This window comes from Rhodococcus baikonurensis (genome assembly GCF_040489275.1).
Classification (GTDB): Bacteria; Actinomycetota; Actinomycetes; order Mycobacteriales; family Mycobacteriaceae; genus Rhodococcus_F; species Rhodococcus_F baikonurensis.
In genome coordinates this window covers 1-56,450 of record NZ_JBEUOQ010000010.1, presented here as the reverse complement: position 1 = coordinate 56,450, position 56,450 = coordinate 1, and the positions used below count along the sequence as shown (strand labels likewise).

At 63.4% G+C, this 56,450-nt stretch carries 56 protein-coding genes and 1 tRNA gene (1 of these 57 running past the window's edge); 37 read left to right on the top strand and 20 right to left on the bottom strand.

From position 1 onward, the window contains the following. Positions 1–339, top strand: partial view of a GatB/YqeY domain-containing protein gene (locus ABWI03_RS22075; protein ID WP_003943491.1) — the 3' portion only. 138 nt of this gene lie to the left of the window's left edge; 339 of the gene's 477 nt are visible here — the last part of the coding sequence; its start codon lies beyond the left edge, outside the window; the stop codon is at positions 337–339. A 95-nt stretch (positions 340–434) separates the two neighbouring features. On the opposite strand, the gene ABWI03_RS22070 is transcribed toward ABWI03_RS22075, so the two are convergent. Next, positions 435–2,804, bottom strand: coding sequence for a penicillin-binding protein (locus ABWI03_RS22070; RefSeq protein ID WP_003943525.1), 2,370 nt, complete (start codon positions 2,802–2,804; stop codon positions 435–437). Positions 2,805–3,097: 293 nt separating this feature from the next. Between ABWI03_RS22070 and ABWI03_RS22065 the strand changes: the two genes are divergently transcribed. Continuing rightward, on the top strand, positions 3,098–3,421 hold the full coding sequence (locus tag ABWI03_RS22065; RefSeq protein WP_007732375.1) for a WhiB family transcriptional regulator: 324 nt from the start codon (positions 3,098–3,100) through the stop codon (positions 3,419–3,421). Between the two features lie 19 nt (positions 3,422–3,440). Here the strand turns inward: ABWI03_RS22065 and bagB are convergent, their stop codons facing one another. Then, positions 3,441–4,619 carry an ATPase BagB gene (gene bagB / locus ABWI03_RS22060; RefSeq protein WP_007732380.1) on the bottom strand — a complete coding sequence of 393 codons (1,179 nt, stop codon included), beginning with the start codon at positions 4,617–4,619 and terminating at the stop codon, positions 3,441–3,443. After that, the gene (gene bagA, locus ABWI03_RS22055) at positions 4,619–5,632 is read right to left on the bottom strand and encodes an ATPase BagA (RefSeq protein WP_298776261.1); all 1,014 of its coding nucleotides are present in this window, start codon (positions 5,630–5,632) and stop codon (positions 4,619–4,621) included. Before bagA ends, bagB begins: the two co-directional genes overlap by 1 nt. Before the next feature lie 53 nt (positions 5,633–5,685). On the opposite strand from bagA, the gene sp36 reads away from it, so the two are divergent. The 9 genes from sp36 to ABWI03_RS22010 all read left to right on the top strand — a co-directional run bounded on the left by sp36 (position 5,686) and on the right by ABWI03_RS22010 (position 13,038). Next, complete coding sequence (gene sp36 / locus ABWI03_RS22050) at positions 5,686–5,850, top strand: Sp36 family protein (RefSeq protein WP_003943454.1); 165 nt, start codon at positions 5,686–5,688, stop codon at positions 5,848–5,850. 5 nt (positions 5,851–5,855) lie between these two features. Beyond that, positions 5,856–6,326 (top strand): RidA family protein, encoded by a 471-nt coding sequence (locus tag ABWI03_RS22045; protein WP_003943508.1) that lies wholly within the window; start codon positions 5,856–5,858, stop codon positions 6,324–6,326. After that, positions 6,326–7,111, top strand: coding sequence for an MBL fold metallo-hydrolase (locus ABWI03_RS22040; RefSeq protein WP_095969666.1), 786 nt, complete (start codon positions 6,326–6,328; stop codon positions 7,109–7,111). Before ABWI03_RS22045 ends, ABWI03_RS22040 begins: the two co-directional genes overlap by 1 nt. 126 nt (positions 7,112–7,237) lie before the next feature. Beyond that, positions 7,238–8,713 carry a 2-hydroxymuconic semialdehyde dehydrogenase gene (locus tag ABWI03_RS22035; RefSeq protein ID WP_095973774.1) on the top strand — a complete coding sequence of 492 codons (1,476 nt, stop codon included), beginning with the start codon at positions 7,238–7,240 and terminating at the stop codon, positions 8,711–8,713. Between the two features lie 42 nt (positions 8,714–8,755). Beyond that, entirely contained in the window at positions 8,756–9,529 is a 774-nt protein-coding gene (locus tag ABWI03_RS22030; protein WP_095973775.1) for a 2-keto-4-pentenoate hydratase, read from the top strand. Continuing rightward, positions 9,526–9,978 (top strand): RidA family protein, encoded by a 453-nt coding sequence (locus tag ABWI03_RS22025; protein ID WP_019746612.1) that lies wholly within the window; start codon positions 9,526–9,528, stop codon positions 9,976–9,978. Before ABWI03_RS22030 ends, ABWI03_RS22025 begins: the two co-directional genes overlap by 4 nt. Next, positions 9,975–10,496 (top strand): 3-hydroxyanthranilate 3,4-dioxygenase, encoded by a 522-nt coding sequence (locus tag ABWI03_RS22020; RefSeq protein ID WP_003943511.1) that lies wholly within the window; start codon positions 9,975–9,977, stop codon positions 10,494–10,496. The genes ABWI03_RS22025 and ABWI03_RS22020 overlap by 4 nt, the downstream gene beginning before the upstream one ends. Before the next feature lie 3 nt (positions 10,497–10,499). Then, positions 10,500–11,495, top strand: a complete 996-nt coding sequence (locus ABWI03_RS22015; protein WP_124566753.1) for an amidohydrolase family protein — start codon at positions 10,500–10,502, stop codon at positions 11,493–11,495. A 184-nt stretch (positions 11,496–11,679) separates the two neighbouring features. Beyond that, positions 11,680–13,038 carry an MFS transporter gene (locus ABWI03_RS22010; protein ID WP_124566754.1) on the top strand — a complete coding sequence of 453 codons (1,359 nt, stop codon included), beginning with the start codon at positions 11,680–11,682 and terminating at the stop codon, positions 13,036–13,038. A 56-nt stretch (positions 13,039–13,094) separates the two neighbouring features. Here the strand turns inward: ABWI03_RS22010 and ABWI03_RS22005 are convergent, their stop codons facing one another. The 6 genes from ABWI03_RS22005 to ABWI03_RS21980 form a co-directional block, all read right to left on the bottom strand. Then, complete coding sequence (locus ABWI03_RS22005) at positions 13,095–14,021, bottom strand: LysR substrate-binding domain-containing protein (protein WP_095973490.1); 927 nt, start codon at positions 14,019–14,021, stop codon at positions 13,095–13,097. 50 nt (positions 14,022–14,071) lie between these two features. Further along, positions 14,072–15,364: a carboxylesterase family protein gene (locus ABWI03_RS22000; protein WP_298776250.1), complete on the bottom strand. Its 1,293-nt coding sequence runs from the start codon at positions 15,362–15,364 to the stop codon at positions 14,072–14,074. An 85-nt stretch (positions 15,365–15,449) separates the two neighbouring features. Beyond that, positions 15,450–16,010 (bottom strand): TetR/AcrR family transcriptional regulator, encoded by a 561-nt coding sequence (locus ABWI03_RS21995; protein WP_298776248.1) that lies wholly within the window; start codon positions 16,008–16,010, stop codon positions 15,450–15,452. A 31-nt stretch (positions 16,011–16,041) separates the two neighbouring features. Next, complete coding sequence (locus ABWI03_RS21990; RefSeq protein ID WP_298776246.1) at positions 16,042–16,512, bottom strand: nuclear transport factor 2 family protein; 471 nt, start codon at positions 16,510–16,512, stop codon at positions 16,042–16,044. Positions 16,513–16,642: 130 nt separating this feature from the next. Further along, entirely contained in the window at positions 16,643–17,317 is a 675-nt protein-coding gene (locus tag ABWI03_RS21985; RefSeq protein WP_003943506.1) for a Crp/Fnr family transcriptional regulator, read from the bottom strand. A 255-nt stretch (positions 17,318–17,572) separates the two neighbouring features. Beyond that, positions 17,573–17,845 carry a hypothetical protein gene (locus tag ABWI03_RS21980; RefSeq protein ID WP_019746620.1) on the bottom strand — a complete coding sequence of 91 codons (273 nt, stop codon included), beginning with the start codon at positions 17,843–17,845 and terminating at the stop codon, positions 17,573–17,575. Between the two features lie 80 nt (positions 17,846–17,925). Between ABWI03_RS21980 and nth the strand changes: the two genes are divergently transcribed. From nth to ABWI03_RS21960, 4 genes are read left to right on the top strand one after another with little or no spacing between them, the layout of a single operon-like run. Next, a complete protein-coding gene (gene nth / locus ABWI03_RS21975; protein WP_298776239.1) occupies positions 17,926–18,711 on the top strand; it encodes an endonuclease III in 786 nt (261 codons plus the stop codon). 6 nt (positions 18,712–18,717) lie between these two features. Next, positions 18,718–19,371, top strand: a complete 654-nt coding sequence (locus ABWI03_RS21970; protein WP_298776236.1) for a TlpA family protein disulfide reductase — start codon at positions 18,718–18,720, stop codon at positions 19,369–19,371. Next, positions 19,368–20,087, top strand: a complete 720-nt coding sequence (locus ABWI03_RS21965; protein ID WP_095973495.1) for an NUDIX hydrolase — start codon at positions 19,368–19,370, stop codon at positions 20,085–20,087. The genes ABWI03_RS21970 and ABWI03_RS21965 overlap by 4 nt, the downstream gene beginning before the upstream one ends. Then, the gene (locus ABWI03_RS21960) at positions 20,084–21,274 is read left to right on the top strand and encodes a MarP family serine protease (RefSeq protein WP_019746623.1); all 1,191 of its coding nucleotides are present in this window, start codon (positions 20,084–20,086) and stop codon (positions 21,272–21,274) included. Before ABWI03_RS21965 ends, ABWI03_RS21960 begins: the two co-directional genes overlap by 4 nt. Positions 21,275–21,293: 19 nt before the next feature. Here the strand turns inward: ABWI03_RS21960 and ABWI03_RS21955 are convergent, their stop codons facing one another. Genes ABWI03_RS21955 through nhaA form a run of 3 tightly spaced genes read right to left on the bottom strand, consistent with a single transcriptional unit; the run spans position 21,294 to position 24,085 of the window. Further along, the gene (locus tag ABWI03_RS21955; protein ID WP_296555027.1) at positions 21,294–22,229 is read right to left on the bottom strand and encodes an alpha/beta fold hydrolase; all 936 of its coding nucleotides are present in this window, start codon (positions 22,227–22,229) and stop codon (positions 21,294–21,296) included. Positions 22,230–22,244: 15 nt separating this feature from the next. Beyond that, positions 22,245–22,754 carry a phage holin family protein gene (locus tag ABWI03_RS21950; RefSeq protein WP_007732413.1) on the bottom strand — a complete coding sequence of 170 codons (510 nt, stop codon included), beginning with the start codon at positions 22,752–22,754 and terminating at the stop codon, positions 22,245–22,247. Continuing rightward, the gene (gene nhaA, locus ABWI03_RS21945; protein WP_372581513.1) at positions 22,751–24,085 is read right to left on the bottom strand and encodes a Na+/H+ antiporter NhaA; all 1,335 of its coding nucleotides are present in this window, start codon (positions 24,083–24,085) and stop codon (positions 22,751–22,753) included. Before nhaA ends, ABWI03_RS21950 begins: the two co-directional genes overlap by 4 nt. 173 nt (positions 24,086–24,258) lie before the next feature. Here nhaA and ABWI03_RS21940 point away from each other — a divergent pair, with 173 nt between their 5' ends. Then, positions 24,259–25,650: an MFS transporter gene (locus tag ABWI03_RS21940; RefSeq protein WP_003946096.1), complete on the top strand. Its 1,392-nt coding sequence runs from the start codon at positions 24,259–24,261 to the stop codon at positions 25,648–25,650. A gap of 54 nt (positions 25,651–25,704) precedes the next feature. On the opposite strand, the gene ABWI03_RS21935 is transcribed toward ABWI03_RS21940, so the two are convergent. From ABWI03_RS21935 to ABWI03_RS21915, 5 genes are all read right to left on the bottom strand, one after another. Beyond that, on the bottom strand, positions 25,705–27,387 hold the full coding sequence (locus tag ABWI03_RS21935; RefSeq protein WP_298776230.1) for a purine-cytosine permease family protein: 1,683 nt from the start codon (positions 27,385–27,387) through the stop codon (positions 25,705–25,707). Between the two features lie 135 nt (positions 27,388–27,522). Then, positions 27,523–28,578 carry an AAA family ATPase gene (locus tag ABWI03_RS21930; RefSeq protein ID WP_124566759.1) on the bottom strand — a complete coding sequence of 352 codons (1,056 nt, stop codon included), beginning with the start codon at positions 28,576–28,578 and terminating at the stop codon, positions 27,523–27,525. Between the two features lie 10 nt (positions 28,579–28,588). Next, complete coding sequence (locus tag ABWI03_RS21925; protein WP_095973499.1) at positions 28,589–29,626, bottom strand: aliphatic amidase; 1,038 nt, start codon at positions 29,624–29,626, stop codon at positions 28,589–28,591. 26 nt (positions 29,627–29,652) lie between these two features. Beyond that, a complete protein-coding gene (locus ABWI03_RS21920; protein ID WP_166813885.1) occupies positions 29,653–30,273 on the bottom strand; it encodes an AmiS/UreI family transporter in 621 nt (206 codons plus the stop codon). A 109-nt stretch (positions 30,274–30,382) separates the two neighbouring features. Then, on the bottom strand, positions 30,383–31,462 hold the full coding sequence (locus tag ABWI03_RS21915) for a substrate-binding domain-containing protein (RefSeq protein WP_298776221.1): 1,080 nt from the start codon (positions 31,460–31,462) through the stop codon (positions 30,383–30,385). A gap of 107 nt (positions 31,463–31,569) precedes the next feature. On the opposite strand from ABWI03_RS21915, the gene ABWI03_RS21910 reads away from it, so the two are divergent. Next, positions 31,570–31,995 carry a MarR family transcriptional regulator gene (locus tag ABWI03_RS21910; protein WP_037137389.1) on the top strand — a complete coding sequence of 142 codons (426 nt, stop codon included), beginning with the start codon at positions 31,570–31,572 and terminating at the stop codon, positions 31,993–31,995. A 35-nt stretch (positions 31,996–32,030) separates the two neighbouring features. Here the strand turns inward: ABWI03_RS21910 and acs are convergent, their stop codons facing one another. Next, positions 32,031–33,962: an acetate--CoA ligase gene (gene acs / locus ABWI03_RS21905; protein WP_095973502.1), complete on the bottom strand. Its 1,932-nt coding sequence runs from the start codon at positions 33,960–33,962 to the stop codon at positions 32,031–32,033. Positions 33,963–34,326: 364 nt separating this feature from the next. Here acs and ABWI03_RS21900 point away from each other — a divergent pair, with 364 nt between their 5' ends. The 5 genes from ABWI03_RS21900 (at position 34,327) to ABWI03_RS21880 (ending at position 40,480) form a co-directional block, all read left to right on the top strand. Continuing rightward, complete coding sequence (locus ABWI03_RS21900) at positions 34,327–35,943, top strand: peptide ABC transporter substrate-binding protein (protein WP_095973516.1); 1,617 nt, start codon at positions 34,327–34,329, stop codon at positions 35,941–35,943. A gap of 125 nt (positions 35,944–36,068) precedes the next feature. Continuing rightward, positions 36,069–36,995, top strand: a complete 927-nt coding sequence (locus ABWI03_RS21895) for an ABC transporter permease (protein WP_095973503.1) — start codon at positions 36,069–36,071, stop codon at positions 36,993–36,995. Then, entirely contained in the window at positions 36,988–37,944 is a 957-nt protein-coding gene (locus tag ABWI03_RS21890) for an ABC transporter permease (RefSeq protein WP_095973504.1), read from the top strand. Before ABWI03_RS21895 ends, ABWI03_RS21890 begins: the two co-directional genes overlap by 8 nt. A 5-nt stretch (positions 37,945–37,949) precedes the next feature. Continuing rightward, entirely contained in the window at positions 37,950–39,674 is a 1,725-nt protein-coding gene (locus ABWI03_RS21885; RefSeq protein ID WP_095973517.1) for a dipeptide ABC transporter ATP-binding protein, read from the top strand. A gap of 56 nt (positions 39,675–39,730) precedes the next feature. Continuing rightward, positions 39,731–40,480, top strand: a complete 750-nt coding sequence (locus ABWI03_RS21880) for a Fic family protein (RefSeq protein ID WP_020905979.1) — start codon at positions 39,731–39,733, stop codon at positions 40,478–40,480. Between the two features lie 390 nt (positions 40,481–40,870). On the opposite strand, the gene ABWI03_RS21875 is transcribed toward ABWI03_RS21880, so the two are convergent. Beyond that, entirely contained in the window at positions 40,871–41,689 is an 819-nt protein-coding gene (locus tag ABWI03_RS21875) for an HAD-IB family hydrolase (protein WP_019746641.1), read from the bottom strand. A gap of 312 nt (positions 41,690–42,001) precedes the next feature. Here ABWI03_RS21875 and ssd point away from each other — a divergent pair, with 312 nt between their 5' ends. The 7 genes from ssd (at position 42,002) to ABWI03_RS21840 (ending at position 46,615) form a co-directional block, all read left to right on the top strand. Beyond that, positions 42,002–43,096, top strand: coding sequence for a septum site-determining protein Ssd (ssd, locus tag ABWI03_RS21870; protein ID WP_298776218.1), 1,095 nt, complete (start codon positions 42,002–42,004; stop codon positions 43,094–43,096). After that, on the top strand, positions 43,093–44,274 hold the full coding sequence (locus ABWI03_RS21865) for a TadA family conjugal transfer-associated ATPase (RefSeq protein WP_200312936.1): 1,182 nt from the start codon (positions 43,093–43,095) through the stop codon (positions 44,272–44,274). The genes ssd and ABWI03_RS21865 overlap by 4 nt, the downstream gene beginning before the upstream one ends. Beyond that, positions 44,271–45,059 carry a type II secretion system F family protein gene (locus tag ABWI03_RS21860; protein WP_200312937.1) on the top strand — a complete coding sequence of 263 codons (789 nt, stop codon included), beginning with the start codon at positions 44,271–44,273 and terminating at the stop codon, positions 45,057–45,059. The genes ABWI03_RS21865 and ABWI03_RS21860 overlap by 4 nt, the downstream gene beginning before the upstream one ends. Then, complete coding sequence (locus ABWI03_RS21855; protein ID WP_200312938.1) at positions 45,056–45,640, top strand: type II secretion system F family protein; 585 nt, start codon at positions 45,056–45,058, stop codon at positions 45,638–45,640. Before ABWI03_RS21860 ends, ABWI03_RS21855 begins: the two co-directional genes overlap by 4 nt. A 65-nt stretch (positions 45,641–45,705) precedes the next feature. Then, positions 45,706–45,909, top strand: coding sequence for a DUF4244 domain-containing protein (locus tag ABWI03_RS21850; protein ID WP_200312939.1), 204 nt, complete (start codon positions 45,706–45,708; stop codon positions 45,907–45,909). Continuing rightward, positions 45,909–46,268, top strand: coding sequence for a TadE family type IV pilus minor pilin (locus ABWI03_RS21845; RefSeq protein WP_296556407.1), 360 nt, complete (start codon positions 45,909–45,911; stop codon positions 46,266–46,268). The genes ABWI03_RS21850 and ABWI03_RS21845 overlap by 1 nt, the downstream gene beginning before the upstream one ends. Then, the gene (locus ABWI03_RS21840) at positions 46,265–46,615 is read left to right on the top strand and encodes an Rv3654c family TadE-like protein (protein ID WP_200312940.1); all 351 of its coding nucleotides are present in this window, start codon (positions 46,265–46,267) and stop codon (positions 46,613–46,615) included. The genes ABWI03_RS21845 and ABWI03_RS21840 overlap by 4 nt, the downstream gene beginning before the upstream one ends. Positions 46,616–46,622: 7 nt before the next feature. Here the strand turns inward: ABWI03_RS21840 and ABWI03_RS21835 are convergent, their stop codons facing one another. Then, on the bottom strand, positions 46,623–48,911 hold the full coding sequence (locus ABWI03_RS21835; protein ID WP_095973512.1) for a DEAD/DEAH box helicase: 2,289 nt from the start codon (positions 48,909–48,911) through the stop codon (positions 46,623–46,625). Positions 48,912–49,367: 456 nt separating this feature from the next. On the opposite strand from ABWI03_RS21835, the gene cspE reads away from it, so the two are divergent. The 8 genes from cspE (at position 49,368) to ABWI03_RS21795 (ending at position 56,338) form a co-directional block, all read left to right on the top strand. Then, positions 49,368–49,571 (top strand): transcription antiterminator/RNA stability regulator CspE, encoded by a 204-nt coding sequence (gene cspE / locus ABWI03_RS21830; protein ID WP_003946117.1) that lies wholly within the window; start codon positions 49,368–49,370, stop codon positions 49,569–49,571. A gap of 195 nt (positions 49,572–49,766) precedes the next feature. Then, positions 49,767–50,351 (top strand): hypothetical protein, encoded by a 585-nt coding sequence (locus ABWI03_RS21825; RefSeq protein WP_003946106.1) that lies wholly within the window; start codon positions 49,767–49,769, stop codon positions 50,349–50,351. A gap of 192 nt (positions 50,352–50,543) precedes the next feature. Further along, entirely contained in the window at positions 50,544–53,480 is a 2,937-nt protein-coding gene (gene topA / locus ABWI03_RS21820; RefSeq protein WP_298776214.1) for a type I DNA topoisomerase, read from the top strand. Positions 53,481–53,513: 33 nt separating this feature from the next. Beyond that, positions 53,514–54,743 (top strand): DNA polymerase III subunit delta', encoded by a 1,230-nt coding sequence (locus ABWI03_RS21815; protein WP_095973514.1) that lies wholly within the window; start codon positions 53,514–53,516, stop codon positions 54,741–54,743. A 30-nt stretch (positions 54,744–54,773) separates the two neighbouring features. Then, positions 54,774–54,846: transfer RNA gene (locus ABWI03_RS21810), tRNA-Thr, on the top strand. A 119-nt stretch (positions 54,847–54,965) separates the two neighbouring features. Further along, a complete protein-coding gene (locus tag ABWI03_RS21805; RefSeq protein ID WP_298776211.1) occupies positions 54,966–55,535 on the top strand; it encodes an RDD family protein in 570 nt (189 codons plus the stop codon). 30 nt (positions 55,536–55,565) lie between these two features. Beyond that, complete coding sequence (locus tag ABWI03_RS21800) at positions 55,566–55,988, top strand: DUF2752 domain-containing protein (RefSeq protein ID WP_124566771.1); 423 nt, start codon at positions 55,566–55,568, stop codon at positions 55,986–55,988. Positions 55,989–56,140: 152 nt separating this feature from the next. Beyond that, positions 56,141–56,338, top strand: a complete 198-nt coding sequence (locus tag ABWI03_RS21795) for a hypothetical protein (protein WP_003946112.1) — start codon at positions 56,141–56,143, stop codon at positions 56,336–56,338. The last annotated feature ends 112 nt before the right edge of the window (positions 56,339–56,450 follow it).

Sequence of the window (56,450 nt, the reverse complement as noted above, 5' to 3'; positions counted from 1 at the left end):
GAAGCACGAGTCCTCACCGACGAAGAAATCATCAAAGTCCTTGCAAAGGAATCGAAGAAGCGCGGCGAATCGGCCGAGATCTACACCGAGAACGGCCGCGGAGAGCTTGCCGCGAAAGAGCGCGCCGAAGCTCAGATCATCGACGAGTACCTGCCGACTCCGTTGACCGACGCCGAACTCGTCGACGTCGTCGACACCGCCCTCGCTCAGGTTTCCGAGGAGCTCGGCGAGCGTCCGGGGATGCGTCAGATGGGCCAGGTCATCAAGGCCGCCAGCGCGCTGGCCAAGGGCAAGGCCGATGGCGCTCGTATCTCTGCAGCAGTGAAGTCCCGCCTGTAGTAGCGCGCCACCAGACCGAAAACGGCCGCGATCTCCGAGTCACTCGGAGATCGCGGCCGTTCTTGTTTTCAAAGAGCCGTCAGTTTTCAGGGCCGTCAGTTCGGCGGGGTCCCCGCAGGCGGTGCGGGTTCGCCTCCGGGCGGAGTCGCATCCGGGGGAGTCGCGCCCGGTGCCGGGGCCGCCGGGGCTGCGGGGGATGCGGGTGCTGCCGGAGCCCTCACGGAACCGTCACTGATGTAGATCGTGACGGTCGAACCCGGGATCGCGGACCCGGACGGCGAAACTCCGGTAACCGTTCCCGCCCGTGCTCCGGACGCCGTGGTCACGGAATTGACCGTGAAGCCGGACGCCTGCAACCTCGACGTCGCCGCCGACTGGCTCAGGCCGACAACCTCGGGAACCTGGCCGTTCTGTGATCCCCGTGCGTACTTCTCGTCGATCGGAGGCAGCGAGGTGGGCCCGAAGTTGTTGGCGACCGGGTTCATTGCCGCGAACCAGGATCTCGCCGGTTCGGTACCGCCGTACAGATTGCCGCTGTAGCAGGGGCGCAGCGGGCTCGAGCAGATCTCGCCGGGCGTCGGGGAGTCGCCGAAGATGTAGACGGCTGCAGCGAGGTTGTTGGTGAAGCCGAGGAACGCCGAGGACTTGTGGGTCTCGGTGGTACCGGTCTTGCCCGACATCGGCAGGCTCCATCCGGCGCTGCTCGCGGCACCGGCTGACGTACCGGCGCCGACGTCGTCGCGGCTCATGGCGTTGGCGAGTGTGTCTGCCAGGCCGGGCTCGACAACTTGCTCACAGCCCTGCTCGGTGACGGCCACAGGCTTGCCGTAGCGGTCGAAGACCGAATCGATGGGACTCGGCGGGCACCACTTGCCGTGCGAGGCGAGTGTGGCCGCGACGTTGGAGAGTTCGAGCGGGTTGATCCAGGTGGGGCCGAGGGTGAACGAACCGAGGTTCTGTTCCTTCTGGAAGTCGGCCATGCTGCGCTCGTCGAAGCCCGAGGTGTTGGGATCGGCGTACGAGCGCATGCCGAGACGGACAGCCATGTCGACCGTCGGCGTGACGCCGGTCGCCTCGATGAGCTTGACGAAAGCGGTGTTGGGGGACTGTGCCAGTGCGTCGGTCACGGACAGCGTCGGTGGGTAGTTGCCGGCGTTCTCCACGCAGTACGTCGAGACCGGGCAGCCGGCCGCACCACCGCTACCCATGCCCTTGGCTTCGAAGCGCTTGGGCACGTCCAGCGTCGCGTTGATGCCGAGGCCCTTCTCCATCGCCGCAGCCGTCGTGAAGATCTTGAAGACGGAGCCCGCACCGTCACCGGCGAGGGAGTACGGCTGCGCCTGGACGGTTTCGTCGGCGTCGGCATTGAGACCGTACGTGCGACTGCTGGCCATCGCGATGACCTTGTGTGAATCCTGGCCCGGCCGGATCACGTTCATCACGTTGGCGATGCCGTCGAGGTTGGCACTCGCGTTCGCATTCAGGCCGGCCTTGGTGGATGCCTGGACCTGCGGATCGAGAGTGGTCTTGATGAGGTAACCACCCTCGTTGATCTGGTCGCGGGTGATTCCGGCGTCCGAGAGGTACTTCAGTGCGTAGTCGCAGAAGAATCCGCGATCGCCCGCAGCGATGCAGCCGCGCGGCAAGTTGTTGGGGGTTTCCAGGACGCCGAGGGGCTCTTCCTTGGCTGCGCGGAACTCGTCGGCACGATCCGGAATGTTCGTGATCATGGTGTCGAGAACGGTGTTACGACGCTCGGTCACGCCCTCGACGTTCGTGTACGGGTTCAGAGCGGAGCTGGACTGAACCATGCCGGCCAACATCGCCGACTGGGGAACGGTCAGATCTGCGGCATCGACGCCGAAGTAGGTCTGGGCCGCGTCCTGGATGCCGAAGGATCCGTTGCCGAACGGTACGAGGTTGAGGTAACGGGTGAGGATCTCGTCTTTCGTGAGTTCCTTGTCCAGCGTCAGGGCCATCCGGATCTCGCGGATCTTTCGGGCCGGGGTGGTCTCGATGGCGGCGCGGCGCTCGGCATCCGTCTTGGCCACGACCAACAGCTGGTAGTTCTTCACATACTGCTGATCGAGTGTCGACGCGCCCTGCTGCACTTCACCGGTCGTCGTGTTGGTGAGGAAGGCGCGCAGCGTTCCCTGCCAGTCGACGCCCTTGTGGTCGGGGAACCGGCGGTCCTCGATGGAGACGATCGCCAACTTCATGTTGTTGGAGATCTTCTCGCTCGGGACTTCGAAGCGTCGTTGGTCGTACAGCCAGGCAATGGGATTGCCTGCCGCATCGACCATGGTGGACACCGCGGGGACCGTGCCTTCGACCAGTTCGGCCGAGACGTTGTCGACGGTATCGGCAGCGCGATTGGACGCGAATCCGAATCCGCCGGCCACCGGGAACATCACCCCTGCGACCAGGACACCCGCCAATGCGGAGCTTCCGGCGAGCTTCGCCACTGTTTTTGCAATCGACACGATCTACAGAGTACGTGTGCCCACCCATTGGAACCGGTTTCAGTGTTTTGGGGGTGTTCAAAACCTCCTGAACACGCGCTTTGTACTGCCGTACCAAAAAATGCCCCCGACCGTCTTGCGTTAGGGGCGTTCTTTACCTAAATTGTGATCAGTGTGATCGACGTAACACTCGATCACGAATGTGTCTCAGCTTTCACCGTGCTACCGCGGGGACGGCTGAGATGGTGCGCTGCTCGCCTCATGGCGACGGTCAGACTTTGTAGAGGGGACCCAGAATGTACACAGCCACCCCGAGTAGCCGTTTGGACATCGAGCAGGCCGAGGCACGAATTGCCTGGGTAACTCAGGCACGATGCCGCGAGGTCGACCCCGACCAACTTTTTGTTCGTGGCGCCGCGCAGCGCAAGGCAGCCACCATCTGCCGTCACTGCCCGGTCCTCATGCAGTGCGGAGCCGATGCGCTCGACAATCGCGTCGAGTTCGGTGTGTGGGGCGGAATGACCGAACGTCAGCGCCGTGCGCTGCTCAAGCAGCACCCCGACGTCGACTCCTGGTCCGAGTTCTTCGAAGACCAGCGCCAGCATCACTCAGCAGTCTGATCCAGGTCGATCGGGGGGATCAGCCCTTACGAGTGAGCTGATCTCCCACCGCGCGCAGCGCCTCGAGGTCCGAGACCTCGAACGGTAGCGACGGAACACCGATCAGCGGCACCCTCGGGTGAGCTGCGGTGAATCGACTCAGCAAGGCGATTTCTCGCTTCGCGATCACGGCCCGATGGGCATGGATGCGGAGAACGGCTGCGGTGAGGGCTTCGGCCTCGGTCGCATTTTCCTTCGCTTCCAGTTTGTCGGCGGCGGTCACTGCATGATCGGCAGGCAGAGCCGTCAACGTCGGGTGCGTGCGGTTGAGAACCAAACCGGCCAACGGCATCGAATCACCCGCAAGGCGATCGACGAAGAACGCCGCCTCGCGAAGAGCGTCGGGTTCGGCCGCTGCGATCACCAGGAAATGAGTCCCCGGCTGACGCAGCAACTCGTAGGTCTTCGTGGCGCGTTCACGGAAACCACCGAACATCGAGTCGAGCGACTGCACGAATGCCGATGCATCCGAAAGCATTTGGCTTCCCACGATGGTCGAGACGCCCTTCAGTGCCAATCCCATCGCGCCGGCCACGAGCCTGGTCAGGCCACGGCCGGGTGCCGAGAGCAGCCGGATCATCCGTCCGTCGAGGAATGTTCCGAGCCTCTGTGGAGCGTCGAGGAAGTCGAGCGCATTGCGGGACGGCGGGGTATCGACGATCACCAGATCCCACGCGTCGTTCGACGCCAGCTGCCCCAACTTCTCCATCGCCATGTACTCCTGCGTTCCGGAGAACGATGTGGCAACGGTTTGGTAAAAGGGATTCGCCAGGATCTGCTCGGCCTTCTCAGGGCTCGAATGTTCGATGACCATCTCGTCGAAAGTCCGACGCATGTTCAGCATCATCGCGTGCAGTTCGCCCGTGGCTTCGGGACCCAGCTTCACCGGCTGCGGAGTGTTGTCGAGTTCGGCCACACCCAAGGCCTGTGCGAGGCGACGGGCCGGATCGATGGTGAGTACGACTACGCGTCGGCCCTCTTCGGCGGCACGCAACGCCAGCGACGCCGCCGTCGTGGTCTTGCCGACGCCACCTGCGCCGCAACACACCACGATCCGGGCCGTCGGGTCCTTGATGATCGCCGAAATATCGAGGGCAGGAGCTGCGCGTCGGCCGGTCCTGGAACTGCCGACCGTCACGTTCTCGGTGGTCTCGGTCATCACACGCCCTGTTCCGTGAGGTATTCGGCAAGTTCGTACAGTCCGCCGAGATCGACGCCGTCGGCGAGTGCGGGGAGTTGCACCCGAGCCCCGTCGATCTCGCGGAGCTTCTCGGCGCTGGATTCTTGAGCTTCGAGCACCGACGCGTGTTCGATCGTCTCGGTGAGAAGGCCGGCGAAGTCGTCGTCCGACAGATCGATGCCGACATCGGAGAGCGTCGTCCGGATCGAAGCTGCATCGATATTGCCGGCTGCAGCACCGGAGAGTTGGTCTTCGGGCAAGAACCTCGGGCTGGCGCGGTTGACGATGATGGCACCGAGGTTGAGGTCGTCACGCGCCAGTTCTGCGGCAGCGTCGGCAGTTTCCTGAACGGGCAGCGCTTCGAGAAGTGCAACCAGATGTACGACGGTCTCCGGCGAGTGCAGCAGCCGAACGACGCCTTCACTCTGGGAGTGCACCGGGCCGCCCTTGGCAAGATCGGCCATCGCCTTGGTGACGTCGAGGAAGCTGCCGATTCGTCCGGTCGGGGGAGCGTCGACGACAACGGCGTCGTACACGCGTTTGCCGGTTCGATCGGTGCGGATGACGCACTCCTTGATCTTGCCGGTGAGGAGAACGTCGCGAAGGCCGGGAGCGATGGTGGTGGCGAATTCGATGGCGCCGAACTTACGCATCGCCCGGCCGGCGAAGCCGAGGTTGTAGAACATTTCGAGGTATTCGAGGAACGCGGTCTCGATGTCGACGGCCAGAGCCATCACTTCACCGCCGCCTTCGGCGGCCGCGACCTTGGTTTCCTGCGGTGGAAGCGGCGGTACGTCGAAGAGCTGCGCGATTCCCTGGCGGCCCTCGACCTCCACGAGGAGAACGCGCTTGCCGCCTTCGGCCAACGCAAGCGCCAACGCAGCGGCAACCGTGGACTTACCGGTTCCGCCTTTACCTGACACAAAGTGCAGGCGGGCCTTCGTCGCGGACTCGGGCCAGGTCCTGCTCAGCTCATCTTGGGATGCAACCACACCGCGAGCCTATAAGTCTGGGGCCGAAGATGTACGCGGGATAGGCTCACCGCATGAGCGAAATAACTTCCTGGGAATACACCGTGACTCCGTTGCTGGTCCACAATCCGAAGGCAATTCTCGACAACTGGGGTGTCGACGGCTGGGAGCTCGTCGCAGTCCTGCCGAGCGCGTCGGGCGAGCAGCACGTCGCGTACATGAAGCGTCCGAAGGGCTGAATCACATGGCAGAGGCAACACAGACCTGGTCGGAGCGTCTCGCCGAACTGGGCATTGCACTTCCCGCCGTCGCGGCACCCGTCGCTGCGTACGTTCCCGCGGTTCGCAGCGGCAATCACGTGTACACGTCGGGTCAGCTCCCGTTCGTCGACGGAAAACTGGCGCTGACCGGCAAGCTCGGCGCGGGCGTGTCGGATGAGGACGCCAAGGCCGCGGCTCGTACCTGCGCGCTCAACGCTCTCGCTGCCATCGACGCCCTGGTCGGCATCGACAACGTCGTTCGTGTCGTCAAGGTTGTCGGCTTCGTGGCATCCGCCGAAGGATTCACCGGTCAGCCCGGCGTGATCAACGGCGCTTCCGAATTCCTCGGCGAGGTGCTCGGCGACGCCGGTATCCACGCTCGTTCGGCAGTCGGTGTGGCAGAACTTCCCCTCGGCTCTCCGGTCGAGGTGGAACTGATCGTCGAAGTTCGCTGATGTCGACGGTCCATCCCGCCTACGCGCAGCTTCGCCGCGTCACCGACATCGCTTCGGTCTTGCTCGAGAACAATCCGGGCATGATGACGCTGGACGGTACGAACACCTGGATTCTGCATGCTCCCGGCAGCGTCGAGTGTGTTGTCGTCGATCCAGGCGACAACGACGAGGAACACCTGCAACGTGTCGCTGGTATCGGTCCGGTAGCGCTGACCTTGATCACGCACCGGCACTACGACCACACCGGCGGGGTGGACCGTTTCCATGAATTGACTTCGGCTCCAGTGCGTTCCGTCGATCCCACTTTTCTTCGCGGGGGCGCTTCGGCGCTTGTCGACGGTGAAGTGATCGAGGTGGCGGGCCTGAAGTTGCGGATCCTCGCGACGCCGGGCCATACCGCCGACTCGGTGTCGATAGTCGTCGAGAACGACGCGAGCGTGCTGACGGGCGACACCATTCTCGGCCGCGGCACGGCAGTCCTCGACGATTCCGACGGCGATCTGGGGGACTACCTCACCTCGCTGCGATCCCTGGCCGCACTCGGCGAAGGACTGACGGTTCTACCAGGGCACGGTCCGGACCTGCCCGATCTGCAGACGATTTCGCAGCAGTACCTGGCTCACCGCGAGGAGCGTCTGGACCAGGTGCGAGCCGCTCTGTCGACGTTGGGGGAGTCGGCTTCGGTTCGCGACGTTGTCGAGCACGTCTACTCCGACGTGGACCCGAAGCTGTGGCCGGTGGCGGAGAAATCCGTCAATGTGCAGTTGGCGTATCTGCGTCGCTGAGGCGTTCGGCGCCGACATAGCGAGCTGAGTTGTTTGACCGAACTGCCGCCATCTATGCCGATCGAGGTATAGCTGGCGGCAGTTTTTGCATTTGTTTGATATGGGTCACGGGCCAATAGTTAGTCCATGACCTCACAATGCGACGGATGGATCCGCAATTACGTGGACGGCTCCTATGTCGAACCCGACGAGTCGTCGAGCTTCGATCAGGTCGACCCGGCAACGGGCCGTGTTCTCGCCCGGGTCCACGAGGCCGACAAGGCCCTGGTCGATCGGGCCGTGACCTCTGCCAGACGCGCTCTGGGCAACGGTTGGGCCGATACACCGGTTCGAGAGCGGACGGCTCTGCTGCGACGCGCCGCCGACCGGATCGAGGAGCGATTCGAAGAGTTCGTCGCCGCAGAGATGGCGGACACCGGCAAGCCGATCACGCAGGCACGCGAACTCGACGTCGCGCGCGCCCTGACGAACTTCCGCACCTTCGCCGACATCGTCGCCGCGGCCGGACAGGAATCGTTTGTCACGGATCTCGCGGGTGGCAAGCAGGCGCTGAACTACGCGATCCGCAAGCCGCTCGGCGTCGTCGCCGTGATCGTTCCGTGGAACTTGCCGCTGCTTCTCCTGACCTGGAAGGTCGCGCCCGCGCTCGCGTGTGGAAACTCCGTGGTGGTCAAGCCCTCCGAGGAAACCCCCGCGACGGCGTCGCTGCTGGCCGAGGTACTCGAAGAAGTCGGCCTGCCTGCCGGCGTCTACAACGTCGTCCACGGGTTCGGTGCGAACTCCGCCGGCGAGTTCCTCACCACTCACCCCGGCATCGACGGCGTCACCTTCACCGGATCTTCGGCAACGGGTTCGCATGTCATGAAAACCGTTGCGCCGCGGGTCCGTCCGGTCTCGTTCGAACTGGGCGGCAAGAACGCCGCGATCGTCTTCGACGACGTCGACATCGACGAAGCGTTGACGGGTCTGACCAAGTCCGTGTTCACCAACACCGGCCAGGTCTGCCTGTGCACCGAGCGGGTGTACGTGCACCGCAGTATTTTCGACGACATCGCCGGTGGACTCGTCGAGCGGGCAGCAGGATTGCGTCTGGGCGACCCGACGCTCGATGCAACGACGACCGGACCGCTCATCTCGCAGGCGCACCGGAAGAAGGTTCTCGACTACTTCGAGATCGCCGAGCAGGAGGGTGCGAAAGTGCTTACCGGTGGCGGCATTCCGGATCTCGGGCAGGAGCTTGCCGGCGGGTCGTGGATCGAACCCACCCTGTGGACGGGTTTGACCAACAAGGATCGCGCCGTGCGCGAGGAGATCTTCGGACCCGTTGCGGCACTCATTCCGTTCGAGACCGAAGCCGAGGCGATCGCACTGGCAAACGACACCGAGTACGGCCTCGCTGCCTCTGTGTGGACCAACGACCTGCGCCGTGGACACCGCGTCGCGCAGAAGATGAACGTCGGAATCTCCTGGGTCAACACGTGGTTCACCCGTGAACTGCGATCTCCCTTCGGCGGTATGGGCTTGTCCGGCATCGGACGTGAGGGTGGCGAGTCCTCGCTGCATTTCTACACCGAACCGACGAACGTATGTGTGCAACTGTGAACATCGAAACCGCAAAAGTTTTCCAGAAATGAGCGAGGCGTGATGACAGCCCCCGAAGACACCGTATCCGCACTCGCACGTCGCCTCGACGACGCTCAACAGAGTCGCACCGACACCCCGAGCCTCGCCGACGAACACACCATCGACATCGACGAGGCCTACCGGATCCAGAACGAACTCCTCGAACGACGCACCAGTCGTGGCGAATCGATTGTGGGGATCAAGCTCGGCTTCACCAGTCAGGCGAAGATGGCGCAGATGGGTGTGTCCGAAGTGATCGTCGGTCAGCTGACCGACACGATGTGCGTGAGCAACGGCGGCGAAGTCGACCTGAGGACGTTCATTCATCCCAAGATCGAACCCGAAGTGGCATACCGCCTGTCGAAGGACGTCGATCTCGACGATCCGAACGTCGACATCGAAACCTGCGTCGACGCGCTGGCTCCGGCAATGGAGATCATCGACTCGCGCTACCGCGACTTCCGCTTCACCTACACCGACGTCGTCGCCGACAACACCAGCGCGGCCGGATACGTGATCGGGCGGTGGCTGCCGCTGCAGAACGTCGAGGACCGTTCCGTGCGTATGGAAGTCGGTGGCGAGACGGTGCTCGGAACCACGGCGGCCATTCTCGGCGATCCGGCGCGAGCTTTGCATGCGCTGCTCGACATCGCGCGTCGACGCCGAATTCCGTTGCGCGCCGGTCAGGTAATTCTGGCCGGTGCCGCCACCGCAGCTGTGCGACTCGACGAGGGCGTCGCCCAGTGCACCATCGACGGCCTCGGAACCGTCACGGTCAAAGGTGTGAAGCGATGAGTGGGGCGCAGGTCATCGAGAAGCTGGCAAAGCCGCGCGGAAAGTTCCCGCATGTCAAGGTGGTCGGTGACTTCGTCTACGTCTCCGGTACCAGCTCGCGTCGGCCCGACAACACGTTTGTCGGCGTCGAGGTCGACGAGATGGGGACGACGGCGCTCGACATCCGGGCCCAGACCCGTGCCGTCATCGAAAACATCGCGGCAATCCTCGCCGAAGTGGGCGGAGAACTCAGTGATCTGGTTCAGGTCACCTCCTACCTGGTGTCGATGAACGACTTCGGCGGATACAACGAGGTGTACGCCGAACTGTTCGACGAAAACGGTCCGACGAGAACGACTGTGGCTGTTCACCAACTGCCCCACCCTCACCTGCTCATCGAAATTTCCGGCGTGGCGTACGTGCCCGCCTCCAAGCGCTCGGCGTCCGAAGATACGGAGAATGCATCATGACCACGATTCCTCCCGTCATCGACTTCAAGAAGTGGATCGACGACAACCGCCACCTGCTGCAGCCGCCTGTGAACAATCAGACGATGGCGCTCGGAGACGACTTCATCGTGCAGGTCGTCGGCGGCCCCAACCAGCGGACCGACTATCACCTCGATCCGTACGAGGAGTGGTTCTACCAGCTCGAAGGCGACATCCACGTCAACGTGATGACCGAAGACGGTCCTCAGCGTGTCGACATTCGGGAGGGCGAAACCTGGCTGCTGCCAGGAGACATTCCGCATTCGCCCCAGCGTCCCACCGCGGGCTCGATCGGCCTGGTCATCGAACGCGTCCGCAAGGAAGGCACGCTCGAGAAGTTCCAGTGGTACTGCCTCGAATGCGACCACAAGATTCACGAGGTCGAACTTCAGGTGCGCGACATCGTGGCCGACCTGCCGCCGGTGTTCGTCAAGTTCTACGAGAGCGAAGAAGCCCGCACGTGTGACAAGTGCGGCACGCTCCATCCCGGCAAGGGCTGAGCTATGAGCAACCTGATCGACATCCACACCCATTACGTGCCCAACGGGTGGCCGGATCTGACCGAAGACGCGGGGCCGCAAGCGCCGTGGCTGAAGGTCGAGTCGGAAACCGAAGCAATGATCATGATGGGCACCAAGGAGTTCCGCCGCATCCAGTCCGATGCCTGGGACGCCGAGGTGCGGCTTCGGGACATGGATGCCGACGGCGTGCAGACGCAGGTCGTCTCACCTACTCCGGCGTTTTTCAACTACGGCCGGAGCGGTGAGCAGGCAAGCCGCATTGCACGGATCTTCAACGACCTCGCACTCGAGATCGTGGAGCCGGCGAAGGATCGGTTGATTCCGTTCTGCCAGGTGCCTCTGCAGGACACCGACGCAGCGTGCCGTGAGTTGGAGCGGTGCATCGCGAACGGGCACCGCGGTGTCGAGATCGGCAATCATGTCGGCGATCTGGACCTCGACAGCGAGGGCGTGGTGACGTTCCTGCAACACTGTGCGTCGCTGGACGTGCCCGTCTTCGTGCACCCGTGGGACATGGCCAACTCCCCGCGTCTCGACCGGTGGATGGCGCAGTGGCTCACCGCGATGCCGGCCGAAACGCACCTGTCGATACTCGCACTGATTCTCGGTGGAGTGTTCGACAAGATCGACGATCGCCTGAAGATCGGATTTGCGCACGGTGGTGGATCTTTCGCGTTCTGGTTGGGACGGATGGAAAACGCCTGGCACGGCCGCAACGACATCATCGGTACGTCGGAGTTCCCTCCTTCGCACTACCTGGGAAGGTTCTACGTGGATTCCGTCGTCTTCGACGAGCGTGCGCTGCGACTGTTGGTGGACACGGTGGGGGTGGACCGTGTGATGGTGGGTAGCGATTACCCGTACCCCTTGGGGGAGCGTCCGGTCGGTGAGGTGGTTCGCAAGAGTGAGTTCTTGGACGATACTGCGCGCCAACTGATTTCGCGGGGGAATGCCGAACGCTTCCTGGGTCTCGCCTGAGGCCCCGGCTATACCCTTTCCGGTATGGCGGACGGTGAATTCGGCATTTGTGAGTCATGTCTCGAGCGAGCACAATTCCAAACACAACGATCGACGACGCTCGTGATGCCGACAATCCCGAAGACGGGGTCGGTGACTACAGATTTCATCGTCCGCCTGCCCCATCCAATCGATAGGTTCCGCGATGTCAGACAAGATATCCAACAGCACGACGAGTGACGGAAAGCCGTTGCCGGAGAAAGCTGCCCGCAGCCGAGTTGCCATGGCAACCCTGGCCGGCACAACTCTCGAATGGTACGACTTCTTCCTCTACGGCACAGCCGCCGCGCTGATCTTCAACAAACAATTCTTTCCGAGCCTGAGCCCCACGGCCGGCACGCTGGCTGCCTTCAGCACCTTCGCCGTCGGGTTCATCGCACGGCCGGTAGGTGGACTCGTGTTCGGGCACTTCGGTGACCGCATCGGGCGCAAGGCCACGCTCGTGGTCTCGCTGGTGATGATGGGCGTCGGGTCCACACTCATCGGCCTCATCCCGAACTACGACTCCATCGGGTTCTGGGCACCCGTCCTCCTGGTGGCCATGCGCGTCGTTCAGGGCATCGGTCTTGGCGGTGAAGGCGCCGGCGCGACACTCATGTCGATGGAGCATGCGCCGGCCGGGCAGAAGAATCTGTATGCAGGTTTCCCGCAGATGGGCACACCTGCCGGACTGGTTCTCGCCAACGGCATTTTCCTGACGACCAACGCCGTGATGTCGGACTCCGCATTCGCGTCGTGGGGTTGGCGAATCCCCTTCCTGCTGAGCTTCGTTCTGGTGGCGATCGGTTTGGTGATCCGCCTGCGCGTCACCGAGTCGCCGTCATTTGCCGGGGTCATGGAGAAGGGCGAAATAGTTCGCTTCCCGCTGCGTGAGTCGCTCAAGGTCGGCTTCCCCCGTTTGTCTCTCACGCTTGCCGCGTGCTTGGCGAACTCCGCCGTGGCGTACGCCTTCATGGTGTTCACTCTGTCGTACGGCACGCAACATCTGGGCTACGACAAGCAGTTCCTCGTGCTCAGCGTGACCGCTGCCGCAGTCCTGTGGTTCCTTTCCATCCCGTTCTGGACCAAGATCGCCGACAAGTACGGGCGTCGACACATGTTCATCGGCGGATCAGCCGCAATCCTGTTGTGGTGCATCGTGTTCTTCCCGCTCCTCAACACCGAGAACAAAATGGTCGCCGTCATCGCGTTCCTGGGTATGGGCCTGATCGTTCCGGTCACACATTGTGTCCAGGGCAGCATCATCGCCGACACCTTCCCGGCCAAGGTCCGCTATTCCGGCTCGTCTCTGATTCTCCAGAGTGGTGCGATTCTCGGTGGTGGACTGGCGCCGATGATCGCCACGGCTCTGCTCGACGCCACTGGATCTTCGGCGGGTGTGACCTGGTATCTCGCCGGGGTGTGCACGATCAGCCTGGTCGGCGCCATCGCCCTGTTCAAGATTGTCCCCGATTCGTCGAGGGGCTTGGAGCACGAGGAAATTCGCGTCTCCGAAAACGCCTGAGTACCGGATTGATCCGATCGGCCCGTTCCCATGGAGGGAACGGGCCGATCGGCGTTTCACGGTCGCATGAGCTCGGCTGCAAAGGACTCCAGCGTCGCGATGAGGGCCTGAGCGGACGGACTCGACGTGCGAGTCGCCGACGATGTGATGCCGACGCTGTGCCCGATCGGATCGAGTGTGATGGACAGGGTGGTCAAGCGCGCGTCGTCGCGGGGGATGAGGCTCGGCAGTACGGCGATCATGTCGGTCTCGACCAGCAGTTGACGCACGGTGAGGAAAGAGGTTGCCTCGACCCGATTTTCGGGCAACGGCAAGCCGTTGCGGGCGAAGAACTCCTCCAGCTCGCGGCGGAGCACTGTCTCGACCCCGGGCAGGATCCAGGGGAAGCCGCGCAACTCTTCGAGTTGGACGTCCTCACGAAGAGCGAGCGGGTGATCCACGCGGGTGACGAGTTCGACGGATTCGGCGTAGAGGTTCCGTCGTATCGCGGTGTCATCGGTAGGTGAGGTGAGCCGGCCGACGATCAGGTCGATTCGGCCCGCTTCCAGATCGGTGAGCAACTGTTCGGGCGTACCTTCGCGCACGACGACGGTGAGCAGCGGGTGGTGAACCTTCAGGCGTGCGATGGCGCCGGGAAGCAGCACGTTGGATCCGGCGAGATGTGTTCCCACGATGACCGTTCCGCGATTGGCGTCGGCAAGTTCGACGACGTGCCGCCCGGCTTCGGTCAGCTGCGCGATCACGGCCCGCGCATGAGTTGTGAAGGCCTCGCCGAAAATGGTCGGGGTGATTCCGCGTGGGCCGCGGTCGAAGAGCGAGACACCGAGAATGGACTCGATGTCGTGCAGACTGCGGGTCGCAACGGGTTGCGTGATGTGAAGTGCAGCAGCGGCACCGACCACACTGCCCTGACGGCTCAACGCGTCGACGAGCAGTAGATGGCGGAGCTTGAGTCGCCCGTCGAGGAGCTTGGGCATGTCCATGGAGCAATCCTAGACGGGATTGCGGCGAGTGGGTAGGCGCCCGAAGTTGCTCAGGAGAAGGTGATTCCGATCGGTTGGGCCGGGGTGTATTTCTCCCACGTTTCGCTGTTGTCCGGACTTCCCGTGTGCGCAAACGACGTCCAGTGTCGGCGTATCCGTCGGCCCAGTGCGTCGATGCTCTGCCAGTCGTTGCTGCCGAGCATCGGTGAGCCCTGCCAGGACTGCTCGGTTCCCAACACGAAGGGTAGTTCGATGCAGTGGGTTGCTCCGAAGACGTCTTCCGTCGGTGCCCAGTCGAAGCGATACGTGTACACCGACGCGCCGGCCGCGGTGAAGGTATCGGCCAGCTCCATCGCCGGCTCGGCAAACATGTTCTGTGTCAGTGCTTTTTCGGCGACGCGTTCGGGATCGGGTGCTCCCGCCACGTCGCGCAGGAAAGCGGATCCCTCGTCGCGGGTGTATCCCACGATGACGTCAGGCGCTGCGTCGAAGGTCCGGGTCACGGGTTCCAGTTCGGAAATCGGTGCGAAGGGCGGTTGCACGACATTGGGGGACCGCCGGCTGAACTCGATTGCCGTGCCGCGGAATGCGTCGAGGATGTGGGAAAGTGGCGCGGTCCGAGGATCTCCGTCGAGCAGTCGGGCAAACGTCTCGCCGTTCTCGATTGCGGCAGCCTGCGTGAAGTTGAGGTCCGGCCGCGGGGTGCTCTGCAGAATTGCTCGACGGAACAGAGTTCGAGAGTTGTTACTGCCCAACAGATTCACAATGGAATGAGCGCCGGCCGACTGCCCGAATACGGTGACCGAATCGGGGTCGCCACCGAATGCCTCGATGTTCTCGCGTACCCACTCGAGCGCCGCGATCTGATCGTGGACCCCGAGATTGCCTTCGCTGACGCCGTCGAGGAGGAGGTATCCGAGCACACCGACGCGATAGTTGACCGACACCACGACGACGTCGCCCTCGGCTGACAAAGCCCCGCCGTCGTACCAGGGGAGGGAGCCGCCGCCACTGGAGTATCCGCCGCCGTGCAGCCACACCATCACCGGGCGGCGACCGTTCAGCGACGGGGTTGTGACCGTGACGGTGAAGCTGTCCTCGCTGAGCTCCGGTTCGGGGAGCGGCGGTCCCATGATCCGTTCGAGACGTGAAGGTGGTTGGGGGAACACCGTTCCGAGAGCCGTGGCGTCGAAGACGTCGGAGAACGGTTCCACCGGGCGAGGTTTCTCGAAACGCCCCGCGCGGGCATAGGGGATCGCACCGAAGTAGTAGGAACCGTCACGCTTTCGGCCGCGGATCTTCCCCGAAGCTGTGGATGCGATCACCGTCTCGGACGAGAGCATGGGTTCCTTTCGTCTTGTGCGTGCCTTTTCGAGCATGCCAGGTGGATGCCGTGGCACAAATGCCTTTGCGGTCGTGCGGTATGCGTTACGGCGTGAGTGCCTGCATCAGTCGATCTTCGAGTTTCGTCGTCACTCGGCTGTATACGGCGCTGTCGTCCAGCGCTCGAGACATCACGATTGCGCCTTGGATCCCGGCCACGGCTTCTTCGGCGAGTCCGATGGAATCTTCGGCGCCGGCGAGTGCCGCCGCGAGAGCGACTGTCCACTCGTCGAAGTAGGTTCTCACCTTGGTACCGAAGCGGCTTCGCTCTTCACCGAGTGCAAATGCGCCGAACAGGCAAATGCGTTGCCCGGACCGAAAGTAGTCGGCCACGGTAACGAACATGCTCTGGACACGCTGACTCGGTGGAACCGACTCTGCTCGAAGCGGTTCGAAGACTTCGGCGCGAAACCATCCGGCGACCTCGTCGAGCACCGCCTCGGCCATCTCTTCCTTCCCGCGCGGAAAGAAGTTGTAGAGACTGCCTTTGCCCAACCCGGTGTGTTCGGTGATGACGGCCAGGCTTGCTCCGTCGAACCCGTAGGTGCGGAACACGTTCGCGAGCGCGGGAATCGTATCGGAGCGTTCAGCTACCTGTCTGACCATGGATTCATCCTTCCATTACAGGCCCATTCCATTACAGGCCCAGCTCGCTCAGGCCTGGATGATCCTGCGGGCGTGGTCCTGTCGAATCCCAGAAGAACTTTCGGTCGTTCTCCGCGATGGCGACGTCGTTGATGCCGGCATGACGGTGGTGCATGAGGCCGTCGGCGTCGAACTCCCAGTTCTCGTTGCCGTAGGAGCGGAACCACTGCCCGTCGTGATCGTGCCACTCGTAGGCAAATCGAACCGCGATGCGGTCGCCGTCGTGGGCCCACAGTTCTTTGATCAGGCGGTAGTCCAGCTCGCGGGTCCACTTCTCGGTCAGAAGTTCGACGATTTCGGATCGGCCGGTGACGAACGTGGACCGATTACGCCACCAACTGTCCGGCGTGTAGGCCAGCGACACCTTGTGTGGATCGCGTGAGTTCCATCCGTCCTCGGCGAGGCGGACCTTCTGGACGGCGGTTTCGTGGGTGAAGGGCGGAATCGGTGCTCGGACGGTCATGACGTGGCCTCTCGATCAGATGTGTACCTACCGGTACATACTTTACCGATAGGTACAACGAGAGTCCAGGGAATGACTTCGGCCGCCCCCACCGAAGTGGGAGCGGCCGAAAGAGTCGAGAAGGAAGAAACTAGCGCGCGCGACGAGCCAGACGCTCGGAATCCGAGATCAGGACGCTCTTGCCTTCGAGGCGCAGCCATCCGCGGTGTGCGAAATCGGCGAGCGCCTTGTTGACGGTCTCGCGGGAAGCGCCGACGAGCTGGGCGATCTCTTCTTGCGTGAGGTCGTGAGTGACGCGCAGTGCGCCACCTTCCTGAGTGCCGAAGCGCTGCGCGAGCTGCAGGAGCGCCTTGGCGACACGGCCGGGAACGTCCGTGAAGATCAGGTCGGCCAGGGTGTTGTTGGTACGACGCAGTCGGCGGGCGAGAACGCGCAGCAGCTGCTCGGCGATCTCGGGACGCTGCTGGATCCATGCCTTGAGAGCGTCGCGATCCATGCTCACGGCGCGAACCTCGGTGACGGTCGTCGCCGTCGAGGTGCGGGGGCCGGGGTCGAAGATGGACAGTTCGCCGAACATGTCGGACGGGCCCATGATCGTCAGCAGGTTCTCGCGACCGTCGGGTGAGCGTCGACCGATCTTCACCTTGCCGGACACGATGATGTACAGGCGGTCACCGGGCTCACCTTCGTTGAAGATGACATGTCCACGGGGGAAGTCGACGGGCTGCAGCTGCTTTGTCAGCGCCGCTACCGCTGAGGGCTCGACTCCTTGGAAGATGCCGGCTCTTGCCAGGACGTCGTCCACGTGCGCTCCTTGTTGGGATTTGTTCGTTTGTGGTGTCATTTTTGCGCTATCTATCTTTGTACCCGTGCTGCGCACAAACCGTCGTACACAGGCTCAGCCCTCATGAGTGAGACACTGTGTCCAATGCAATCTGTGTTCAATGCAACAGGTACGGCATCGAAGTCTACGTCCCGATAGCTCGCGGCGAGTGATTGATGCCACGTAAGAGCCGAAAATTCTTCCGGAATCGGCTGCGGTGACTACTTTGTATGGCCGTCAACTTGCCCGTTGTGTCCGGATTTCGCCCAGGCTGGCGCTCTCGGGAGCCTCCGACTGACGGCCCTTCCGCTTCCGGTGGAAGCGCGCGAAAGCATGGGGAAACCCATCGCTTGCCAGGCGGGCGACATCGTCGTGACTTGCCTGATCGAGGAAGTCTTCTACTTCGTGCTCTTGAACCGAGAGCCGACGCAATCGCCCTTCGACTCGTTCCATCGCCAGGGCAAAGAGCATCAGCAGTAGCGGAAAGAGAATTACTGCGAGTCCTTGCATAGGGGGAAGTAAACACGTCGAAGGTCTCAGAATCGACACGACGGAGTCTCCACTCATGTCGTATCCGTACAGTTGTCTGAGTGCAGACCACCCCGACAGGCAGTTCAGAGCAGCGGAAGAAACCGCGTTCGGGGGGTGCGCGGAAGGAAGAATCACACCTTGGATTGGTACGCCGGGCGCGTCGGATGAATCGTGAGCTCGCGGTAGCTTTCCCGCACGTGTACTGCGAACTCGACTTCACGACTCCGTTGGAACTGGCAGTGGCGACAATTCTGTCGGCGCAGTGCACGGACGTCCGCGTCAACATGGTCACCCCCGCGCTCTTCGCGCGTTATCCCGACGCGAAGGCATACGCGGAAGCCGATCGGACCGAACTCGAGGAGTACATCCGCTCCACCGGCTTCTACCGGAACAAGACGACGTCGTTGATCGGACTCGGTCAGGCACTACTCGAACGCCACGACGGCCAGGTCCCGAACAAGCTCGAAGATCTCGTGAAACTCCCAGGCATCGGACGCAAGACCGCGAACGTCGTGCTGGGCAATGCCTTCGAAATTCCGGGAATCACCGTCGACACCCACTTCGGTCGGCTCGTGCGTCGGTGGAAGTGGACCGAGGAAGAAGATGCCGTCAAGGTGGAACACGCCGTCGGGGCACTGATCGAACGTAAGGAATGGACACTGCTCTCGCATCGCGTGATCTTTCACGGCCGACGGGTCTGCCACGCGCGCAAGCCCGCGTGCGGTGTGTGCGTACTGGCCAAGGACTGCCCGTCGTACGGGCTCGGCCCGACCGACAAAACCGAGGCCGCGGCCCTGGTGAAAGGCCCCGAGACCGATCATCTGCTCGCCCTGGCAGGGTTGTGATCGCCGATGACAAGTGCTGGAAGATGGTCTCTCGCTGCGCTCGTGGTCGTCGCGGCTCTCGTCGTGGCGATCTGGCCGCGTGGGGGAGACGACACGACGCCCACCTCGACGGGTCCGTCGTCGTCCGCGTATCAGCCGCCGACGTTCACTCCGTCGTCGGAATCGCTCGATCAACTCCGTAGCCAGGCGGCTCTGGCCCCCTGCCCGACTCCGACCGGTGAAGCGCCTACCGGCTCGGCTCTCGCCGGAATCACCCTCGACTGCGTGTCCGACGGAGCGCCCGTCGACCTTGCCGCAGCGGTGGGCGGAAAACCGACTCTTCTCAACCTGTGGGCGTACTGGTGCGCGCCGTGTGCCGAAGAGCTTCCGTACCTTCAGGAATTCGCGGAGCGCGCCGACGGCAGCATCAACGTGCTGACTGTGCACTCGGATCCGAATCAGGAGAACGCTTTGACGCGACTCATCGACTACTCGGTGCGTTTGCCCGGCGTCCAGGACGGTGACGGCAAGGTGCGGATCGCGGTGGGCGCACCGCCGGTGCTGCCTGTCTCGGTGCTCGTGCGCGCGGATGGAACGGTCGCCAAGGTCTTGCCCCAACCCTTCCGCAGTGCGGACGAAATCGCCGCCGCTGCGGCGCAATATCTGGGAGTCGTCGTATGAGTACACCGGTTCCCGAGTGGTTGCGTGCTGTCGCCGGCAATCAACCCACCGATCCCCACCGGATCAACCCCGTCCTCGAGCGTCGCGCGCCGCGCGGCACCGTGACGCGTCCGGCCGCGGTGCTCGTGCTCTTCGGCGGACCTCGCGAGGCCGACCCTCTTGCCGTCGGCGGATTGCCCGAGGGCGCAGACGTGTTGCTGACCCAACGTGCGTCGACGATGCGTCAGCACAGCGGACAGGTCGCATTCCCGGGCGGCGCCGCCGATCCGGGCGACGACGGCCCCATCGGCACCGCGCTGCGTGAAGCGCAGGAGGAGACCGGGCTCGATCCGAGCGGAGTTCAGCCGCTCACCGTGCTGCCGGAGATCTTCATCCCGCCGTCGGGTTTCGACGTGACGCCGGTGCTCGGCTACTGGGAGCAGCCGACGGCGGTGGGCATTCAGGACGAAGGCGAGGTCGGACGGGTGGCCAGGGTGCCGCTGCGCACGTTGCTCGACCCCGACAACCGGTTTCAGGTTCGCCACCCCCTCGGATACCAGGGCCCGGCGTTCCGCGCCGACGGCATGCTGGTCTGGGGGTTCACAGCAGGAATCCTCGCGGCGCTGTTCACGGTGTCGGGCTGGGAGATTCCGTGGAACTACGAGGACGTGAGAGACCTGGACACAGCGCTGTCCGAGTTCGGTGAAGGTGTCGAGGATTCGGCGGTGCCGCGATGACAGGTTCTCGTTGGGTGGACATCGCCATCGTTCTGGTCGCGCTCATCGCGGCCACGTCCGGATGGCGTCAGGGCGCGGTGGCGTCGGCGTTGGCGTTCGTCGGCGTGATACTCGGCGCCGTCGCCGGAATTTTGTTGGCGCCACACCTGCTCGTGCACGTCACCGAAGGCAAGCTGCGCATCCTCGCGGGCATCTCGCTGATCGTGGTGTTGGTCATCATCGGCGAGGTCGCCGGCATGGTGCTCGGACGCGCGGCGCGCAGCGGAATGCACAGCCCGACGGCGCGATCCGTCGACAGCGTCATCGGTGCGGGTCTACAGGCGGTGGCCGTCGTGGTCGCGGCGTGGTTGCTCGCGATTCCGCTTACTTCCTCGTCTCAGCCGAATATTGCCGCCGCTGTTCGTGGTTCGGACGTTCTCGCCAGCGTGGACGAACTGGCGCCGCAGTGGCTGCGCCGCATCCCGACCGAGTTCTCGGCGTTGCTCGACACCTCCGGCCTGCCGGACGTCATCGGCCCGTTCGGGCGCACGCCCATCACCGAGGTCGAAGCACCCGACGCGAGCGTTCTCGCCAGTCCGTTGGCTGCGCAGCTGCGCCCGAGTGTTCTACGCATCAACGGCGTCGCACCGAGTTGCCAGCGCGCGCTCGAGGGATCCGGATTCATCGTCGCCCCCGAACGCGTCATGACCAACGCCCACGTGGTGGCCGGAACCGAGAGCATCACGGTGGACACCATGGAGGGCGCACTGCCCGCGCAGGTGGTTCTCTTCGACTCCGCCGTCGACATCGCGATTCTGGCGGTTCCGGGATTGGACGCACCGGTGCTGCCGTTTGCTCCGGAGCAGGCTCAGACCGGAGACAACGCGTTGGTGCTCGGTTACCCCGGCGGCGGTCCGTACACGGCCAGCGCAGCCCGCGTTCGTGAGGTCCTGAACCTGAACGGACCGGACATCTACAAGGCCGGAACCACTCAACGTGAGGTCTACACCGTCCGCGGATCCATCAGGCAGGGCAACTCCGGTGGGCCGATGGTCGACGATCAGGGGCGGGTCCTCGGCGTCGTGTTCGGTGCTGCCGTCGACGACAGCGACACCGGATTCGTCCTCACCGCCCAGGAAGTCTCGCGCCAGTTGAATGCAGCTGCGTCGGCCTCGACGCCAGTGCCGACAGGCGCCTGCATTCTGTAGCGATCAGTTCTCGTAGCGGTCAGTTCTCGTCGAGAAGGAAATCCCCGAGTTCGCGGTTGACGCGCTCGGGGGCTTCCTGATGCGCGTAATGGCCGACTCCGGCAATGGTGCGCAGTTTCTCGCCGGGAGCCCAGTGCTTGTCGCGTCGCACGGTACGGGTGAGCACGTACGGGTCGAGTTCGCCGTGAATCTGGACGATCGGAATGCGAAGAACCTGATCCATCAAACGCATGAAACGACGGCCCTCGGGGCGGAGCTGGCTGCGGAAGGCCCAACGCTGGTACTCCAGCGTGGAATGTGCGACGCCCGGAATCCGGATCGCGGACCGCATCTTGCTCATGGCGTCCGCGAATTCGGGTTGTTGCGGCCAGGTGGGGCCGGACCGCGAGCGAACCAGGCGCTCCACTTCGGCGCCGTTGTCGGCCGTCAGCCGTCGCTCGGGGCGCAGCGGCACCTGGTAGGCCAGGAACGAAGGCAACAGCGCGCGACGCTGATACGGGTCGCGCACGACGGCTTTCTTGAGCGCCATCGGGTGTGGTGACGAGATCAGCGCGATCGATCGCACCAGGCGTGGATGCAGGAGCGCGGTCGCCCAGCACACCAACCCGCCGTCGGCATGACCGATCAGCGTGGCCTTGCCGTAACCCATCGCACGAATGAGGCCGGCCACGTCACCGGCGAGCGTCCAACCGTCGTAGCCACGAGGGGGCTTGTCGGAATCGCCGTACCCACGAAGATCCATCGCGACGACGCGGAAGCCCTGCTCGGACAGTGCCGTCAATTGATGGCGCCAGGACCACCAGAAATCAGCGAATCCGTGCAGAAGCACCACCAACGGAGCATCCGGCTCCGCGTCGCCTACCTCGACGACGTGAAACCGGATGCCGTTGGCGTGAATGTCCCGGTGAATCCAGGGGCCGTCGAACCTGACGGTGGATGGATCTGGGGCTGCCACTTTCGATCAGACTCGCTACCGGCGCGCGTTGAAATCGACAGACGGCTTTGCGTCGTCATGGCTGCCGGGGATGACGTTCTTGGCCTGCTTGAGCGATTCGATCGTCTTCTCCGGGGCCCTCAGCTTGCGTACTCGCAGATAACCGAGCAGCGCCAGAATCGCGGTGGTCACCACCATGATCAGGAAGACGATGAGGAACGCCAGCCAGCGCGGCACCCAGGTGTCGAGCATCTCGGCCAGGAAGAAAAAGAAGAAGAACGAGCTGAACAGCAGAACCGTGAAGGCCAGGATGAAGAAGACGCTGCCCTGCAGACCCTTCTTGACCTCGCCTGTCACCTCGGCCTTGGCAAGTTCGACCTCGGCGCGCACGAGGGTGGAGACCTGTGCGGTCGCGTCCTTGACGAGGGCCCCGATGGTGGCCTCGCCCGGCGTGCGGGCGTCCACATCGGTGAGAGGGATGGACGAGACCGTGTTCGGTACTCCATCTCCGGTGAAGCGCTGGCTCTCTCCGTTGGTCAAGCTCACTTGTCGACCTCTCCAGGTAGTTCTCTCGCGTCCGTGGCAATGGCGGTGGAAGCGTCGTCTCGAGCCGCATGGACCCGTCCACGTCGCCACAGCAGCGCTGATCCGATCAGCGATGCCACCAACGATGTCACGAGAACTGCGGCCTTCGCTATCTCGGCCTCGCTGCCATCGCCGACCCCGTCCAATGCGAGGTCTGCTACAAGCAGGCTAACGGTGAACCCGATGCCACCGAGAACTGAGAGGGCAAACATGTCTCTCAATTCCAGTGTCTTGGGTTTGGTTGCTATCCCCAATTTGATCGCGAGCAGGGAAATTCCGAAGATTCCGACGGTTTTGCCGACGAGAAGGCCGACGACAACCGATTGCCCGACAGGGTCGGTGAAGATGTCGCCGAGTACAGCCGCGTTGATCGGAACACCGGAGGCGAACAGTGCGAAGACGGGGACGCAGAAGCCTGCGGAGTAAGGCTGAATGCGGTGCTCGAGACGGCTACCGGGCGCGTATTCCTCGTCCGGATCACGCCTGACCCGGGTGAGTAAGCCCAGCGCGACGCCCGCGAGTGTGGCGTGTATCCCCGCTTCGTGCATCGCGTACCAGGTCAGTAGTGCCAGCGGGACGTAGAGGAACGGCGTCGTGATGCGTTTGTGTTGAGCGTAGGCGTAGACAGCGAGGGCTGCGGCCGCGGTCAACAGCCACAACATCGCGAGGGAACCGGTGAACAGTACGGCGATGAGGATGATGGCGAGCAGATCGTCGACGACGGCCAGGCTGAGCAGGAAGACTCGGGCGCTCGCGGGGATCTTCGAGCCGGTGAGTGCGAGCACGCCGAGGGCGAAAGCGATGTCCGTCGCGACGGGAATGGCCCAGCCCTTGTCCATGCCTGGCGTGCCGAAACCGATGGACGCCGCGATGATCGCGGGGACCAGGACGCCGCCGCACGCCGCGATGATCGGGAGCATCGCGGCTTTGCGGTCCGCGAGTTCGCCGACCACCAGTTCGCGTTTGAGTTCGAGGCCGGCGACGAAGAAGAAGACGGCAAGCAGTCCGTCTTGCGCCCAGGTGCCCAGGCTGAGGTCCAGATGGAGTGCAGACGGGCCGATCTGGAAGTCGCGCAGAGCGATGTAGCTCTCACCAAAAGGTGAGTTCACCCAGATCAGAGCGACAGCAGCGGCGATGAGGAGTATCGATCCGCCCACCGTTTCGGTACGGAGATAGCGGGACAGTTCGGAACGCAAAGTGGAGATCACGCGTGGGGACGACCTTTGTTCGTGCACCCGAGTTCGGATGCAACAGACATGAACGTGACCGACGTTGTAAAGCATCGAATGCACGTGCCGACCAGACTTCCCGGCTCACCTTTGCGGGATTTTATCGCGGATCGCCCGCTGAGCCGAATCCGCGAACCGAATTTGCGCCGGAAAACCCCGCGGGTGTTCAATTCCTACTGATTGGGACAGGATCCCACTAATTGGACATCTTTCGTATATCGGCGCAGGAGCATGCTTTGAGCACGTCAGTCAGTGAGAACCCACCCAAGCCCGAGGGCGGCGACGCAGATACCGTCGCCGGAGTGCCGCGTAGCCGCATCGTGGTCGCCAGCATGGTGGGTACGTCCATCGAGTTCTACGACTTCTACATCTATGCAACAGCGGCGGTATCGGTGTTCCCGCACCTGTTCTTCCCGAAGGGCAACGACACCACCGCGCTTCTCGCCTCGTTGGCGACGTTCGGACTCGCGTTCGTCGCTCGTCCCCTCGGCTCGATCCTCTTCGGGCACTTCGGTGACCGCGTCGGGCGCAAGGCAACTCTGGTCGGCTCGTTGCTGACGATGGGCATCGCGACCTTCCTCATCGGTCTGTTGCCCACCTATCACCAGATCGGTCTGCTGGCCCCGGCGTTGTTGGCGCTCATGCGTTTCTGCCAGGGTCTCGGGCTCGGCGGTGAATGGTCGGGTGCGGCTCTACTCGCGACCGAGACGGCCAAGGAAGGCAAGCGGGCCTGGGCGGCGATGTGGCCGCAACTCGGCGCGCCCATCGGCTTCTTCATGGCCAACGGCCTGTTCCTGATTATCACGTTGTTCATGAACCACGACAATTCCAGCCCGGACCTCGAAGGTGCCTTCCTGAGCTGGGGATGGCGAATTCCGTTCCTGCTCAGCGCAATCATGGTGATGATCGGCCTGTACGTTCGGCTCAAGCTCGAGGAAACTCCGGTGTTCGCGCGTGCAGTCGAGCGCGGCGAGAAGGTCAAGACTCCGGTTGCCGAGGTGTTCAAGACCAGCTGGCGTCAGCTGATCATCGGTACGTTCGTGATGCTCGCGACGTACACGCTGTTCTACATCATGACCACCTGGGTTCTCAGCCACGGAACCGGCAAGACGCCGGCCGACGGCGGAACGGGCGCAGGCTTCAAGTACACCGATTTCCTTGTCCTGCAGCTGATCGCAGTCGTGTTCTTCGCTGCCGCCGTGCCGGTCTCGGGTTGGCTCGCCGACCGGTACGGGCGTCGTATCACACTGCTGATCATCACCGGTCTGATCATGGTGTTCGGCTTGACCTTCGGTGTCTTCCTCGAACCGGACGGAATGAACGACGGCCGTATGTTGGCGTTCCTCATCGTGGGCATGCTGCTCATGGGCCTGACCTTCGGCCCGATGAGTGCCGTTCTCCCGGAACTCTTCCCGACCAACGTCCGCTACACGGGCTCGGGAATCGCGTACAACACCGCCAGCATTCTGGGCGCTGCGGTGGCGCCGTTCATCGCCGTCTACCTCGCGAAGAACTACGGCGTCGGCTGGGTCGGCATCTATCTTCTCGTGGCGGCGACGTTGACTTTTGTCGCGCTGCTGGTCATGCGTGAGACCAAGGGTGAGTCGCTCGACGATGTAGGGGCATAACCTGCTGTGCGCCTTTATTAACCCCCGGCGGTTAATAAAGGCGCACAGCAGTGGTCAGGGCTGAGCCGGCAGGACGTGCTCACCGGTCTTGTCGGTGCTCAAGGCCAAGGAGCTGATGTACTGCTTCTCGCCGTTCGGGCCGGGAACATTCGACGCGAGCATGTCGGGACGCTCGAACTCGATTCCGCTGACGCAGCACAAAAGCGTTTCACCGGAGGGGTTTCCGTACTCGTCGAACATCGGCAGATCGATGCCGTCGTCGGTGCGTCGTAGGTAGTACTTGCCCTTGGTGGCGACGGCGAGGACCGGCGGCATCACCAGCGCGATGACGATCGCGACGATCGGGGAGAACGGCTTGATCGTCGAACCGAAAGCACCGAAGAACACCAGGATCGAAACTCCTGCAGCCAGCAGCATCGACACGAAGCCGACGGGGTTGACGTCGTAGAGCATCCCGCGTCGGAATTCGGGGACCTTCGGGGAGAGCTTCAACCAGTACTTGTTGATCGCGATGTCAGAGGCGACGACCACGACCCAGGCGATACCGCAGTTGGCGTAGAAGCCCAGGATCGTGTTGAGGAAGTCGAACATGTTGGCTTCCATCAAGATCAGTGCGATCGCCAGGTTGACCAGTACGAAGATCATGCGTCCCGGGTAGGTCTTGGTGACGCGGGTGTACGAGTTGGTCCAGGCCAGTGAGCCGGAGTACGCGTTGGTGACGTTGATCTTGATCTGGCTGATGACCACGAGGATCACGGCAAGGGTCATGGCCAGCCAGTGCGGCATCATGTCCTGGTAGATCTCGAGGAATTGGTGCACGGGCTGGTTGGCGATCGAGGAACCGTCGACGACGTTCGCGATGATGTACACGGCGAGGAACAGTCCGACGATCTGCTTGATCGCGCCGAAGATGACCCAGCCGGGCCCGGCGAGAATTACTGCAGCCCACCAACGACGGGTGTTCTCCGGTGTCTTGGGCGGCATGAAGCGCAAGTAATCGATCTGCTCGGCGATCTGCGCGATCAGCGACAGGCAGACACCCGCAGCCAACATCACCGAGCCGAAGTTGACACCCTTGCCGTTTGCGCCGTCCTCACCGCCGAAGGCGAAGAACGCGCTCACCGAATCAGGGTGCTTGAACAGCAGATACAGGAACGGCAGCACCATCATGACGAGCCACAACGGCGTCGTCCACACTTGGAGTTTTGCCAGGGCTTTCATGCCGTAGATGACCAGTGGGATGACCATCAGCGTCGAGACCGCGTATCCGATCGACAGTGGAATCCCGAGCCCCAGTTTCAAACCCTGGGCCATGATGGAACCTTCGAGGGCGAAGAAGATGAAGGTGAACGTCGCAAAGATGACGTTGGTGACGACCGAGCCGTAGTAGCCGAAACCGCTTCCGCGCGTGATCAAATCGAGGTCGATGTTGTATCGCGCAGCGTAGTAGGCGAGCGGGAAGCCGGTGGCCATGATGACCACGGCAAAGACTGCAATGCCCAGAAGTGCGTTGCCGGTACCGTACGAGATGCCGATGTTGGCGCCGATCGAGAAGTCCGCGAGATACGCGATTCCACCGAGTGCGGACGTCGCGACGACTCCGGTTCCCCATTTGCGGTAGCTGCGTGGCGCGAATCGGAGGGTGTAGTCCTCCAGCGTCTCCTTCAGTGCGGTGTTCTGACCGGGATTCGCCTGGTCCGGTGCGACTGCGGACACCTGCTCGTTCACTGCTGTCATGACGTCACTTCCCCTGGGTGCCTGTGCATGTGCACTTTGTGGTGCAGGCACCCAACCTAGGGAGGTGGCGTTACGCGGACATGTTTGAAATGTGTCGCCCACGTTGCGGATTCGATCCGCAACGTGAGCGAGCACTCATGGGGCTTTCTTTACCTGTATCTGATCACCAACTGCCCGGGCCTGCAAGGCGAGTGGCTGTGTCCCGACCGGTCGCAGGTCGAGAACGGCGCCGGCCACCGGGTCGGCCAGGACGTTCCGGATGGTCCGACGCAGACCGCGTGCGCCGTACACCGGATCGAATCCGCGTCGCTGCAGGAGAGCGACGGCGCTGTCGTCCACCTCGACGTCGATGCCTCTCCGGGCCAGCCGAGTCGTGATCAGGTCGATCTCGAGCCGGGTCACCTGTTCCGCGGTCTGGTCGTCGAACTCGTCGAGGATCACGGTTTCGTCGATGCGGTTGAAGAACTCGGGGTCGAAGAACTTCTCCAACGCGCGTTGGACCAGGTGATGGCCATGGCGTGGTCGATCGATCCGGACGCGATCGGCGAGCTGCCGCAGGTGTGACCGTCGACGTTCCGCCACCGCAGCCGAACCGAGATTCGAGGTCAGGAACACGTAGCTGTTGCGGAACGAGATCTTCTGCTGACCGTTCGCCAACCTGAGTTCGCCGTTGTCGAGGACCTGCAGTAGCGCACGCAGCACGGTGGGGTCCGCCTTCTCCACTTCGTCGAACAGGACGATTCCGGGGGTGTACGGATCGCCCTCGACGGTGTTCTTGTCGAACAGTGTGAAGGACTCCTTGCTGCCGGCGTATCCGGGCGGGGCCCCGGAAAACGACGCCGCATAATGCTCTTGCGCCAGAGCATTCATGTCGATGCGGCACAGATCGTCGGGCCCCGACCGCAGTTCCGCGGCCACGCGCCGCACCAACTCCGTCTTGCCGACGCCGGTGGGGCCGACCAGAAGGATATTGGCGAGTGGACGCGTCGGATCCGTGGCACCGACATGCGCGATCGAAATCGCACGAACCACGGCGTCGACGGCGGCCTGTTGTCCGACGATCTTGGAACTCAGGGCTTTCGAGAGCCTCCGCGCGTCGAAGGCCCCGACCGGTACGGGTTCGGACCGTTCCTCGGCCGGTGGTGCTGCTGCACTGTTCCGGTCGTGGAGCATGTCGGTGATATACGGCACAGCAGGATCCTTACGCTTCGACGGTCTTCTCGACCGGGAGATTTCCGACGCGGCAATCCGCGACGCCCACGGTGTCTCGTGTGATGGCCTCGACGCGTTCCTGAGCCTTCTGCGCATCGGTGACCCACAGCTTGTAGAACTCGAACGGGCAGTCCGCGACGCCCTTGTCTCCGTCGCCGGCTGCGTGGACTCCGGAGTAGCCCCGGTGGAGGAGCTTGAAGATGTGGTTCTGGGATTGGTCGTTCTCGCGTGCATCACGAATGGCCGAGACGGACAGCTGCGCGTACTGGATTCCGTATTCCTCCTCGCCGGTCTCACCCAGCGTTCGACCGTCGAATCCGATGATCGCGGAGTGCCCGAAGTAGGAGTAGACGCCGTCGAATCCGGCCGCATTGGCAACTGCCACATAACAATTGTTGGCCCAGGCCATTGCCTTGGACATCATCACCTGCTGGTCCTTGGCTGGGTACATGTATCCCTGGCAGCGGACGATCAGCTCGGCGCCCTTCATTGCGCAGTCGCGCCAGATCTCCGGGTAGTTGCCGTCGTCGCAGATGATGAGCGAGATCTTCAGACCCTTCGGTCCTTCCGTGACATACGTCGTGTCTCCCGGGTACCACCCTTCGATGGGGCACCAGGGCAGGATCTTTCGGTACCTCTGAACGATTTCGCCCTTGTTGTCGATGAGGATCAACGTGTTGTACGGGGGCTTGTTCGGATGGTCCTCGTGCTGTTCACCGGTGATGGAGAAGATCCCCCACGTGTCGGCTTCGCGGCACGCGGCGGAGAAGATCGCGGTCTCGTCGCCCGGGATGGTGGCCGCTGTCGCGTACATCTCCTCCTCGTTGTACATGATTCCCTGCGTGGAGTATTCGGGAAAGACCACCAGGTCCATTCCGGGGAGGCCGGTCTTCATGCCGATCATCATGTCGGCGATCTTGCGGGCGTTCTCGAGGACGCCGGCGCGATCGTGCAGGCGGGGCATCTTGTAGTTGACGACCGCTACGCCGACTGTGTCGTTGCTCGAGGAGATGTCACCGTGTCGCATTGTCTTTCACTCCTTGGTTGTGTGGATCAGTTGAAGACTGGACGGGGTTGGGGTACTGCAGCTTTGGGTGCGGCAAGGATCTTGGCAAGCCCCAGGAGAACCAGAAGTGCTCCGGCCCAGCCGGCGGCGACCGCGGGCGTGGTGTGGAAGTTGCCGGTCAGGATCAGGAAGGCAGGAACCGTGCAGGTGGGCTGGCTCAGAAGGATCGCGGCCCAGCCGGTGAAACGGCTGAGGTTTTCGCGGCCGAGGCCGAGTACCAGGAAGAACAGCGTCCACAGCGCAGCCCAGGCGAGCCAGATGACTCCGAACACCGGGTCGTTGCTCACCGTGAACGAAAGGAAGGAATACACGAGTGCGGCGCACGCGACGAACAGCGAGAACCACCCGATTCCTTCCGGTTCGAAGCCGGCGAGATTGCTGATTCCCACGTAGAGATAGGTGAAGCCGAACAGGTAGAGCCCCGAGGCCGCCAGGACGGCGCTCGAATCTCCCTGCGCCTGAATCAGCATGACGGTGGGGACGACGCATTGAAGTGCGCCGACGAAGAGGTTGAGAACCGAGGCGGATCGAACGGGAACCGTGCCGAGCAGCATCAGTCCGTTGACGAAGAGGACGGCTCCCACGTAAAGCAAACCAACACTGCCCATCGGGCACCTCCGGTTACTTCAGGACGGGTTACTTTCAAATGAAATGATTCCAAATGAAACTAAGTGATGCGCGCCACAGAAGTCAAGAGGTGGATCTCGAGAGGAGATTTCAGAGCGTTGCGATGATCGAGAAGTCGAGTCCGTCGGCGACGGCGAGCTGAATCTTCTGTCGTGCAACACGATCGCGAAACTCGACGGTTCCGCGAGGCCCGTCGTATGCGGCGCCTTCGACGACGGCGTCGAGGTCGTGTGGACGTGTGCTGTCGGCGCGTCGAACCAGGGCCGAAAGGGTGTGTATCCCTTCGTAACACGACTCGGCGGCGTTGTTCAATGCTGGGGCGTGCGCGCCGTGCAGCGCCACGTAGCGCCCGAGTAGATCCATCGAGTTGCCGTCGACCATCGAGCGGAAGTACGCGGCGGAGGCAAACAGGTTGCGGGTCGCTCTCGGCCCGCTTGCGAGCAGCATGTTTTCTTCCATCAACGGGCTGAACCGGATCATCGACTCGTCGAGGCCTCGGCGGGCGAAGGCTCGGTTGAAGTCGACGGCGTCCTGCCCGACGAGGAGCATGATCACGCCGTCGCAAGCGGAGTTCGAGACGGTCTCGACCAACTGCTTCATGTTGCCGCGCCCCAGATCGACAAACGAACCGCCGACCAGGGTGAGATCGAGTTCGGTGGCGAATTGCCTCACGGCCCCGAGTGAGCTGTGGGGCCAGATGTAGTCGTCACCCACGACGAACCACTTGCGCGCTCCGACGTTGTCGCGCAGCCACTTCAGTGCCGGTGCGATCTGCTGTCTCGGGGTTTCGCCCGAACAGTAGATGCCGGACCTTTCCTCGCCGCCCTCGTAGAGCGAGGTGTACGAGTACGGAATGCGGCCCGCGACCACTGGAGCGAGTGCGTGGCGGACCGAGGAGATGTGCCAACCGCTGACGGCGTCGATGGCGCCTGCGTCCAGAAGCTGTTGCACGCGGGCGGCGACGGCGTTCGGCGTCGCGCCGCCGTCGATCACTTCGATCTGCACTTCGCGTCCCAGTACGCCACCGGAGTTGTTGAGGTCGAGGGCGGCCAGCTCGCTGATTGCTTCGCAGGAGGGGCCGAACAGTCCGGCCGGCCCTTGGAGGGGAACCACCATGCCCAGGCGCCATACCGCGCTGCGCGCGCGTTCGAGCGCGCCGGTAGCGCTCATGCGTCGCCGCCGGAATCGGAAGTCAGCGGCCTGGCCTGGGTTACTATCATTTCATTTGAAAGTATTGCCCGAGAAGTGTGAACTACGCAACAGCGGGGGAGCGATCAGTGGGAAAAAGTGACTCCGGAATTCTTGATGCGTCGTTGACGACCGCGCTGGTCCGAGCAGCCCGAATGGCCGCGGCGGCGGCGGAGAAGACGCTGGCCGCAGAGAATCTCACTCTCGATCACTGGATGACGCTCGAAGCCTTGGCGTCGACCGAGGGGCTGACGATGGCTGAGTTGCGCGATCGAACGGGAACACCGGCTCCCACGCTGACGCGGGTCGCGGACAAGCTGGTCTCGCTCGCGCTCATCTATCGGGAAGTCGGCGAGGACGACCGCCGGAAGGTGCGCGTGTTTCTCTCCTCGCGCGGAAAGTCCTTGCACAAGCGGGTTGCTGCAGATATTCGCGTGGCCGAGGAGTCCTGGCTGACGTCGAAAGAGGAAGTGAAGCTGCGAGAGGGGCTCCGCCCCTGCGCGCCTTCCTGGTAGGGGGACTACCAGAAAGGCGCACGGGGCCGAAGGCCTTATTTGCCGCGTATTGCGTCGAATACCTTGGGGTCGACCAGGGTTGAGGTGTCTCCGAGGTCTCGGCCTTCGGCTACGTCGCGCAGGAGGCGGCGCATGATCTTGCCGGATCGGGTTTTGGGCAGTTCCGGCACGATGGTGATTTGACGTGGTTTGGCGATGGGGCTGATGTCGGTGGAGACCTGAGCCTTGAGTTCGGCGATGAGGACGTCGCCGGTGTTTTCGACGCCTTCGCGCAGGATCACGAACGCGACGATGCCCTGTCCGGTGGTCTCGTCGGCGGCGCCGACGACGGCGGCTTCTGCGACGCCGTGGTGGTTGACCAGTGCTGATTCCACCTCCGAGGTGGAGATGCGGTGGCCGGAGACGTTCATGACGTCGTCGACGCGGCCGAGGACCCAGAGTGCGCCGTCGTCGTCGTATTTGGCGCCGTCACCGGCGAAGTACCAGCCTTCTTCGGCGTAGCGGGACCAGTAGGTGTCGCGGTAGCGGTCCATGTCGCCCCAGATGCCGCGCAGCATCGCCGGCCACGGTTCGTCGAGGACGAGGTAGCCGTTGCCGCCGGGGCCGAGGGGTTTGGCGTCGTCGTCGACGATCTTCGCGGAGATGCCGGGCAGGGGTGCCATGGCGGATCCGGGTTTGGTGGCGGTGATACCGGGGAGTGGGGAGATCATGATCGCTCCGGTTTCGGTCTGCCACCAGGTGTCGACGATGGGTGCTTTGTTGCCGCCGATGACCTCGCGGAACCAGCGCCACGCTTCGGGGTTGATGGGCTCGCCGACGGAGCCGAGGAGGCGGATCGAGGTCAGGTCGTGGGCGTCGGGGATCTCGCGGCCCCACTTCATGAAGGTGCGCACGAGGGTGGGTGCGGTGTAGTAGATGGAGACGCCGTACTTCTCGATGATGTCGAAGTGGCGGTGCTCGTTCGGGGAGTTGGGGGTGCCTTCGTAGACGACCTGGGTGACGCCGTTGGAGAGGGGGCCGTAGACGATGTAGGAGTGTCCGGTGACCCAGCCGATGTCGGCGGTGCACCAGTAGACGTCTTGTCCGGCTTTGTGATCGAAGACGTTGTGGTGGGTGTACGACGCCTGGGTGAGGTAGCCGCCGGAGGTGTGGATGATGCCCTTGGGCTTACCGGTGGTGCCGGAGGTGTAGAGGATGAACAGGGGATGTTCGGCGTCGAAGGCCTGCGCCTCGTGCTCGGGTGAGGCTTGTGCGACGGTTTCGTGCCACCACAGGTCGCGGCCGTCGGTCCAGTCGACGTCGATGCCGGTCCGGTTGACCACCAACACGTTCTGGACGGAGTCGGCGCCGTCGACGGATTCGTCGACCGCTGTTTTGATGGGTGCTGCGGCGCCGCGTCGCCACTGGCCGTCGACGGTGACGACGAGTTTGGCTTGGGCGTCGTCGATGCGTGAGCGTAGGGCGGTGGCGGAGAATCCGGCGAAGACGACCGAGTGGGTCAGTCCGAGGCGGGCGCAGGCGAGCATGGTGACGATCGCTTCGGGGATCATCGGCATGTAGATCGCGACGCGGTCACCGGCGACGAGGCCGAGGTCGGTGAAAGTGTTTGCGGCGCGGCTGACTTCGGCGAGGAGGTCGTTGTAGGTCAGATCGCGGGAATCGCCGGGTTCGCCTTCGAATGCAATGGCGACGCGGTCGCCGTTGCCGGCGAGGACGTGGCGGTCGACGCAGTTGTAGGCGACGTTGAGTTTTCCGCCGACGAACCACTTGGCGACGGGGGCGTCGGTCCAGTCGAGGACGTCGGTCCATTTCTCGTGCCAGTGAAGGCGCTCAGCCTGATTCGCCCAGAAAGCGAGGCGGTCGGTATCTGCGGCAGCCTGCAACTCCGGTCCCGCGTTGGCGGCCGCAGCGAACTCTGCGCTCGGCGGATATGCCTGGGGGACGTCTGTTTCGGCTGCGCTTGTCATGGCTGACGGCCTTCTTTCCACATTGATCGACACTTTTCTGACTCCGTGTGAGGGTAGTCACAAGCTCGCTCAAACGCACCGTTGCATCACGTTGCAACCCGTTGTCCTGCGACGATCGGTCGAATCGATGCGACGGGTGGTCGCTTCCGCCGACGAATGAATGTGCCCGAATTCAATTACCCCCAATTTTCCAACAATGGGTGCGGTGCGCGCTTCGAGCTCGATGTGTCTATTGTCAAACCATTATTCGACCGCAACTCGAAGTCACGTTCACTTTCAGTTGTAGGCGACACGACGCCGGCAGTTACGGCTGTCGGCAGGCCGCGAGCATGCTCGGGGTCACTTAGATGTGGAAGGAATTCCTTTGCGTATCTCACGCATAGCGACCGGCGCGGTCGCGCTCGGAATGACGGCAGTGCTGATCACGGCATGTTCGTCCGGCGATTCGTCGGGCGGATCGTCCAGTGGCGTCGTCAACGCCTGGGCGGGCGAGCCTCAGAACCCGTTGATCCCCACGAACACGAGTGAGAACATGGGCGGCCGCGTCCTCGACTCGCTGTTCTCCGGTCTCGTTTCGTACACCGCTGACGGCGGTACGGAGAACGAGGTTGCCGAGTCCATCGAGAGCACCGACGGTCAGAACTTCACCGTCAAGCTCAAGGACGGCTGGACCTTCACGGACGGCACCCCCGTCACCGCGAAGTCGTTCGTCGACGCGTGGAACTACGGCGCCCTCTCCACCAACGCTCAGCTCCAGGCTTCGTTCTTCGACCCGATCAAGGGCTACGACGAAGTTGCCGCCGAGGTTCCGACGGCACAGACCATGTCGGGTCTGAAGGTCGTGGACGATTCCACCTTCACCATCGAACTCAAGCAGCCCGAGTCGGCGTTCCCCGATCGCCTCGGCTTCACGGCGTACTACCCGCTGCCCGAGGTCGCGTTCAAGGACATGACCGCCTTCGGTGAGAACCCGATCGGCAACGGCCCGTACAAGCTCGACGGAACCGGCGCGTGGCAGCACAACGTCCGCATCGACACCGTCGTGAACCCGGACTACAACGGCAACCGTAAGCCGAAGAACGCCGGCGTCGACTTCATCATGTACAACAGCCTGGACACGGCGTACACCGATCTCCTGGCCAACAACGTCGACGTTCTCGACCAGGTTCCGCCGAGCGCCGTCACGACCTTCGAGTCGGACCTGCCCGGACGCACCGTCAACCAGCCGTCGGCAACCATCGAGACGTTCACGATCCCGGGTCGCCTGCCGCACTTCAGCGGCGAAGAGGGCATGCTCCGCCGTCAGGCGATCTCGATGGCGATCAACCGCGATCAGATCACCCAGCAGATCTTCAACAAGACCAGGACGCCTGCACTCGACTTCACCAGCCCCGCAATCAAGGGCTGGAACGACTCGCTGACCGGCAACGGCAACCTGAAGTTCGATCCCGAGGCAGCCAAGGCCGCTTGGGCGAAGGCCGACGCGATCGCTCCGTGGACCGGTAGCTTCGAGATCGCGTACAACTCGGACGGCGGACACCAGGAATGGGTCGACGCCACGGCGAACAGCATCCGCAACACCCTCGGCATCGACGCGAAGGGCAAGCAGTACGCCACCTTCGCTCAGATCCGCACCGAAGCCACCAACCGCACCATCCAGAGCTCCTTCCGCTCCGGCTGGCAGGGTGACTACCCGCAGCAGTACGGCTTCCTGGCGCAGAACTACCAGACCGGCGGCAGCTCCAACGACGGTGAGTACTCCAACCCTGAGTTCGACCGCCTCCTGCGCGAATCGGCCGGCCAGACCGATCAGGCCAAGGCTCAGGAACTGCTCGATCAGGCTCAGGAAGTCCTGCTCAAGGACCTGCCCGCAGTTCCGACGTGGTACCGCAACGCTGCCAGTGGATGGTCGGAGAACGTCTCCAACGTGACCATCAGCTGGAACGGTGTTCCGGTCTACGAAGACATCGAAAAGAACTGACGCGTAGAACGATCCGCATCTGAAACGTGAGTTCGGGGCGGCAGGCGCCCTGCCTGCCGTCCCGAACTCGTGTTCACACCGGACTGTCCGCTGACGTACACGATCATCGACAAGGAGGTGATCCGATGCTCTGGTACATCGGTCGCCGAGTGCTTCAAATGATCCCGGTTTTTCTCGGGGCCACTCTTCTGATCTACGCCATGGTCTTCCTGCTTCCCGGTGATCCGATTGCCGCGTTGGCGGGCGACAAGGCGCTCAGTCCGGCTGTTGCACAACAGCTTCGGGAGCGCTACCACCTCGACCTCCCCTTCTATCAGCAGTACCTGCTGTACCTGAAGGGCATCTTCACGCTGGACTTCGGCACGTCGTTCTCCGGACGACCTGTCAGTGAAGTTCTGGCACAGGCATTTCCGATCACGATGAAACTTGCCTTCATGGCACTGATCGTCGAGACGGTCTTCGGTGTCGGCTTCGGCCTCATCGCCGGCCTGCGTAAGGGCGGATTCTTCGACAGCACCGTCCTGCTGTTCAGCCTCGTTCTCATCGCCATCCCGATCTTCGTGATCGGCTTCCTGGCTCAGTTCTTCATCGGCGTCAAATGGGGCATCGTCCCGCCGACGGTCGGTGGCAACACCAGTTTCACGAATCTCCTTCTCCCGGCACTGGTTCTCGGCTCGGTCTCGTTCGCGTACGTACTGCGACTGACCCGAACGTCCGTGGCGGAGAATCTGACTGCCGATTACGTGCGCACCGCTACCGCCAAGGGACTTTCCCGCGGACGAGTGGTTCGCGTGCACGTGTTGCGCAACTCGCTGATCCCAGTGGTCACGTTCCTGGGTGCCGACCTCGCGACGTTGATGGGCGGCGCCATCGTCACCGAGGGCATCTTCAACATCAACGGCGTCGGCGGCACGATCTACCAGGCCGTGACCAGAGGTGAAGCGCCGACGGTGGTTTCGTTCGTCACCATCCTGATCGTGATCTACCTGATCGCGAATCTGCTCGTCGACCTCTTGTACGCCGCGCTCGATCCGAGGATCCGCTATGTCTGAGACCGTGAAGACCGGACGCGTCGTCCGGCAAAGTCATTTCGTGGCACCGCCCGAAGTTGCGGCACCGGGGGAGACGGACGCCGTCAAACTCGATCAGGCGCCGACGAGCATGTGGACCGACGCGTGGCGCGATCTACGCAAGCGTCCCCTGTTCATCATCTCGACGATCATCATCCTCGCGGTCATCGTCATCGCAGCGTTTCCGAGCTTGTTCACGAGCACCGATCCGCGGTTCTGCGACCTGACCTACAGCATGCAGGGGCCGACCTCAGGGCACTGGTTCGGTTTCGACCGCCAGGGCTGTGACGTGTACTCGCGCACCATCTACGGTGCTCGCGCATCCGTACTCGTGGGCGTCGGTGTCACTGCGTCGGTGCTGGTGATCGGCGTGATCTTCGGTGCGCTGTCCGGTTTCTACGGCGGATGGACCGATTCGATCCTCTCCCGTGTCGCAGACATCTTCTTCGGTATTCCGCTGATCCTCGCTGCCATCGTCCTGATGCAGCTCTTCACCGATCGCACGATCTGGACCGTCGTCGGCGTCCTGGCGCTCTTCGGCTGGCCGCAGATGGCAAGAATTGCTCGAGGCGCGGTGATCTCGGCGAAGAACAACGATTACGTCATGGCTTCGGAAGCGTTGGGTGTCTCGAAGCTCAAGACACTGATCCGCCACGTCATCCCGAATTCGTTGGCGCCCATCATCGTGGTGGCCACCATCTCGCTCGGTACGTACATCGTTGCCGAGGCGACGCTGTCCTTCCTCGGTATCGGTCTTCCGTCCACCGAGGTTTCGTGGGGTGGAGACATCAGTAACGCTCAGGTGACGCTGCGTCAGGGTTCGACCATTCTGTTCTACCCGGCAACGGCTCTGGCGATCACCGTTCTCGGATTCATCATGATGGGTGACGCTCTGCGCGACGCCCTCGATCCCAAGTCGCGGAAGCGGTGAGCACGATGACCACCAAGGAAACTCTCACCTCGGAGGAAACTCCGTTGCTCGAGATTCGTGATCTCGAGGTGTCGTTCCAGTCCAATTCCGGTCCGGTTCCGGCAGTTCGAGGCGTCAGCCTGACCGTGTACCCGGGACAGACGGTCGCCATCGTCGGCGAATCGGGCTCGGGCAAGTCCACCACCGCACACTCGATCATCAATCTGCTTCCCGGCACCGGCAAGGTGACGGCAGGCGAGATCATCTTCGACGGCAAGGACATCTCGAAGGTTTCGGAGAAGGACTTCGTCCATATCCGGGGCAGCCAGATCGGTTTGGTTCCGCAGGACCCGATGTCGAATCTGAATCCCGTGTGGAAAGTGGGCTTCCAGATCGAGGAAGCACTGGCTGCCAACGGGATCGCCAAGGGCAAGGCCGCCAAGGTTCGCGCCGCCGAACTGCTCGAGGAGGCAGGTCTCGCCGAAGCCGAGAGCCGGTTGGGGCAGTACCCGCACGAGTTCTCGGGCGGTATGCGCCAGCGCGCACTCATCGCGATCGGGTTGTCCGCTCGTCCGAAGCTCCTGATCGCGGACGAGCCGACGTCGGCGCTCGACGTCACCGTCCAGCGTCAGATCCTCGACCACCTCGACGGTCTGACAACGGAACTCGGCACCGCGGTTCTGCTCATCACGCACGATCTGGGCTTGGCTGCCGAGCGTGCCGAGCATCTGATCGTGATGAGCAAGGGTCGTATCGTCGAATCCGGTCCGGCACTGGAGATCCTGAAGCGTCCGCAGCATCCGTACACACAGAAGCTGGTTGCCGCTGCGCCGTCGTTGGCGTCGAAGCGTCTCAGCTCGTCGGTGGCGCGCGCCGAGATTCGCGAACAGGCGGAAGAGGTAGCCGAAGCGGTCAAGGCCGAGGAAAGTGCGGCAGAGTCCTTCGGCAAGGCGACCGACGACGTTCTTGTCGTCGATCATCTGACCAAGGTGTTCAAGCTGCGCAAGGGTTTCCGCAAGACCACCGACTTCACAGCCGTGAACGACGTGTCTTTCAAGGTCCGCCGCGGAACCACGACGGCGATCGTCGGTGAATCGGGTTCCGGTAAGTCGACGGTCGCGCAGATGGTTCTCGGCTTGCTCGAGCCCACCGCAGGCAACGTGGTCTTCGACGGCCAGGACGTGGCGAAACTCGGCGCGAAGGAAACCTTTGCGTTCCGTCGCCGAGTGCAGCCGATCTTCCAGAACCCTTACGGCACGCTCGACCCGATGTACTCGATCTACCGCACGATCGAAGAGCCGCTGCGTACCCACAAGGTCGGGACCAAAGCCGAACGTGAGGCTCGCGTCCGCGAACTTCTCGACAAGGTCGGTCTGCCCCAGTCGGTCATGCGACGGTTCCCGAACGAACTCTCCGGCGGACAGCGTCAGCGCGTCGCAATTGCGCGAGCGTTGGCACTGCAACCGGAGGTCGTGATCTGCGACGAGGCGGTCTCCGCTCTCGACGTGCTCGTGCAGGATCAGATCTTGACCCTGCTCAACGACCTGCAAGCAGAGTTCGGGTTGACGTACCTCTTCATCACGCACGACCTGGCCGTGGTTCGTCAGATCGCGGACAACGTGTTGGTGATGTCGCGTGGCTCGATCGTCGAATCGGCACCGATCGACGACGTGTTCGGAAATCCGCAACAGGACTACACCCGCAAGTTGCTCGACGCGATTCCCGGCGGTTCCATCACGCTGGGAAGCTGACGCAACAGGTAGGTAGGCAAGTCCGCAGAGGGGCTGCAAGGGTACCGTCGTTGATCGTGACGGACCCTTTGCAGCCCCTCGTCGATCTTCCAGGTGTACGCGCCGCTGCCGATCATGCGCGCGACGCTCTGGGGGAGGTTCATCGGCACAAGACCAACCGTCGCGGTTGGCCCACCACTGCCGCCGAAGCCGCGGTTCGCGCTGCGCGAGCTTCCGCATCGCTGGCCGGTGGCACCACCGAATTGCCGGCCGAGGGCATGGCCGGTGATCCGATTCTCGCGGGTGCTCTGCGCGTGGCTCAGGCTCTGGACGGCGACAGTCTTCCCCTCATGGAGTCGACGTGGAAGCGCGCCCCGCTGCAGGCTTTGGCCCGGCTGCACCTGCTGGCCGCGGCAGACCTCGTCGAGGACGCGGATCAACTGGGACGGCCACGGTCGGATCGCGGAGTGGGGGAGCGGTTGGACGCTCTCGCACAACTCGTGACAGGCGGGACCAGTGCGCCGGCTCCGGTTCTGGCGGCCGTTGTACACGGAGAACTCTTGGCGCTGAGCCCGTTCGGCACGGCTGACGGCATCGTCGCCCGTGCGGCCTCGCGTCTGGTTGCGGTCTCGTCCGGGTTGGATCCGCACAATCTAGGAGTCCCCGAGGTCAGTTGGCTTCGGCGGCCGCAGGCGTACACGGACGGCGCGGCTGGATTCGCTTCGGGAAATCCGGCGGGCGTCGGCAGCTGGGTGATTCTGTGCTGCGGCGCTCTCGAAGCCGGTGCGCGAGAAGCGACTTCGATCGCCGACGCGGCGACTGGATAATCTGCAACAGGGCGAGGCTGGAACATAACGAACGGGCGGCGCTGCCGATAAATCGACTTCGCCGCCCGTCAGCACGGACTACTCGTTACCAAGCGTGCTCGGTGGGTTGTGTGGGTGGCCTCGGCGAGGGATCGCACTTTCTGAGGTCGTCCCCGCAACCGGTGCGGGGTCCTCGCTCAAATTGAACGAATCTCGCAGGCCCACAACGCTTCTGCCCTTATAGTGGCTTGTGCTCCGCGTGGGTGCCCTAGTGCCCGTGCTAGGAATTTCGGTTGGGGAAACGGTCCTTCTCTTCCGAGCCGTTCCTGGCCTTCCGTTCTTCCGTAACTCCTTTGTACCCTGTGTCCGGGCTCACAGCAAGTACCAATTTTTGTTTGTGGGCATTGGATTTCAGCGTTTCCGACGCAGTAGCCCGAAGGTCATGGCGCCGGCCACCAAAGCTGCGATTCCCACCGCTGCAGTTGTGGCCACCGTCGTCGTGGACTGCGCCGACAATCGCGCGCGAAGCGAGACTGGGTTCGAGAAAGTCAGTATGGGCCAACCGTTTACGGCCGCTTCCTTGCGTAATGCACGATCGGGGTTGACTGCGGTGGGATGTCCGACTGCCTCGAGCATGGGCAAATCGGTCACCGAGTCGGAGTAGGCGTAACTGGCGGCGAGGTCGTAGCCGTATTCCGCGGCGAGTTTTTCCATCGCCTCGACCTTGCCCGGGCCGTAGCAGTAGAAGTCGACCTCGCCGGTGTAATGGCCGTCTTCTTCCCTCATCGACGTCGCCACGGAATGGGTGGCGCCGAGGGCTCGGGCGATCGGCGCGACGATTTCCTCGCCCGACGCCGACACCACGATGACGTCGTGTCCACGCAGCTTGTGATCTGCGATCAGATCGGCCGCCTCGGCGAAGACGAGTGGGTCGACGATGTCGTGCAGAGTCTCCGCGACGATGGCCTTCACCTGTTCCACGTCCCAACCCGCGCACATGGCCGTCAGGTGCTCGCGCATGCGCTCCATCTGATCGTGATCGGCGCCGGACAGCAGAAACAGGAATTGTGCATAGCTGCTCTTGAGAACCGAGCGTCGATTGATCAGACCCTGGGCGAAGAAGGGCTTACTGAACGCCAGGGTGCTCGACTTCGCGATGATCGTTTTGTCCAAATCGAAGAAAGCGGCTGTCCGCCCGGTATTCAGTCCGTTCGCAGGCTTGTCGGTCACAGGAACGAGGATAGTCCGACAGGCGGTTCGTGTGCTCCTCGGCAAGCGTCCTCTTGCGGCGAAAAACAGCAGTTCAGTGCAGCTCAGGCTTGCGTTTCTCGCCAATGGCGGGTGTAAGATCGTTGCTGTTCGATTCGTTCGAACTAGTTCAGCCCGACCCCCCGGGGCTGAACTCAGACGACCCCCGCCTCCTCCCCCCATTGGCGGGGGTCGTTCTCTGTCTCAGGCCTGTTTCTCCACACCTTCGTAGTTGTCCACAGGCTCTCTCGACCCACTGTTTTCGGTACTCGCGCTCGTTCAGGCTCTGCAGTCATGAACACGACGATCAACTCTCCGGAAACCGGAGCTCACATTCTGGTTCTCGTCGAGGACGCGAAGGTCCTCGCGAGCGTGCGACGGGTCGCTGCGGCGGTGGACCGCCGTCTCGACGAGGCCGAGCATCCCGTGTCCCGACAACAGTGGAACCGGGCCTCGGCGGTCGTATTGGACGCGTCGGCTGCGCGGGATGCTGTGGCTCGTTCCCCCAAACGGACGCGAGTGTTCCTCGTCTGCGACGGCACACCGACCGTCGACGACTGGAAGAGCGCCACCGCGATCGGAGCCGACAGCGTTCTGTCCTTGCCGGAAGAAGAGAACGCGCTGGTCGCAGTTCTGGCCGACCACGTCGAGGTGAGTGGTGACGGCAACGTCGTGAGCGTGGTGGGTGGCTGTGGTGGCGGAGGAGCCTCGGTAACAGCCGCGGCTGTCGCGTTGACGTCGGCGGCACGTCACGTCCCGACGCTACTGGTGGACGTCGACGCGCTCGGCTCGGGCGCCGACGTGCTGTTGGGTGTCGAGACGACCCCCGGATTGCGTTGGGGTGCACTGACCGTCGAGGGCGGGCGGCTGGCCCCGGATGCGCTGCGCGATGCACTGCCGGCAAAGGGGAAGTTCCTGAGGGTTCTGGCGAGCAGTCGCCGCGAGATCGACGGTCCGTCGGTGACCGCCGTTCGCGCTGTGCTGGACGCAGGCCGCAGTTCAGGCGGACTGGTGGTGTGCGACGTGCCACGTCATCCCAGCGAGGTAGGTCAGGCCGTGTTGGAGATGTCGGATTCGGTCCTCGTGGTGGTTCCGGCCACCGTGGCTGCGTGCGTCGCTGCCGAGAAGGTCGGAGCCTGGGTGGTCCGACACAACTCCAACGTCGGGCTCGTCGTGCGTGGGCCGGCGCCGGGAGGCTTACGCGGTGCCGATGTGGCAGACATGCTCGGGCTGCCCCTGACGGCCGTGATGCGCGGCCACCGCTCGCTGGCACCGATGCTCGAGCGTGGTGGCCTCGAATTGACCCGTGGTTGTCCGCTGAGTGCGGTGGCAACAGCGGTACTCGACGCCGTCGAATCCGGCGCACGCCCGCGCAGGGCTGCAGCATGAGTGCGTTGGTCACGACGGAACTGCTCGACCGAGTTCGCGAGCGGCTGACGGCGTCGTCGGTCGCCGAGCCGACGGCGGCCACCGTTGCCGACGCCGTGCGAGCCGAGTCCTCCGGCGTTCTGGCGGACACGGATCTGTTGGAGGTCGTCAGGGTGCTCCAGACGGAACTGACAGGCGCAGGGCCGCTCGAACCACTGCTGCACGAACCCGGTGTCGCCGACGTACTGGTGACAGCGCCGGATCAGGTCTGGGTGGACCGCGGGGTCGGCCTCGAAAGGTCGGGGGTCCGGTTCACCGACGAGGCAGCTGTGCGTCGACTGGCGCAGCGGTTGGCACTGTCGGCAGGCCGACGCCTCGACGACGCTCAACCGTGGGTCGACGGCCGCCTGCGGGGCGTCGGCGACGGGCACTTCGGGGTACGACTTCATGCCGTGCTCGCACCGGTGGCCCAGGGCGGAACCTGCGTGTCACTGAGAGTGCTGCGGCCCGCAACCCAGGGTCTCGACGCGCTGTGTGCTCACGGCGCCGTGGAACCGGACGCCCGCGAACTCCTCGATGACATCATCTCTTCTCGCTTGGCCTTCCTGGTGATCGGCGGGACCGGCGCGGGAAAGACCACGTTGTTGTCCGCCATGCTCGGCGCGGTCGACCCTCGCGAGCGAATCGTCTGTGTCGAGGACGCGGCCGAACTAGCGCCGCCGCACCCGCACGTCGTCCGCCTCGTCGCCAGAGCTCCCAACGTCGAGGGTGTCGGAGAGGTGACGGTGCGCGATCTGGTTCGGCAGGCGCTACGGATGCGTCCCGATCGCATCGTCGTCGGTGAGGTCCGCGGTGCAGAGGTGACGGATCTGCTCACGGCGATGAACACCGGCCACGACGGCGGCGCCGGCACCGTTCACGCCAATTCGCCCGAAGAGGTGCCGGCCAGACTCGAGGCGTTGGCTGCGCTCGGCGGTATGGATCGCCACGCGTTGCACAGTCAACTTGCCGCGGCGGTTCAAGTGATCCTGCACGTGCATCGGTTGGCCGACGGATCGAGGCGTCTCGAACAGATCGGCGTCATCGACCGCGGTGCGGACGGATACGTACAAATCATGCAGGCATGGCCGGACGGCGGTTCGGGTCGTGAGCGGCTCGAGCGGATGTTCCGGCTTCGCAATCGAGAGGTCGGGACGTGACAGTTTCCCTCTTGGCCTTCGCGTTGGCGGTCTCGATTGCGCCGGTGCGGGATTCACGTGCTCGGCTCGCTACGTACGCCCCGAGCGTCCGCAAGCCCTCCCGGCAGATTCCGTGGCAGTTCGTCGCCGCATTTCTCGCGATTTCGGCAACGTGGGTTCTCGGAGGTCTTCCGGCAGGGTTCGCGGCGGTCGTCCTCGGCGGAACTCTGATCTTTCGCGGGCGACGCGCGAAGGCGGCCGAAAACCGGGGACTCTCACAGAAGATGCTGCTCTCCGGTCTGGAGGTGCTGATCGCCGAGCTGAGCGTCGGTGCGCATCCTGCAGCGGCCAGTTCTGTTGCAGGCGAGGAATGTACCGGCGAAGTGAGCGCGGTTTTCCGGTCCGCTGGGGCCAGGGCACGTCTCGGGGGTTCTGCCGCAGCGGCCTTCGCGGTACCGGATTCGTGCATCGAGAGAGAGTTCTTCCGCATCGGATCCGTCTGGCGGGTCGCAGACCAACACGGTCTGGCTCTGGCTGAACTACTCGGAGCCGTCCGGACGGACATGTTGGGACGTAGACGCTTTCGTCAGCGCACCGAGGCCGGGTTGGCGGGCGCTCGGGCGACCGCTGCGGTGCTGGCTTTTCTACCGCTACTGGGGGTCGGCCTCGGACAGTTGATGGGTGCGTCGCCGTTGCGTGTGCTACTCGGAGGTGGGCTCGGCGGTGTGCTACTCGTGATCGGAACTGCCTGTGTCTCAGCTGGTCTGCTCTGGACCGATCGGATCACCGCGAAGGTGGCGTCGTGACCTGGATGTCGGTGGCGGTGATGGCGTTGTCGCTCGCGATCATTCCCACTCGGCGCGGCGCTTCGACCAGAGCAGCGGGGATTCTGGTCGCAGACACAACAACAGAAGTTTCGGGTTCGGTGCCTGGCAAGCCGGATCCACTCGCAGTTGCCGCAAGTCTCGACCTACTCGGGGCCTGCCTGCGAGCGGGGCTTCCAGTCTCCGCCGCGATCACAGCGATGGCGTCGACCGCGCCGAAACCGATGGCCGACTCGCTTCGCCGCGTCGCCGACCTCCTCGCGCTCGGTGCAGATCCCGACACCGCGTGGAGCGAAGCCGCTCTCGATCCCGATACCGAGGCGCTCGCCAGAATGGCTCGGCGTTCCGCCCGTTCGGGTTCGTCGCTGTCCGCGTCCACGGCCGAACTTGCCGAGCGTAGTCGAGGTGACGCCGAGGATCTGGCTGCTGCCGCGGCCGAACGCGCGGGAGTGTTGATCAGCGGTCCGCTCGGACTGTGTTTCCTGCCGGCCTTCATCGCCTTGGGCATTGTTCCGGTGGTGATCGGGCTTGCCACGACTGTGCTCGGTAACGGCCTGCTGTGAGCCGGATCCGTGTGAAAGCTCCTGCGGCAGAGGTGCTGCCGCAGGTTTCGATTGAAGGGGGAGAAATGATTTCGAAGACGCTCAGGACGGTGTCGGCTAGATTTGCGCTGTTGATAACGGAGGACGACGGCATGTCCACCGCCGAGTACGCGATCGGCACGATTGCGGCCGCGGCGTTCGGAGCCGTCCTGTACACCGTTGTCACCGGCGACTCCATTGTCTCGGCACTGACAGGCATCATCGACAAGGCTCTCAAGACAGCTGTGTGATGTTGTCCACGAGAGGTATTCGGCAAGCCGACGACGGCGCCGTGACGGTGGAGGCCGCGATTGCTCTGGCTTCCATCGTCACGGTGGTCGTGCTGTGTATCGGTGGTGTCCTCGCGGTGTCGATGCAGGTTCGGTGTGTCGACGCCGCTCGTGAGGCCGCGCGGTTGGTGGCACGTGGTGATCGTGAGTCTGCGGTTGCCACGGCCCGTCGGATCGCACCCGAAGATGCGTCGATCTCGGTGGAGATCGTGGACGGCTTTGCCGTTGCCGTTGTCAGCGCCGAGAGTACGTTGCTGCCGTTGGTCGACATTTCTTCCGAGGCGGTGGCAGCTGTGGAGTCAGGGGTGGAAGAGGGGTGAACCTACGTGAGGACGAAGGTGTTGCCACGGTTCTGGCGTGCTGCGTTCTGGCAGCGATCGTGATGGTGACTGGTGGGATGTTGCATGTCGGGTCCGCGGTGGTGGCCCGGCACACGGCGCAATCGGCCGCTGATCTGTCGGCTCTCGGCGGTGCGGGTGCCTTGGACGGCGGTGACGAGGCGGCGTGTGAGATGTCCGCGGCGATCGCGGAGCGTATGCGTACGGTGCTCGCGGAGTGTGAGGTGCAGGGGTGGGATGTAGTGGTCGAGATACGCGCACCGGTGTTGTTGTCGGGCTTCGGGATCAGTGATGCGCAGGCTTACGCCCGTGCGGGTCCGGTCAGCTGATCGCGTCTCAGCTGATCGTATCGATGACGGCGGTCAGAACCTTGACCGCGCCGTCCTTGTCCAGCGGATCGTTTCCGTTGCCGCACTTGGGTGAATAGACGCAGGACGGGCATCCGTGAGCGCACTCGCAGGACAGTATGGCGTCGCGCGTCGCGGTGAGCCATCGTGACAGTTCGCTGTGCCCCCGGTCGGCGAACCCGGCGCCGCCGGCATGACCGTCGTAGACGAAGACCGTCGGGAGTCCGGTGTCCGCGTGCATCGCCGTCGATACTCCGCCGATGTCTCCGCGGTCGCAGATCGCCACCAGCGGCAGCAGACCGATCGCGGCATGTTCGGCGGCATGTAATGATCCGGGGAACCGCTCGGGCGGCACCCCGATGGATTCGAGCAGTTCCGGTGTGACCGTGTACATCACTGCCCTGGTGGGCAAAGTGTGTGCGGGCATGTCGAGTTCGATCGAGTCGAGGACTTCACCCGAAGTCAACCGTCGTAGGTACCCGACGACTTGATGTGTCACCTCGACCTGGACGAGAGCGACGGCGATGTCTCCGTAGTTCTTGTGCTCGAGTTGTTCGGTGATCGTGATTTCGGTGGTCTCGCGAGCCGAGGTGGTCCAGTCCGGATTCTCGGTGTGTACCAATGCGAGTCCGACGTCGAGGTCCAGTTCGTCGACGACGTAGGTCTCGCCTTGATGGATGTGCACGGCGCCGGGATGGACTGTTGCCGGTGCGCGGCCCGCGTCGACAGTGCCCAGCATCCGGCCGGATTCACCGTCGACAATGGCCACCTGAGTTCCGATACCGCCGCGAATGTCCAGAGAGCCGTGGGGGTTCGAATCGGCGGTGACGAACCATCCGTGCTTTCGGCGCCGGATCTTGCCTTCCTCCGACAGTCTGGTGAGAACCTCGAGAGCGCCGAATGCGTCCACCTCGGCATCGGAGAGTGGGAGTTCCATTGCAGCACAGAGCAATTGCGGGCCCAGGACGTACGGATTTCCGGGATCTGTCACCGTCGCCTCGACGGGTTTGTCGAGTACCGCCGACGGATGGTGAACGAGGTAGGTGTCGAGTGGATCGTCGCGTGCGATCAACACGACGAGTGAACCCTCGCCGCGTCGCCCCGAGCGACCGGCTTGCTGCCAGAACGAGGCGACGGTGCCCGGGAAGCCCGCCACGACAACGGCGTCGAGGCCCGCGATGTCGACGCCGAGCTCCAGTGCGTTGGTGGTGGCTGCGCCCAGCAGTGTGCCGTCGGCGAGTGCAGCTTCCAGTTCGCGACGGTCCTCGGCCAGATATCCGGCGCGATACGACGCGACTCGCTCGGCGAGGTCCGGGTCCACCTCGGCGAGTAGACGTTTGGTGGCCATCGCGGTCAGTTCGGCGCCGCGGCGGGAGCGGACGAAGGTGAGAGTACGGGCGCCTTCGATCATGAGGTCCGCCATGATCCGGGCTGCTTCCGCGCCCGCGGGACGTCGTACCGGGCTACCGTTTTCGCCGGTCAATGCCTCGAGTAGTGGCGGCTCCCACAGTGCGACGGTGCGTGGGCCGTGCGGCGATCCGTCTTCCGTGACCTCGGTGCAGTGTGCGCCTATGAGCCGCGAGGCCGCCGCGCCGGGATCTGCTGTGGTCGCGCTGGCCAGGATGAAGGTAGGTTCGGCGCCGTAACGGGCTGCAATTCTGCGTAGTCGCCGGATCACGAGCGCGACGTTGGACCCGAAGACTCCCCTGTAGGAGTGGCATTCGTCGATGATCACGTATTTCAGGTTGCGGAAGAAGTGCGCCCATCGCTGATGGGTGCGGAGCAGCGAAATGTGGATCATGTCGGGGTTGGTGAAGAGCCAGCGTGAGTTCTCGCGTGCCCAGGTGCGGAGTTCCTGCGAGGTGTCGCCGTCGTACGCACTGGCGTTCGTGCTGCGAAGTTCGACGTCGAAGTCGGTGAGGGACAGCACTGCTCGCAGTTGATCCGAGCCCAGCGCTTTGGTGGGAGAGAGGTACAGGGCAGTTGCGAGCGGATCGGTCGCCATGGCCGTCAGCACCGGGAGTTGGTATGCCAGTGACTTCCCCGACGCCGTTCCGGTGGCCACGACCACGTGTTTTCCCTCGTACGCGAGGTCGGCGGCCTCACTCTGGTGGATCCACGGGGACCGCACGCTGTGCTCGGCGAGCGCGCGGACGACGCTGGGGTGCACCCAATCCGGCCATTCGGTGAACTCGGCTACGCGAGCAGGTAACTGCGCGGTGAACATCAGTGGTTTTTCGCTTCCACTGACCCCGGCGACGACGCGATCGAGCAGCATCTGCCCGTAGGTCTCGCCAGGCTTCCCTCCCGGGGCGGGGATCGGGGAAGGTGCGTTCACGTGACTCTCCGGGCTCGGCGTTGGGGTGTGGCGGCAATCGGAAACTGTCGCTACCTGCAGTTTTGATGATACGCAACGGCCGATGGTCTTGGTGGAACCGGGTGGTCGGCGCGCAAGCGGGAAACCACGATCGTGGGCTGTTTTTCTCGTAGCGAACTTTTAACGTTTTTAGTTCCCTTTTCGACTGTTGTGCACGCGGAGAACATGGTTGACTGACAATCGGTCGCAGCTTCTGTGTTCGTAGGCTTGAGAAAGTGCACGCTCGCAGGATCGTTGTTGCGGGCGCGGTGCTCTGCCTTTCCTGAGGGGGAAATAAAGACGTACAGCGGTCGGAACCGGCCCGGTGGACTGTAAGGGCTGTTCACCGAATCCGGTGTTAGAAAGAGAAGGAAAAGCATGGCACAGGGCACTGTGAAGTGGTTCAACGCTGAAAAGGGCTTCGGCTTCATCGCTCCCGAAGACGGTTCCGCAGACGTCTTCGTTCACTACTCCGAAATTCAGGGCAACGGCTTCCGTACCCTCGAGGAGAACCAGCGTGTGGAGTTCGAGGTCGGCCAGGGTACCAAGGGTCCCCAGGCTACCGGCGTTCGCGCGGTCTGATTTTTCCGCTCACTCGCTGAGCGATTAGTTCGGACAGTATTTGTCCCCCATCGCACCCGTGCGGTGGGGGACAAATCTTTTCGGGCTGATTCAGTACTTTCTCTGTCCGATGTAATACACGCAGCGGTTCGACCATGGCCGGTCGTCGGCCGGTCGTCTATGCCGTCACTGCCTTCGTGGCTTACGTTTCACTCTGTGAGCCAACTGTCCTTTTTCTCTGCCGAGTCGATTCCACCTGCCGTGACGGACCTCGCCGGAATGCTGGCCGGACCAGGTCAGGTCGTGACCTCGGAGGACCGCGCCCGGATCTCGATCGTCGTGGATCGGGACTGGAGGGCGCAGGCCGTTGCGGAGTTGATCGCGCAGTGCGGACTCGGGGCCGAGGTGACGCGCAGCGAAGAAGGCAGCCCACTCGTCCGAACTCAGTCGACCCCCGCGCTCCTTCCGCTGTCCGTGCAGTGGACCAAGGGAGCAGTGAAGGCGGTGCCGGTCGGTTGGGTACCGAACTCCCGCCAACTCCGGGTGTGGGCCGTCGCGGCCGGCCGGCTCGAAGAAGGGGGCGAGCGATTCGTGTTCGGCCTCGACCCCCATGCCAAGGAGACGCACGCACCGCTCGCTCAGGCCTTGATGCGAGTGGGTATCGCGCCGACCCAACTGGGTAACCGGACACCGGGCCCGGGGCTCCGTGTGTCGGGAAAGAAGAGACTGACAAAGCTCGTCGAATACCTCGGTGAGGCGCCGAAACACGTCGACACTTCGGTGGCCTGGCCACACGTCTGACGGTGCTCATGCCGCGTGTCCGACGGTGATCATGCCGCGTGTCCGACGGAGCCCATACTGTACTGATCTGCACGAATGTCTTGCGGGTATGTCACTCTGTAAAGAGAGACACGGGGTATAACTTGCTCCACACGTCTAGTTCTGAAGATCTGCCGACGGCAGTGAACGTCCAAAGGAAGGCTCGGGCAGCAGGTGGCTAAAGCGGACAACGGCAGCGGTCAGGGAGCGTCCGGTAACCCTCGTCGCCTCGTGATCGTCGAGTCACCGACCAAGGCGCGCAAAATCGCTCCCTACCTCGGTAAGGACTACGTCGTAGAGGCATCGGTCGGTCACATTCGCGACCTGCCGCGCGGCGCAGCGGATGTTCCGGCCAAGTACAAGGGCGAGTCGTGGGCCCGTCTCGGCGTCAACGTCGATCACGACTTCGAGCCGCTCTATGTCGTGAGCCCGGAAAAGAAGGGCAAGGTCGCCGAACTCAAGTCTCTGTTGAAGGACGCCGACGAGCTCTTCCTCGCAACTGACCCCGACCGCGAGGGCGAGGCAATCGCCTGGCATCTCCTCGAGACTCTCAAGCCCAAGATTCCGGTTCGTCGAATGGTCTTCCACGAGATCACCGAGCCGGCAATCCGTGCCGCTGCCGAAGACACCCGCGAACTCGACACCGACCTCGTCGACGCTCAGGAAACCCGCCGGATCCTGGACCGTCTCTACGGTTACGAGGTCAGCCCGGTTCTCTGGAAGAAGGTCATGCCGAAGCTCTCGGCCGGCCGCGTCCAGTCGGTGGCCACTCGCGTCATCGTCCAGCGTGAACGCGAGCGCATGGCGTTCAAGTCGGCGTCGTACTGGGACATTTCCGCGACGCTCGACGCCGGTGCAGAGGCCAGCCCGCGTAGTTTCGGTGCTCGCCTGGTCTCCGTCGACGGTTCGCGTGTCGCCTCCGGCCGTGATTTCGGAGCTGACGGAAAGCTCAAGGGCAGCGCGGTCACCGTGCTCGACGAGGCGTACGCCCGTCGTCTCGCGGAAGCGTTGCAGGGCGTCGACCTCACGGTTTCCTCCGCCGAGGACAAGCCGTACACCCGCAAGCCGTACCCGCCGTTCATGACGTCGACGCTCCAGCAGGAAGCCGGCCGCAAGCTTCGTTTCACGTCCGAGCGCGCCATGCGCATCGCACAGCGTCTGTACGAAAACGGCTACATCACCTACATGCGTACCGACTCGACGACGCTGTCGGAGTCGGCGATCGCAGCCGCTCGTGCGCAGGCCACCGAGTTGTACGGTCCGGAATACGTGCATCCGACGCCGCGTCAGTACACCCGCAAGGTCAAGAACGCGCAGGAAGCGCACGAGGCGATCCGCCCCGCCGGCGACGTGTTCCAGACCCCGGGTCAGCTGCACTCCAAGCTCGATTCCGACGAGTTCAAGCTGTACGAACTGATCTGGCAGCGGACCGTCGCTTCGCAGATGGCCGACGCCCGCGGTACGACGCTGACGCTCCGCATCTCCGGCACGGCAGGTACCGGCGAGGACTGCACGTTCTCCGCTTCGGGTCGCACCATCGTGTTCGCCGGCTTCCTCAAGGCTTACGTCGAAAGTGTCGACGAAGAGGCCGGCGGTCAGTCCGACGACGCCGAATCCAGGCTTCCGGTACTGGTCAAGGGCCAGGAAGTCACGGCCACCAAGCTTGATCCGGACGGGCACAGCACCAACCCGCCCGCCCGCTACACAGAAGCCAGCCTGATCAAGACGCTCGAAGAACTCGGCATCGGCCGTCCTTCGACGTACTCGTCGATCATCAAGACCATCCTCGATCGCGGATACGTCTACAAACGTGGCAGTGCGCTGGTTCCGTCCTGGGTGGCGTTTGCCGTCATCGGACTGCTCGAGGTGCACTTCGGCCGGCTGGTCGACTTCGACTTCACCGCCGGAATGGAAGACGACCTCGACGCGATCGCCGGCGGCCGTGAGCAGCGTGGCAACTGGCTGAGCAGCTTCTACTTCGGTGGCGAGACAGGCGCTGAAGGTTCGGTTGCCCGCGAGGGCGGGCTGAAGAAGATGGTCGGCGTCAACCTCGAGGAGATCGACGCTCGCGAGGTCAACTCCATCCGTCTCTTCGACGACGCCGAGGGCCGCGAGGTTCACGTGCGTGTCGGCCGCTTCGGCCCCTACCTCGAGCGCATTGTTCAGAATCCGGACGATCCCGAAGGCGATCTGATCTCGCAGCGGGCAAATCTTCCCGACGACCTGCCGCCGGACGAGCTCACTCCCGAGTACGCCGAGAAGTTGTTCTCGACGCCTCAAGAGGGTCGCAAGCTGGGCGTCGACCCCCTGACGGGCCACGAGATCGTCGCGAAGGAAGGCCGCTTCGGCCCCTACGTGACCGAAATCCTGCCCGAACCGCCGGCCGAGCCGGAACCGGACATCGTTCCCGTCTCCGCTCCCGAGCCGGAGGAAATCAGTTCGGGCAGCACCAAGACTGCGGTGAAGAAGGCCGCGGCCAAGAAGGCGCCGGCGAAGAAGGCTGCCAAGAAGGTCGCGGGTCCCAAGCCGCGGACCGGATCGCTGCTCAAGTCCATGGACTTGGCGACGATCACCTTGGAAGATGCGCTCCGTTTGCTCTCGCTTCCTCGCGTCGTCGGTGTCGACCCCGAATCGAAGGAAGAGATCACGGCGCAGAACGGCCGATACGGTCCGTACCTGAAGAAGGGCACGGACTCGCGCTCGCTCGCCAACGAAGAGCAGATGTTCACCGTCACGCTCGACGAGGCACTCAAGATCTACGCCGAGCCGAAGCGTCGTGGGCGTCAGGCGTCGGCAACGCCTCCGTTGCGTGAGCTGGGTGTAGATCCGGTCAGCGAAAAGCCGATGGTGATCAAGGACGGCCGTTTCGGTCCCTACGTCACCGACGGCGAGACCAACGCCAGCCTCCGTAAGGACGACGACGTCGAATCCATTTCCGATGCTCGTGCGTCGGAGTTGCTGGCTGATCGTCGTGCGCGCGGCCCGGTCAAGAAGAAGGCAGCGGCCAAGAAGGCCCCGGCAAAGAAGGCAGCTGCGAAGAAGACTGCAGCCAAGAAGGCGCCGGCAAAGAAGGCAGCAGCCAAGAAGGCTCCGGCGAAGAAGGACTCGTAAGGCTTCGTCGGTGCCGACGGTTAGGGTTTTTGCATGAGTACTGAAGTGGCCGAACGAGGTGTGTTCGGTCGGCTGGTGGGTCAGCACGACGTCGAGCAGAGCCTGCGCGATGCCGCACTGTCGGCTCGTGGCGATTCCAGCGGCTCGGAGATGACTCACGCGTGGCTCTTCACCGGGCCACCCGGCTCAGGTCGTTCGGTGGCCGCTCTCTGCTTCGCCGCGGCCCTGCAGTGCACCTCCGACGGTGCACCAGGGTGCGGCGAGTGCCATGCGTGTACGACCACGATGGGCGGCACCCACGGTGACGTACGACGGATCATCCCCGACGGACTGAGCATCAGCGTCAAAGGCATGCGCGAGATAGTCAACATCGCTTCGCGGCGGCCGACGACAGGGCGATGGCAGGTCATCGTGGTCGAGGATGCCGATCGTTTGACCGAAGGCGCGGCCAACGCCCTCCTGAAGGTTGTCGAGGAGCCGCCGGACCGCACGGTCATCCTGCTCTGCGCGCCCACGACCGATCCCGAAGACATGTCTGTCACCTTGCGCTCGCGGTGCCGGCACATGCCGTTGGTGACGCCGTCCGTCGAATCGATCGCTCAGGTATTGATCGACCGCGACGGGCTGGATCCCGAGCGGGCGAGAATCGCCGCATCGATCAGCGGTGGACATGTCGGGCGGGCTCGGCGTCTCGCCACTGACGAGAGCGCACGGGACGAGCGTCAGCGTTCGCTGCGGCTAGCTGCCGACGCCATCGGGGCGTCGACGGCGTACAAGGCCGCAGAGAATTTGGTGAAGTCGATCGAGGCCGACACCAAGGCGTTCTACGCCGAGCTCAAGGAACAGGAACTCGAAGAACTCAAGGTCGCCTTGGGCGGCGGTGGTACCGGCAAGGGAACGGCAGGGACTCTGCGCGGATCTGCAGGTCTGATCAAGGACCTCGAAGCGCGTCAGAAATCGCGCGACACCCGGGCCCGCCGTGATCTTCTCGACCGGACGCTGATCGATCTGGCCGGCATGTACAGGGATGCACTTTCGTACTCACTGGGTTCGACGTCGACGGCGACCCATCCCGACATGGCCCGTCAGGCCGCCGAGCTCGCTGCCCGAACGTCCCCGGAGGGGTTGCTCAAGTGCATCGAAGCGGTGCTCGAATGCCGCGAAGCTGTCGACTTCAACGTCAAGTTGCAGTGGGCGCTCGATGCGATGGTTGCCTCCATCGGAGCCGCTTTCCGACCCCCGTTTTCGCGATCCGGGGGTTGACCAGATAGACTCGCCACCGCCGAAAGGCACGCTGCCTTAGCTCAGTCGGTAGAGCATTTCACTCGTAATGAAAAGGTCGAGAGTTCGATTCTCTCAGGCAGCTCGGCCAAGAGCCCCACACCCGGAAATCCGGATGTGGGGCTCTTGTCGTTAGTTCTCATTCTTGCGTATGTGCGGTTTATCCTGAGGTCGGCGAACACGTGCCTGAACAGGGAGACCTCGATGTCGGATCAGAACTGGGGACCGGGCCAACCATCGCAGAATCAGCCGCCGTACGGACAGATGCCGCCGATGCCGCCGCAGGGTTATCAGCCGCCGACGCCCGCCTATCCGTACGCAACCTGGATCTCTCGCGTGCTCGCGTCAATCCTCGACGGCTTTGTCGTTCCGCTCCCGGGTGTCATCCTCGCGATCATCGGGGCGGTGATCGCGTTCTCCGGATCCGAAGTGACCACATACGACGACGGCAGCGTGAGCGCGGAAGGCGGCAATCCGGTCGGCGTGATCGTCATGGTCGTCGGAATACTGGCGATCTTCTTGATCGAGGTGTGGAATCTCGTCTTCAGGCAAGGGAACACCGGACAGACGCTCGGCAAGAAGTGGCTGGGAATTTCGGTGATTCGGGAGTCCGACGGTGTACCTCTCGGCCCGGTGATGGCGCTGCTTCGTTGGATCATGATGGCGATCCTGGGTGGCGCCTGCTTCCTCAACTACCTCTGGCCGCTCTGGGACTCGAAGCGCCAGTGCTGGCACGACATGGTGGTCCGGTCGGTAGTCGTTCGCGCGCGCTAGTCGCTGCCGGGGTCTCTTACAGTGGGTGTCATGGAGTTGGAAGCGGTCGCACGTCGACGACGCGCGTTGGCCGCACCCGTCGGAGTTGCTGCAGTGGCGGTGACGGCCGCCGCGGTACTCCACTTCCGTGATCCCCACAGCGCGGGTAGTTACGGCGTTTGTCCGATGTACGCGTTGACGGGATTGTGGTGCCCGGCGTGTGGTGGCCTTCGTGCGGTCAACGACCTGACTAATCTGGATCTTGGCGCCGCAGTGTCCAGCAATGTCTTGATCGTGCCGTTTATCGCGGTCTTGGTGATCGCGTGGATCGGTTGGACAGTGCGCCGTTGGAAAGGCACGCGGGATCGCATGATCGTGCTTCGGCCGACTGTGACGATCGTGGTGCTCGGAGTTCTCGTTGCATTTACGGTTGTTCGAAACACCCCGTGGGGGAGCTGGCTCGCGCCGGCGTGACGGTAAGAGGTCGACATGGCACTGCAGGTTTTTTCGCTCATCGTTCTGCTCGGCGCGCTGATCATCCTGATTCCGACGGCACGACGTGTCTTCGGCAAGAAGGACGACGAGTAGGTCTCGACAACTGGGCACGAGCGGCACATGCTGACGGTATGGCTGATTCGTTGAAAGCCCGCGTCAAGGAAAAGCTGCTGAGGCAACTCGCCGAGGACGGTCGGCACCCGATCCAGGAAGCTGAGGGTGACGATCCCCGGTTGGTGTCGATCAACGACGACCTCGAAGCGTTGGAACAGGCCGAGGAAGGCGATCCGATCGTCGAAGAACTGGCCGAGAGGTACTGGGTTCCGTGAAGTTTACCGACCGCAGTGCTCTGACCTGGCGATTTGGTGTTGTGTTGATCTTCGCGTAACTTTGTCCAGGTCAGAGCGACACGGACACCGACTCCCACCTGCGAGGGTGAGT

Excerpts from the sequence above, each read along its gene's own strand:
- ABWI03_RS22005 (WP_095973490.1), bottom strand. The coding sequence starts at position 14,021 with ATGGACATGCCCAAGCTCCTCGACGGGCGACTCAAGCTCCGCCATCTA.
- ABWI03_RS21805 (WP_298776211.1), top strand. The coding sequence starts at position 54,966 with ATGTCGGATCAGAACTGGGGACCGGGCCAACCATCGCAGAATCAGCCG.
- ABWI03_RS22015 (WP_124566753.1), top strand. The coding sequence starts at position 10,500 with ATGAGCAACCTGATCGACATCCACACCCATTACGTGCCCAACGGGTGG.
- ABWI03_RS21965 (WP_095973495.1), top strand. The coding sequence starts at position 19,368 with ATGAGTACACCGGTTCCCGAGTGGTTGCGTGCTGTCGCCGGCAATCAA.
- ABWI03_RS21815 (WP_095973514.1), top strand. The coding sequence starts at position 53,514 with ATGAGTACTGAAGTGGCCGAACGAGGTGTGTTCGGTCGGCTGGTGGGT.
- acs (WP_095973502.1), bottom strand. The coding sequence starts at position 33,962 with ATGACAAGCGCAGCCGAAACAGACGTCCCCCAGGCATATCCGCCGAGC.
- ABWI03_RS21865 (WP_200312936.1), top strand. The coding sequence starts at position 43,093 with ATGAGTGCGTTGGTCACGACGGAACTGCTCGACCGAGTTCGCGAGCGG.
- ABWI03_RS21990 (WP_298776246.1), bottom strand. The coding sequence starts at position 16,512 with ATGACCGTCCGAGCACCGATTCCGCCCTTCACCCACGAAACCGCCGTC.
- ABWI03_RS22045 (WP_003943508.1), top strand. The coding sequence starts at position 5,856 with ATGGCAGAGGCAACACAGACCTGGTCGGAGCGTCTCGCCGAACTGGGC.
- ABWI03_RS21995 (WP_298776248.1), bottom strand. The coding sequence starts at position 16,010 with ATGGTCAGACAGGTAGCTGAACGCTCCGATACGATTCCCGCGCTCGCG.
- cspE (WP_003946117.1), top strand. The coding sequence starts at position 49,368 with ATGGCACAGGGCACTGTGAAGTGGTTCAACGCTGAAAAGGGCTTCGGC.
- ABWI03_RS21925 (WP_095973499.1), bottom strand. The coding sequence starts at position 29,626 with ATGCGACACGGTGACATCTCCTCGAGCAACGACACAGTCGGCGTAGCG.
- ABWI03_RS21850 (WP_200312939.1), top strand. The coding sequence starts at position 45,706 with ATGATTTCGAAGACGCTCAGGACGGTGTCGGCTAGATTTGCGCTGTTG.
- ABWI03_RS21885 (WP_095973517.1), top strand. The coding sequence starts at position 37,950 with ATGACCACCAAGGAAACTCTCACCTCGGAGGAAACTCCGTTGCTCGAG.
- ABWI03_RS22000 (WP_298776250.1), bottom strand. The coding sequence starts at position 15,364 with ATGCTCTCGTCCGAGACGGTGATCGCATCCACAGCTTCGGGGAAGATC.
- ABWI03_RS21920 (WP_166813885.1), bottom strand. The coding sequence starts at position 30,273 with ATGGGCAGTGTTGGTTTGCTTTACGTGGGAGCCGTCCTCTTCGTCAAC.
- ABWI03_RS21970 (WP_298776236.1), top strand. The coding sequence starts at position 18,718 with ATGACAAGTGCTGGAAGATGGTCTCTCGCTGCGCTCGTGGTCGTCGCG.
- ABWI03_RS22040 (WP_095969666.1), top strand. The coding sequence starts at position 6,326 with ATGTCGACGGTCCATCCCGCCTACGCGCAGCTTCGCCGCGTCACCGAC.
- bagB (WP_007732380.1), bottom strand. The coding sequence starts at position 4,619 with ATGACCGAGACCACCGAGAACGTGACGGTCGGCAGTTCCAGGACCGGC.
- ABWI03_RS21890 (WP_095973504.1), top strand. The coding sequence starts at position 36,988 with ATGTCTGAGACCGTGAAGACCGGACGCGTCGTCCGGCAAAGTCATTTC.
- ABWI03_RS21960 (WP_019746623.1), top strand. The coding sequence starts at position 20,084 with ATGACAGGTTCTCGTTGGGTGGACATCGCCATCGTTCTGGTCGCGCTC.
- ssd (WP_298776218.1), top strand. The coding sequence starts at position 42,002 with ATGAACACGACGATCAACTCTCCGGAAACCGGAGCTCACATTCTGGTT.
- ABWI03_RS21895 (WP_095973503.1), top strand. The coding sequence starts at position 36,069 with ATGCTCTGGTACATCGGTCGCCGAGTGCTTCAAATGATCCCGGTTTTT.
- ABWI03_RS22010 (WP_124566754.1), top strand. The coding sequence starts at position 11,680 with ATGTCAGACAAGATATCCAACAGCACGACGAGTGACGGAAAGCCGTTG.
- ABWI03_RS21845 (WP_296556407.1), top strand. The coding sequence starts at position 45,909 with ATGTTGTCCACGAGAGGTATTCGGCAAGCCGACGACGGCGCCGTGACG.
- ABWI03_RS21915 (WP_298776221.1), bottom strand. The coding sequence starts at position 31,462 with ATGAGCGCTACCGGCGCGCTCGAACGCGCGCGCAGCGCGGTATGGCGC.
- ABWI03_RS21935 (WP_298776230.1), bottom strand. The coding sequence starts at position 27,387 with ATGACAGCAGTGAACGAGCAGGTGTCCGCAGTCGCACCGGACCAGGCG.
- ABWI03_RS22035 (WP_095973774.1), top strand. The coding sequence starts at position 7,238 with ATGACCTCACAATGCGACGGATGGATCCGCAATTACGTGGACGGCTCC.
- ABWI03_RS21795 (WP_003946112.1), top strand. The coding sequence starts at position 56,141 with ATGGCTGATTCGTTGAAAGCCCGCGTCAAGGAAAAGCTGCTGAGGCAA.
- sp36 (WP_003943454.1), top strand. The coding sequence starts at position 5,686 with ATGAGCGAAATAACTTCCTGGGAATACACCGTGACTCCGTTGCTGGTC.
- ABWI03_RS22020 (WP_003943511.1), top strand. The coding sequence starts at position 9,975 with ATGACCACGATTCCTCCCGTCATCGACTTCAAGAAGTGGATCGACGAC.
- ABWI03_RS21835 (WP_095973512.1), bottom strand. The coding sequence starts at position 48,911 with ATGCTGCTCGATCGCGTCGTCGCCGGGGTCAGTGGAAGCGAAAAACCA.
- ABWI03_RS22030 (WP_095973775.1), top strand. The coding sequence starts at position 8,756 with ATGACAGCCCCCGAAGACACCGTATCCGCACTCGCACGTCGCCTCGAC.
- ABWI03_RS22065 (WP_007732375.1), top strand. The coding sequence starts at position 3,098 with ATGTACACAGCCACCCCGAGTAGCCGTTTGGACATCGAGCAGGCCGAG.
- ABWI03_RS21980 (WP_019746620.1), bottom strand. The coding sequence starts at position 17,845 with ATGCAAGGACTCGCAGTAATTCTCTTTCCGCTACTGCTGATGCTCTTT.
- ABWI03_RS22025 (WP_019746612.1), top strand. The coding sequence starts at position 9,526 with ATGAGTGGGGCGCAGGTCATCGAGAAGCTGGCAAAGCCGCGCGGAAAG.
- ABWI03_RS21800 (WP_124566771.1), top strand. The coding sequence starts at position 55,566 with ATGGAGTTGGAAGCGGTCGCACGTCGACGACGCGCGTTGGCCGCACCC.